This window comes from Streptomyces vastus, from assembly GCF_039532825.1.
Taxonomy (GTDB): Bacteria; Actinomycetota; Actinomycetes; order Streptomycetales; family Streptomycetaceae; genus Streptomyces; species Streptomyces vastus.
Genome location: NZ_BAAASJ010000060.1, coordinates 115344 through 171527, shown reverse-complemented (window position 1 = coordinate 171527; position 56184 = coordinate 115344). Strand labels below are relative to the sequence as shown.

54 protein-coding genes, 1 tRNA gene and 1 pseudogene (2 of these 56 running past the window's edge) are annotated in these 56184 nt (G+C 69.6%); 28 read left to right on the top strand and 28 right to left on the bottom strand.

Features of this window, described 5'->3' with window-relative positions; translation table 11 throughout:
* The 5 genes from ABD357_RS25490 to ABD357_RS25475 all read left to right on the top strand — a co-directional run.
* Nucleotides 1–81, top strand: partial view of a cytochrome P450 gene (locus ABD357_RS25490; RefSeq protein ID WP_344393221.1) — the 3' end only. The gene continues 1155 nt to the left of window position 1, outside the view; only the last 81 of its 1236 coding nucleotides appear in the window; its start codon lies beyond the left edge, outside the window; the stop codon is at nt 79–81.
* 143 nt (nt 82–224) lie between these two features.
* The gene (locus ABD357_RS45020; protein ID WP_486389231.1) at nt 225–422 is read left to right on the top strand and encodes a hypothetical protein; all 198 of its coding nucleotides are present in this window, start codon (nt 225–227) and stop codon (nt 420–422) included.
* 374 nt (nt 423–796) lie between these two features.
* Complete coding sequence (locus ABD357_RS25485; RefSeq protein ID WP_344393218.1) at nt 797–1219, top strand: hypothetical protein; 423 nt, start codon at nt 797–799, stop codon at nt 1217–1219.
* Between the two features lie 186 nt (nt 1220–1405).
* Entirely contained in the window at nt 1406–1741 is a 336-nt protein-coding gene (locus ABD357_RS25480) for a hypothetical protein (RefSeq protein WP_344393216.1), read from the top strand.
* Between the two features lie 337 nt (nt 1742–2078).
* Complete coding sequence (locus ABD357_RS25475) at nt 2079–3620, top strand: hypothetical protein (protein ID WP_425584999.1); 1542 nt, start codon at nt 2079–2081, stop codon at nt 3618–3620.
* On the opposite strand, the gene ABD357_RS25470 is transcribed toward ABD357_RS25475, so the two are convergent.
* Nucleotides 3574–5625 carry a bifunctional glycosyltransferase 87/phosphatase PAP2 family protein gene (locus ABD357_RS25470; protein ID WP_344393213.1) on the bottom strand — a complete coding sequence of 684 codons (2052 nt, stop codon included), beginning with the start codon at nt 5623–5625 and terminating at the stop codon, nt 3574–3576. The two genes, ABD357_RS25475 and ABD357_RS25470, sit on opposite strands and share 47 nt — an antisense overlap.
* Nucleotides 5626–5926: 301 nt before the next feature.
* Here ABD357_RS25470 and ABD357_RS25465 point away from each other — a divergent pair, with 301 nt between their 5' ends.
* Nucleotides 5927–6598 carry an O-methyltransferase gene (locus ABD357_RS25465; RefSeq protein WP_344393212.1) on the top strand — a complete coding sequence of 224 codons (672 nt, stop codon included), beginning with the start codon at nt 5927–5929 and terminating at the stop codon, nt 6596–6598.
* A 56-nt stretch (nt 6599–6654) separates the two neighbouring features.
* Here the strand turns inward: ABD357_RS25465 and ABD357_RS25460 are convergent, their stop codons facing one another.
* Nucleotides 6655–7050: a hypothetical protein gene (locus ABD357_RS25460; protein WP_344393210.1), complete on the bottom strand. Its 396-nt coding sequence runs from the start codon at nt 7048–7050 to the stop codon at nt 6655–6657.
* Nucleotides 7051–7189: 139 nt separating this feature from the next.
* Between ABD357_RS25460 and ABD357_RS25455 the strand changes: the two genes are divergently transcribed.
* Nucleotides 7190–7606, top strand: a complete 417-nt coding sequence (locus ABD357_RS25455; RefSeq protein ID WP_344393209.1) for a DnaJ family domain-containing protein — start codon at nt 7190–7192, stop codon at nt 7604–7606.
* A gap of 129 nt (nt 7607–7735) precedes the next feature.
* Here ABD357_RS25455 and ABD357_RS25450 read toward each other — a convergent pair whose 3' ends face one another.
* Together ABD357_RS25450 and ABD357_RS25445 are read right to left on the bottom strand one after the other, a co-directional pair.
* Nucleotides 7736–8041: a hypothetical protein gene (locus ABD357_RS25450; RefSeq protein ID WP_425585001.1), complete on the bottom strand. Its 306-nt coding sequence runs from the start codon at nt 8039–8041 to the stop codon at nt 7736–7738.
* 5 nt (nt 8042–8046) lie between these two features.
* Complete coding sequence (locus ABD357_RS25445; RefSeq protein WP_344393207.1) at nt 8047–8724, bottom strand: hypothetical protein; 678 nt, start codon at nt 8722–8724, stop codon at nt 8047–8049.
* A 133-nt stretch (nt 8725–8857) separates the two neighbouring features.
* Between ABD357_RS25445 and ABD357_RS25440 the strand changes: the two genes are divergently transcribed.
* Nucleotides 8858–9397, top strand: a complete 540-nt coding sequence (locus tag ABD357_RS25440) for a GNAT family N-acetyltransferase (RefSeq protein WP_425584995.1) — start codon at nt 8858–8860, stop codon at nt 9395–9397.
* Here the strand turns inward: ABD357_RS25440 and ABD357_RS25435 are convergent.
* Nucleotides 9394–11496: an MDR family MFS transporter gene (locus ABD357_RS25435; RefSeq protein WP_344393203.1), complete on the bottom strand. Its 2103-nt coding sequence runs from the start codon at nt 11494–11496 to the stop codon at nt 9394–9396. The two genes, ABD357_RS25440 and ABD357_RS25435, sit on opposite strands and share 4 nt — an antisense overlap.
* Nucleotides 11497–11958: 462 nt before the next feature.
* On the opposite strand from ABD357_RS25435, the gene ABD357_RS25430 reads away from it, so the two are divergent.
* Entirely contained in the window at nt 11959–13080 is a 1122-nt protein-coding gene (locus ABD357_RS25430) for a peptidoglycan-binding domain-containing protein (protein ID WP_344393201.1), read from the top strand.
* 285 nt (nt 13081–13365) lie between these two features.
* On the opposite strand, the gene ABD357_RS25425 is transcribed toward ABD357_RS25430, so the two are convergent.
* Entirely contained in the window at nt 13366–14040 is a 675-nt protein-coding gene (locus tag ABD357_RS25425) for an HAD family hydrolase (protein ID WP_344393200.1), read from the bottom strand.
* Nucleotides 14041–14413: 373 nt separating this feature from the next.
* On the opposite strand from ABD357_RS25425, the gene ABD357_RS25420 reads away from it, so the two are divergent.
* The 5 genes from ABD357_RS25420 to ABD357_RS25400 all read left to right on the top strand — a co-directional run bounded on the left by ABD357_RS25420 (nt 14414) and on the right by ABD357_RS25400 (nt 20695).
* A complete protein-coding gene (locus tag ABD357_RS25420) occupies nt 14414–15058 on the top strand; it encodes an HNH endonuclease family protein (protein WP_344393199.1) in 645 nt (214 codons plus the stop codon).
* 90 nt (nt 15059–15148) lie between these two features.
* A complete protein-coding gene (locus ABD357_RS25415; protein ID WP_344393198.1) occupies nt 15149–17023 on the top strand; it encodes an alkaline phosphatase D family protein in 1875 nt (624 codons plus the stop codon).
* A gap of 291 nt (nt 17024–17314) precedes the next feature.
* Nucleotides 17315–19261, top strand: coding sequence for an FAD/NAD(P)-binding protein (locus ABD357_RS25410; protein ID WP_344393197.1), 1947 nt, complete (start codon nt 17315–17317; stop codon nt 19259–19261).
* 87 nt (nt 19262–19348) lie between these two features.
* Nucleotides 19349–19801, top strand: coding sequence for a DoxX family protein (locus ABD357_RS25405; RefSeq protein ID WP_344393196.1), 453 nt, complete (start codon nt 19349–19351; stop codon nt 19799–19801).
* A gap of 276 nt (nt 19802–20077) precedes the next feature.
* Complete coding sequence (locus ABD357_RS25400; protein WP_344393195.1) at nt 20078–20695, top strand: DedA family protein; 618 nt, start codon at nt 20078–20080, stop codon at nt 20693–20695.
* Between the two features lie 52 nt (nt 20696–20747).
* Here the strand turns inward: ABD357_RS25400 and ABD357_RS25395 are convergent, their stop codons facing one another.
* The 5 genes and pseudogenes from ABD357_RS25395 to ABD357_RS25375 all read right to left on the bottom strand — a co-directional run bounded on the left by ABD357_RS25395 (nt 20748) and on the right by ABD357_RS25375 (nt 23098).
* On the bottom strand, nt 20748–20981 hold the full coding sequence (locus ABD357_RS25395; protein WP_344393194.1) for a DUF2277 domain-containing protein: 234 nt from the start codon (nt 20979–20981) through the stop codon (nt 20748–20750).
* A 106-nt stretch (nt 20982–21087) separates the two neighbouring features.
* Nucleotides 21088–21444, bottom strand: coding sequence for a YciI family protein (locus ABD357_RS25390; RefSeq protein WP_344393193.1), 357 nt, complete (start codon nt 21442–21444; stop codon nt 21088–21090).
* Between the two features lie 177 nt (nt 21445–21621).
* Entirely contained in the window at nt 21622–22107 is a 486-nt protein-coding gene (locus ABD357_RS25385) for an SRPBCC family protein (RefSeq protein ID WP_344393192.1), read from the bottom strand.
* On the bottom strand, nt 22107–22472 hold the full coding sequence (locus ABD357_RS25380; protein ID WP_344393191.1) for an ArsR/SmtB family transcription factor: 366 nt from the start codon (nt 22470–22472) through the stop codon (nt 22107–22109). The genes ABD357_RS25385 and ABD357_RS25380 overlap by 1 nt, the downstream gene beginning before the upstream one ends.
* 53 nt (nt 22473–22525) lie before the next feature.
* Nucleotides 22526–23098, bottom strand: a pseudogene (locus tag ABD357_RS25375) (GNAT family N-acetyltransferase).
* Nucleotides 23099–23235: 137 nt separating this feature from the next.
* Here ABD357_RS25375 and ABD357_RS25370 point away from each other — a divergent pair.
* On the top strand, nt 23236–23580 hold the full coding sequence (locus ABD357_RS25370) for a hypothetical protein (RefSeq protein ID WP_344393189.1): 345 nt from the start codon (nt 23236–23238) through the stop codon (nt 23578–23580).
* Between the two features lie 37 nt (nt 23581–23617).
* On the opposite strand, the gene ABD357_RS25365 is transcribed toward ABD357_RS25370, so the two are convergent.
* Entirely contained in the window at nt 23618–25006 is a 1389-nt protein-coding gene (locus tag ABD357_RS25365; RefSeq protein ID WP_344393188.1) for a YyaL domain-containing protein, read from the bottom strand.
* A 247-nt stretch (nt 25007–25253) separates the two neighbouring features.
* Nucleotides 25254–25325 (bottom strand) — tRNA-Val (locus ABD357_RS25360).
* A 230-nt stretch (nt 25326–25555) separates the two neighbouring features.
* Between ABD357_RS25360 and ABD357_RS25355 the strand changes: the two genes are divergently transcribed.
* The 3 genes from ABD357_RS25355 (at nt 25556) to ABD357_RS25345 (ending at nt 28091) form a co-directional block, all read left to right on the top strand.
* The gene (locus ABD357_RS25355; RefSeq protein ID WP_344393187.1) at nt 25556–26323 is read left to right on the top strand and encodes a DUF4097 family beta strand repeat-containing protein; all 768 of its coding nucleotides are present in this window, start codon (nt 25556–25558) and stop codon (nt 26321–26323) included.
* 74 nt (nt 26324–26397) lie between these two features.
* Nucleotides 26398–27825 (top strand): hypothetical protein, encoded by a 1428-nt coding sequence (locus tag ABD357_RS25350; RefSeq protein ID WP_344393186.1) that lies wholly within the window; start codon nt 26398–26400, stop codon nt 27823–27825.
* A 44-nt stretch (nt 27826–27869) separates the two neighbouring features.
* Nucleotides 27870–28091, top strand: a complete 222-nt coding sequence (locus tag ABD357_RS25345; protein ID WP_344393185.1) for an FmdB family zinc ribbon protein — start codon at nt 27870–27872, stop codon at nt 28089–28091.
* 383 nt (nt 28092–28474) lie between these two features.
* On the opposite strand, the gene ABD357_RS25340 is transcribed toward ABD357_RS25345, so the two are convergent.
* The 3 genes from ABD357_RS25340 to ABD357_RS25330 all read right to left on the bottom strand — a co-directional run bounded on the left by ABD357_RS25340 (nt 28475) and on the right by ABD357_RS25330 (nt 33051).
* Nucleotides 28475–29296 (bottom strand): HAD family hydrolase, encoded by an 822-nt coding sequence (locus ABD357_RS25340; protein ID WP_344393183.1) that lies wholly within the window; start codon nt 29294–29296, stop codon nt 28475–28477.
* Nucleotides 29296–31788: a phosphoribosyltransferase gene (locus tag ABD357_RS25335; RefSeq protein WP_344393181.1), complete on the bottom strand. Its 2493-nt coding sequence runs from the start codon at nt 31786–31788 to the stop codon at nt 29296–29298. The genes ABD357_RS25340 and ABD357_RS25335 overlap by 1 nt, the downstream gene beginning before the upstream one ends.
* A 90-nt stretch (nt 31789–31878) precedes the next feature.
* Entirely contained in the window at nt 31879–33051 is a 1173-nt protein-coding gene (locus tag ABD357_RS25330) for an HpcH/HpaI aldolase/citrate lyase family protein (protein WP_344393179.1), read from the bottom strand.
* A gap of 196 nt (nt 33052–33247) precedes the next feature.
* On the opposite strand from ABD357_RS25330, the gene ABD357_RS25325 reads away from it, so the two are divergent.
* Nucleotides 33248–34087, top strand: a complete 840-nt coding sequence (locus ABD357_RS25325; RefSeq protein WP_344393178.1) for a TerD family protein — start codon at nt 33248–33250, stop codon at nt 34085–34087.
* A 22-nt stretch (nt 34088–34109) separates the two neighbouring features.
* Here the strand turns inward: ABD357_RS25325 and ABD357_RS25320 are convergent, their stop codons facing one another.
* The 6 genes from ABD357_RS25320 to ABD357_RS25295 all read right to left on the bottom strand — a co-directional run bounded on the left by ABD357_RS25320 (nt 34110) and on the right by ABD357_RS25295 (nt 38653).
* The gene (locus tag ABD357_RS25320; protein ID WP_344393177.1) at nt 34110–34850 is read right to left on the bottom strand and encodes a TerD family protein; all 741 of its coding nucleotides are present in this window, start codon (nt 34848–34850) and stop codon (nt 34110–34112) included.
* Between the two features lie 126 nt (nt 34851–34976).
* Nucleotides 34977–36119 (bottom strand): DUF475 domain-containing protein, encoded by a 1143-nt coding sequence (locus tag ABD357_RS25315; RefSeq protein WP_344393176.1) that lies wholly within the window; start codon nt 36117–36119, stop codon nt 34977–34979.
* Nucleotides 36120–36168: 49 nt separating this feature from the next.
* A complete protein-coding gene (locus ABD357_RS25310) occupies nt 36169–36744 on the bottom strand; it encodes a TerD family protein (RefSeq protein ID WP_344393175.1) in 576 nt (191 codons plus the stop codon).
* A 125-nt stretch (nt 36745–36869) separates the two neighbouring features.
* Complete coding sequence (locus ABD357_RS25305; RefSeq protein ID WP_344393172.1) at nt 36870–37445, bottom strand: TerD family protein; 576 nt, start codon at nt 37443–37445, stop codon at nt 36870–36872.
* A 113-nt stretch (nt 37446–37558) separates the two neighbouring features.
* Nucleotides 37559–38017, bottom strand: coding sequence for a peroxiredoxin (locus ABD357_RS25300; RefSeq protein WP_344393170.1), 459 nt, complete (start codon nt 38015–38017; stop codon nt 37559–37561).
* 198 nt (nt 38018–38215) lie between these two features.
* Nucleotides 38216–38653, bottom strand: coding sequence for a DUF3052 domain-containing protein (locus tag ABD357_RS25295; RefSeq protein WP_328771960.1), 438 nt, complete (start codon nt 38651–38653; stop codon nt 38216–38218).
* 479 nt (nt 38654–39132) lie between these two features.
* Here ABD357_RS25295 and aceE point away from each other — a divergent pair, with 479 nt between their 5' ends.
* Nucleotides 39133–41880, top strand: coding sequence for a pyruvate dehydrogenase (acetyl-transferring), homodimeric type (aceE, locus tag ABD357_RS25290; protein WP_344393166.1), 2748 nt, complete (start codon nt 39133–39135; stop codon nt 41878–41880).
* Between the two features lie 353 nt (nt 41881–42233).
* Nucleotides 42234–42998 (top strand): potassium channel family protein, encoded by a 765-nt coding sequence (locus tag ABD357_RS25285; protein ID WP_344393165.1) that lies wholly within the window; start codon nt 42234–42236, stop codon nt 42996–42998.
* A 97-nt stretch (nt 42999–43095) separates the two neighbouring features.
* Here the strand turns inward: ABD357_RS25285 and ABD357_RS25280 are convergent, their stop codons facing one another.
* Together ABD357_RS25280 and ABD357_RS25275 are read right to left on the bottom strand one after the other, a co-directional pair.
* A complete protein-coding gene (locus ABD357_RS25280) occupies nt 43096–43404 on the bottom strand; it encodes a small hydrophobic protein (RefSeq protein WP_344393163.1) in 309 nt (102 codons plus the stop codon).
* Between the two features lie 285 nt (nt 43405–43689).
* Nucleotides 43690–45312 carry an MFS transporter gene (locus tag ABD357_RS25275; RefSeq protein ID WP_344393160.1) on the bottom strand — a complete coding sequence of 541 codons (1623 nt, stop codon included), beginning with the start codon at nt 45310–45312 and terminating at the stop codon, nt 43690–43692.
* Nucleotides 45313–45500: 188 nt separating this feature from the next.
* Between ABD357_RS25275 and ABD357_RS25270 the strand changes: the two genes are divergently transcribed.
* The 5 genes from ABD357_RS25270 (at nt 45501) to ABD357_RS25250 (ending at nt 50676) form a co-directional block, all read left to right on the top strand.
* The gene (locus ABD357_RS25270) at nt 45501–46166 is read left to right on the top strand and encodes a TetR family transcriptional regulator (protein WP_344393159.1); all 666 of its coding nucleotides are present in this window, start codon (nt 45501–45503) and stop codon (nt 46164–46166) included.
* A 134-nt stretch (nt 46167–46300) separates the two neighbouring features.
* On the top strand, nt 46301–47521 hold the full coding sequence (locus ABD357_RS25265; RefSeq protein WP_344393156.1) for an alpha/beta hydrolase: 1221 nt from the start codon (nt 46301–46303) through the stop codon (nt 47519–47521).
* Nucleotides 47522–47588: 67 nt separating this feature from the next.
* Nucleotides 47589–48452 carry a DUF4429 domain-containing protein gene (locus ABD357_RS25260; RefSeq protein ID WP_344393155.1) on the top strand — a complete coding sequence of 288 codons (864 nt, stop codon included), beginning with the start codon at nt 47589–47591 and terminating at the stop codon, nt 48450–48452.
* Between the two features lie 110 nt (nt 48453–48562).
* Nucleotides 48563–49975 (top strand): sensor histidine kinase, encoded by a 1413-nt coding sequence (locus ABD357_RS25255; RefSeq protein ID WP_344393154.1) that lies wholly within the window; start codon nt 48563–48565, stop codon nt 49973–49975.
* Complete coding sequence (locus ABD357_RS25250; RefSeq protein ID WP_344393152.1) at nt 49972–50676, top strand: response regulator; 705 nt, start codon at nt 49972–49974, stop codon at nt 50674–50676. Before ABD357_RS25255 ends, ABD357_RS25250 begins: the two co-directional genes overlap by 4 nt.
* Nucleotides 50677–50718: 42 nt before the next feature.
* On the opposite strand, the gene ABD357_RS25245 is transcribed toward ABD357_RS25250, so the two are convergent.
* Together ABD357_RS25245 and ABD357_RS25240 are read right to left on the bottom strand one after the other, a co-directional pair.
* Nucleotides 50719–51735: an aldo/keto reductase gene (locus tag ABD357_RS25245; protein WP_344393151.1), complete on the bottom strand. Its 1017-nt coding sequence runs from the start codon at nt 51733–51735 to the stop codon at nt 50719–50721.
* Nucleotides 51735–52199 (bottom strand): MerR family transcriptional regulator, encoded by a 465-nt coding sequence (locus tag ABD357_RS25240; RefSeq protein ID WP_033320675.1) that lies wholly within the window; start codon nt 52197–52199, stop codon nt 51735–51737. The genes ABD357_RS25245 and ABD357_RS25240 overlap by 1 nt, the downstream gene beginning before the upstream one ends.
* A 108-nt stretch (nt 52200–52307) precedes the next feature.
* Between ABD357_RS25240 and ABD357_RS25235 the strand changes: the two genes are divergently transcribed.
* Together ABD357_RS25235 and ABD357_RS25230 are read left to right on the top strand one after the other, a co-directional pair.
* Entirely contained in the window at nt 52308–52778 is a 471-nt protein-coding gene (locus ABD357_RS25235) for a GNAT family N-acetyltransferase (protein WP_344393150.1), read from the top strand.
* Nucleotides 52779–52797: 19 nt separating this feature from the next.
* On the top strand, nt 52798–53613 hold the full coding sequence (locus ABD357_RS25230) for a serine hydrolase domain-containing protein (RefSeq protein ID WP_344393148.1): 816 nt from the start codon (nt 52798–52800) through the stop codon (nt 53611–53613).
* Here ABD357_RS25230 and ABD357_RS25225 read toward each other — a convergent pair.
* Nucleotides 53585–55843, bottom strand: a complete 2259-nt coding sequence (locus ABD357_RS25225) for an MMPL family transporter (protein WP_344393147.1) — start codon at nt 55841–55843, stop codon at nt 53585–53587. The genes ABD357_RS25230 and ABD357_RS25225 overlap by 29 nt on opposite strands.
* A 99-nt stretch (nt 55844–55942) precedes the next feature.
* Nucleotides 55943–56184 carry the end of a pirin family protein gene (locus tag ABD357_RS25220; RefSeq protein WP_344393144.1) on the bottom strand. It continues 415 nt past the right edge of the window, so only the last 242 of its 657 coding nucleotides appear in the window; its start codon lies beyond the right edge, outside the window — the gene reads right to left on this strand; its stop codon occupies nt 55943–55945.

Genomic DNA, 56184 nt, shown 5'->3' with positions numbered 1-56184 from the left:
CTCCGCCTGGTCGGCGACCCACGCCGGCTGCGCTCGGCCTGGCTGAACGGCGTCAAGGAGCTCCAGGTCAGCGCGAGTTGACCCCAGGGGTCCCGCAGACGCCACCCCCTGCGCCCCGCCCCGCCTCCTGTCTCACCGCGCCGACGAAGGCGGTGAAGGCGGCGGGGTGAAGGTGGGGCCGTCGGGTTTTCGGAGTCGTCGCCGGACAGCACGGGGGCCACCCTCTGTTACCACCGGACGTCGCATGGTCCGGTTACCCGGACGTCATCGCCTCCGTCGACTGTGCCGCCGTACCGGTCGACGAACTGGACATCCCGCTGCCGAGGGACGGGCACCTGCTGTTCTTCGCCGACAAGCGCGACCCGATCCAGCCCGCACCAGGCCTACATGTGAGAGGAAGAAACACGCCAATTGACCGGTAACCGTCCAGCCTTTGTCTGGACAAGTACCTGTTGCCGCGATCCGGCTCGCTCTGTGATCGGAGTCACGGGCTCACTTTGAGTGGTGGAGATCGCGGGGAGAAGACGTGACAGAAGTTCACATCTTCTCCCGTTGAGAGATACGCATCGCTACGGCTCGCGCCGCGAGATGTACGGCTCGCTGCCGGTTGACTGGTGTAAACCTTTCCCTTCGGGGCCGACCTGTGCGTAAGTTGTGGCGGCCTCGCCCGCGGGACCTCACGCTCTCTGCGTGCAGCGGGCGGGTGAGTCCGGTTCGCCGGGCTCTTCAGTCATTGATGTGCAGACAACAGGCAGACAACAGGGGGATACCTATGTCCATCTTCAGGAGATCGACCATGTGCGCGACCGTCGCGGCGGTCGCGATGGCGGCCTTGGGGCTGGCCGCCCCGCAGGCGTCGGCCGCCTCGCAGGCATCCGACGCCAATGTGTGCGGCTCCGGGTACACGCTGAGGAAGGCTGTTCCTCTGCCGGTCGGGACTGCTCCCTCAGAACGCCTGGCGACCCTCTTCGCCTATGAGAACGGCGGAAAGGGCTGCGCCATCCTCGACAACAACGCGGGGAACACGGAGTACATGTACCTCAAGGTCTGCAAGGTGAACGGCACCGGCTGCGACACCGACTCGGGCAACTTCAGCCAGTACGCGGGCCCTGTGTACGTCTCCAGCTTCGCCTGCGCACCGGTGACCGCCAAGATGGGGCAGACGTCCAGCAGCCTCTACATCGACTACAAGTCCGACCGTGTGTTCCCCTGTGGCTGACGGTACGTCGGCCAGGGCCCGGAACTGGAACTCCGTACGCTCTCTGCTCCTCGCCGTGGTGGCGGCACCGCTCGTCCTGACGGCCTGCGGAACCCAGGACCCACGGGTGCGGAAAGCAAGTTCACGGCGGACGCGGCGACTCCCGCCGACGGCGAACCCGCCGGGCCCAGGAACACCGACGTTCCCGTGGCCGACGACTACGACTTCGGCCCTCCGGCGGCCACGGCGCACAACGGAGAGGTCGTCGCCTATGTGCCGCGCCTGGACCGCCGCCGCGTGGTCGTGCCCCTCACGATGCACAACACAGGCGAGAAGCGCGCCTCTTACACGGTCACGGTCACGGCCGACAGAGGCGAGAGGGGTGCTCCGGTGACGGTGACGAAGAAGGCCCTCAACGTGTCCTCCGGCACGACATGGCCGACACAGGCGGACATCAGCGCTCCCGGGTTCTGGAACCCCAAGGACACGAAGATCACCCTGAAGGTGACCAAGGACAACTACCCCTTGGGCCATTCCCGCTGACCGGCCGGCGGCCTTCCGCCGGCCCTCGGGCCTGATCCCTTGAACCTCACCGGTGATTTGGGGTATCGGCTGGTGACCACGGTTGGGGTGAGTCGTTGCACGGCTCGTGAGTCCCCGGCGCCGGTATCGCAGTGACCCAGTGAACGTTTCCGTGCCGCTCGACGTCTTCGCACGTGACACAGCAAAGACACAGCCTCGACGACTTCGAACGGAAACGCTGACCGTGGTCTCTGCCGCCGAGCTGTCCCCCGCCCGTCCGCCTTCCGGTCCGGTCGACCCGGCCGGTTCGCGGAAGGGATCGTTCCGGGAGCGCAAGGGGTTCTTGCGGCGGCATCGGGTGCCGTTGCTGGCCACGCTTCCGACGGTTCCGCTGTACGGGGTGTGGTTCGTGTTTCTCGCCACCGGTGGCGGGGATCTCGCGGCGCAGCAGGCGTGGGCGGAGTTCGCGTCGCGGCACGGGGGCTCGGCGTACAGCCTCTTCTGGTACGGCGGGATGCACACCGCCAACTACAGCCTGATCTCGCCGTACTTGATGGCCACCTTCGGCGTGCGCACGGTGACGGTCGTCGCCGGGCTGCTCGCCGCCTGGCTGGCCGCGGTGCTGCTCGTGCGTACGGGGATCCGCCGCCCCCTCGGCCCCGCGCTACTCGCGTCGCTCGCCCTGTGGTGCAACGTCGCGTCCGGCCGTACGACCTTCGCGCTCGGCGTCGCCTTCGGGCTCGCGGCCTGTGTGCTGCTCACCCGTGAGCGGCGGCTGTTGCTGGCCGTTGCGTACACGGCGCTTGCGACCATGGCGAGCCCGGTGGCCGGGCTGTTCCTGGTGGTGGCGGGGGCCGGCTACGCCCTCGTACGGGACTGGGGGCGGGCCTTGGCACTCATCGCGCCGCCGTTCGTGGTGGTCGCGGTGACCACGCTGCTGTTCCCGTTCAGGGGCGAGCAGTTGATGCCCGCCGACCGCATCTGGCCGCCCGTCCTGTTCGGTGCCGTACTGTTCGCCCTCGCTCCGAGCCGCTGGCGGGTGCTGCGGTGGAGCGGTCTGGTGTACGCGGCCGGGACGGTACTGACGTATCTCGTCCCTTCGCCCATCGGCACGAACGTGGAGCGGCTCGCCGAGCTGTTCGCACCCACCGCCCTGCTCGCCGCGCTGCTCACGCAAAGGGAGAAGAAGGGGCCGAGACGCAGGCTCGTCGCCCTCGCCGTGACCCTGGTCGTCTCCGTGGCCTGGGTCGGCACGAAGACCGTCGACGATCTGCGGATCTCCACCAAGGTGCCCCCCTGGGCCGCCGACACGCGCGGTGTCGTCCGGGCCCTGGACCGGCTCGGCGCCGAGCGCACCCGGGTCGAGGTGGTCCCGGCCCGCAACCACCGCGAGGCCACCGCGCTCGCCCCGCATGTGAACCTCGCCCGCGGCTGGAACCGGCAGCTGGACATCGAACGCGGGCAGCTCTTCTACGACGGAACGTTCTCGGAGTCGACGTACCGGGCCTGGCTGGACCGCTGGGCCGTCGGCTTCGTCGTCCTGCCCGCCGGGAAGCCGGACGGCTTCGCCGAGGACGAGGCGCGCCTGGTCAGGAGCAGGCCCGCCTGGCTGGAGCCGGTCTGGCAGGACGCGCACTGGCAGGTGTACCGGGTGCGCGAAGCGGTGCCCCTGGTGTCGTCGCCCGGCTCCGTCGTACGGGCCTCCAGCGCCGAGGTCGTCGTGCGGATGCCGGAGCCCGGCTCGGTCACCGTGCGCGTCGCCTACTCGCCGTGGCTGTACGCCGAGGGCGGCTGCCTTGAGAAGCGGGGCGAGTTCACGCGGCTGACGGTGACCGAACCGGGCGTGTTCCGGATCAGCTCGGGGTACGGTCCTTCGCCGGGTCCGGCTCCGCGATGCTGACCTCCGCCGGTTCGGCGCGCGAGCTGACCCGGGGTCCCTGGAGCAGGTAGGTCAGCGCGAAGCCGGCGCCGACGACGGCCGCACCGCCCGCCGCGTCCAGCACCCAGTGGTTGGCGGTCGCCACGATCGCCGAGACCGTGAACAGCGGATGCAGAAGCCCCAGCCCCTTCATCCACCACTTCGGCGCGAGGACCGCGATCACCAGACCGCACCACAGCGACCAGCCGAAATGCAGCGAGGGCATCGCCGCGTACTGGTTCGTCAGCGCGGTCAGCGTCCCGTAGTCCGGCTGGGAGAAGTCCTGCACGCCGTGCACGGTGTCGATATAGCCGAGGCCCGGCATCAGGCGCGGCGGGGCCAGCGGATAGAGCCAGAAGCCGAGCAGCGCGAGGATCGTGGCGAAACCGAGCGCCGAGCGGGCCCAGCGGTACTCGGCGGGGCGGCGCACATAGAGGACGCCGAGGACGCTCAGCGGCACCACGAAGTGGAACGACGTGTAGTAGAAGTCGAAGAAGACCCGCAGCCAGTCGACGTCCACCACCGTGTGGTTGACCCAGTGCTCGATGTCCATGAACAGGAACTTCTCGATCGCCAGGACCTGCTCGCCGTGCTGCTCGGCGGTGGCCCGGGCCGCCTCGTTCGAGCCGCCGTGCGCCTCCAGCCTGACCTGCTGGTAGGCGGAGTAGCCGACGCGGATCAGCAGCAGTTCGAGGAGGAGGTTCGGGCGGGACAGGACCCGGCGCAGGAACGGGAGCAGGGGTACGTGTTTCCAGCGGGCCTCGACCGGTGGCGCGTACTGCGTGGGGATCGGGACCTGGTAGTGCGCAGAGGTGCGGGACAGGAACGGAACGGCGCAGGCGGCGGTGAGCGCGGCGAGCAGGACGACGTTGTCACGCAGCGGGTGGAGCACCGGCATGTTCGGCAGCATCATCTTCGCCGGGAGCGTCATCACCAGGACGACGGCGACCGGCCATACGTACCGGTCCGAGGCCTTCTTGCCGACCCGGCCGACCAGCGCGAGCAGCACCCACAGCAGCTGGTGCTGCCAGGTCGTGGGCGACACCGCGATCGCCACGCAGCCGGTCACCGCGACGGCGAGCAGCAGCTGCCCGTCGCGCGCGTAGCGCACGGCACGGCGCAGGCCCAGGACCGCGACGGCCGCGCCCAGCAGCAGGAACAGAGCGATCTCCAGCGGACCGGTCAGGCCGAACCGCAGCAGCGCGCCGTGCAGCGACTGGTTGGCGAGGTCGTCGGCGGGCCGGCCGAGGCCGACTCCGGCCAGGTGGTGCACCCAGTACGTGTACGAGTCGTGCGGCATCGCCGCCCAGGCAAGGGCCGTGCAGGCGGCGAAGGTGACGCCGGTGGAGATCGCGGCCCGGCGGCGGCCGGTGAGCCACAGCAGCGGAGCGAAGAGCAGCACGGTCGGCTGGAGGGCTGCGGCGACGCCTATCAGCAGCCCGCTGGTCCGCTCCCCCCGGACCGCGAAGCAGCCGAGCAGCACCAGCAGCACCGGGATGATGCTGGTCTGGCCGAGATACAGCGTGTTGCGCACCGGCAGGGACAGCATCAGCAGGCTGATCGCCACGGGTGCGGAGAGCAGGGCCGTGCGTCTGCTCACGGGCTGCGGCAGGGCACGGGCCGCGACCAGGCCGAGCGCGACGACCAGCAGCAGGGTGCCGAAGGTCCAGCCCCAGCCGAGGGCCTGCTCGGCCGCGCGCGTAAGCGGTTTGAGGACGAGTCCGCCGAATGGCGTGCCCGTGAAGCGCGTCGAGTCGTACAAGGATCCGTTCACATGCAGCACGCCGCCCGGCCCGACCCAGGTCTCCAGATCCGTCAGGCGTTCCCCCTTCGGCGTGCTCAGGACGACGGTGACCTGTCGGACCGCCAGTACGGCGGCGATCAGCCAGAGGGCCGCGCGCACCATGCCCAGCCGTGCCTTCGCCGTGCCCGCGGCTCCCGCCGCGAAGGCATCGCCTGGTCGTCCGCTGTGCTCCACATTCGCCACGCCCCGTCGGCCCTCCCGCCCCGTTGTTCACCCGTGTCCCATGGGTGTCATCTGTTCGTTTTCACCGTGCGAACCCTATGAGGCTCGCACTACCCCCGCGGAGAGACGCAGGCAACCCCCGCTTTACCTGACGTCCTTCCATCTTTTGTCCGGAAGAGGGTGTGGCGCGACCGGAGGTTGCGGTGGCGTGCCTCCGGGTTGCGCGACCCCGCGTTATCGCCGGGCGGATACGGCGGTGGCGGGCTATATTCGACGTAGAACTAGTTAGCTCCTCTAACTAGGCAGACGAAAGGCATGGTGCATGACCGAGCCACGGCTCTGGAACGACGTGGACGACTACCTCACCGCGCTCCTCGCCCCGCCCGACGACGCCCTGTCCGCCGCACTGCGCGACAGCGACGCCGCCGGCCTGCCGCACATCAATGTCGCCCCGACCCACGGCAAGCTGCTCCACCTCCTCGCCGCGATCCAGGGGGCCCGCCGCATCCTGGAGATCGGCACCCTCGGCGGCTACAGCACCATCTGGCTGGGCCGCGCCCTTCCGGCGGACGGGCGCCTGATCAGCCTCGAGTACGCCGAGAAGCACGCGGAGGTGGCCCGCCGCAACCTCGCCCGGGCCGGCCTCGACAAGATCACCGAGGTGCGGGTGGGCCCCGCCCTGGACTCGCTGCCGAAACTGGCCGACGAGGACCCCGCTCCGTTCGACCTGGTCTTCATCGACGCGGACAAGGTGAACAACCCGCACTACGTCGAGTGGGCCGTCAGACTCACCCGCCCCGGCAGCCTGATCGTCCTCGACAACGTCGTACGCGGCGGCGCCGTCACCGACGCCACCACCGACGACCCGACGATTCGAGGCACCCGCGCGGCCCTCGAACTCTTCGCCTCCCACCCGAAGCTGGACGCCACGGCGATCCAGACGGTGGGTGTGAAGGGGTACGACGGGTTTGCGCTGGCGCGCGTACTGCCGTAGGCCTGCTGCCCTCGTCGGCGCCTGGCCACAGGCTTCTTGGCCTCAGCCTCGTGGCCTCACGCCTCGTGGTAGAAGCCCACGTTCACGCTGCGCGGGGCGGTGCGGTCCCGGATGATCAGTTCGCCGGAACCGTTCCGGGGCAGCTTCGCCGTCCCGCCGTACGGCAGGGGCTGCGGGGTCCCGCCTACCAGCACGAGCCGCACCTCGGACGAGGGATCGGCGTGCGAGCCCCGCAGCCACGTCACCTGCCACGTCTCGTCGGGCCCGCACAGGAACTCCAGGTGCACCCGCGAGACGAACAGCCAGTCGTCGGGCGTCGCGAGGCGGCAGAAGCCCCGGTCCCGCCCCACCCGCAGCACGGCACCCGGTTCGCTGGGCGAGTCGGCCATCTGCATCCCGGCCGTCGCACCCGCGTCCGCCTCCGACACCGTGGCCATGGTGAGTTCGAGCACGTGCGCTCCTTCGGTTCCCGCAAATCCAGTGGTTCGGCGCCGGAGCATGACAGGGCCGGGTCGGGCCCCGCGCTCCGGCGACGTGTTGCGGCCGAATGATAGATCGCCCGGGTGACATGCCGTCCGGCACACTTGACGCATGACCGAGCGAAAACCTCCCGGGGTCAGCTTCGAGTCCTGGGTCGACAAGCAGATCCGCGAGGCGGAGGCGCGTGGGGAGTTCGATCACCTCCCCGGCGCGGGGAAGCCACTGCCTGGCGGCAACGACACCTCGTACGACGAGTTGTGGTGGATCAAGCAGAAGATGGCTCGCGAGGGGCTGTCCGTGCTGCCGCCGACGCTGGCGTTGCGCAAGGAGGCGGAGGATGCGGTGGCGCGGGCGTTGGACGCCCCTTCCGAGCGGGTGGTCCGGGAGATCATCACGTCGATCAACGTGAAGATCCGTGAGGTGATGTTCAAGCCGCCGCCGGGGCCGCCGTTGGGGCTCAAGCCGTACGATGTCGAGGCGGTCGTACGGGACTGGCGGGAGCGTCGCTCCGCCGGGAGTGCGGATTGAAGCTGCGGGTTCGTCGGTCGCTCCCCCACTCTCGGCTTCGCTCGAGCGGGGGGACCCCCATCGCGGCGGAGCCGCACACCGCAAGCCCCGCGCCTCTGAAGAGGCGCGGGGCTTGCGGTGTGCGGGAGTTCAGATGCGCAGTAGGCGTTCCGCCAGCTCTCGGTAGTCGCGTAGGGCCAGCCGTAGTTGCTCGGTGTCGGCCTTGTCGTCGCCCGTCGCCTGCCAGGACGTTCGCAGGGTGCGGCGGCGTTGGGTGACGGCTTCCGTGAAGCGGGCCGCCACCTCCTCCAGGACCTGGTCTGCCTCTTCGAGGGACTCCTGCGGGCCGTCGACGAAGCCGGTGACCGCGTGCTGGAGGCGCAGGGTCCACTTGTCGGCCTCGTCGTGGGACATCAGGCGACCGCCGGAGACGCCAATTGCCGGGTTGTCAGTCATTCGCCTCAACTCCCCTTCGCGTGGTGGCGCCTGTTGAACGCCCACGGTGTGTGCAGGCGTTCGCCGAGGCGGTTCGAGCGGGTGGGGGCGGGCTCGTCGGCCGCGCGGTGGTGCCTTGTGTCCTCGCGGACCGGTGCCACCAGGTCCTCGAAGAGGGCGCGGCCCTCGATCATGGCCTCGCGGAGTTCCTCCGTACCGGTGCGGCTCTCGTCGCCGTCGGCGAGGGGCGCGTGTGCGGCCCGGTGGATGCGCCGGTAGCCGTGGACGTGGTGTCCGTGGTGCACGGAGAGCGCGGCGAGCTGCTCGTCGTAGCGGTCGCCGTCGGGGAAACCGCGGGCGCCGGCCAGTTCGCCGAGCAGCCGGTCCGCCTCGGCCACGGCCTCCCGTGGCGAGTCGACGAACCGCTCCTGGGCGGCGGCCCAGCGCGCCTCGTACCGCTCCCGCGCCTCGGGCTCCAGCGGCTGCCTGCGCAGCGAACCGTGCCGCTTCACACGGTCCGCAAGCTCGCGTTCGGCGGCCTTGGCGTCGCCGTCGTGCTGGGCGACGGCCTGGTCGTACTCGGGCCCGAAGCGCCGCCGCAGATTGCGCCCGCCGCCCGCTCCGCGGGGCATGGCGAGCCAGACGGCCGCGCCGATGATGATCGCCGCGACCACGATCAGAACGATGATCACGCCTGTGGACATGGAATACCTTCCGGTTACGGCCCGTTGGGGCCGGCTCCCTGCCCGAGTTGCCCTCAGAACGCCGGCCAAACGACTCGGCCGTCGGCAGGGGCTCCGGTAATTGGCTTGGGACGGCGGACCGTACGTACGGACAATGCCCGCCATGAGCACTCGTACCGAGACGTCCTGGAGCGTCGCCCCCGAGCCCTTCGACTCGCCCGCCGCGGCTGCCCTCTGGCGGGCGTACTACACGGAGGTCAGCGACCGCTGGTATCTGCTCCACCAGGGGCACGCCACCGACCCGGCCGAGCTGGAGCGCGAGATCGCCGCCGAGACCGGGGCCGAACTCGCCCCGCCCACCGGGGTGTTACTTCTCGCCCGCTACGACGGCGAGCCGGCCGGCACGGTGGGCGTGCGCCTGCTCATGCGCGGAGGGACCCCCGTCGCCGGCACGGGCGAGCTCAAGCGGATGTTCATACGGAAGGAAATGCGCGGCAAGGGCGGCGGTGCCGTGCTGCTCGCGGCGGCCGAGGAGGCGGCGTGCGGGCTCGGCGTCGAGCGGCTCGTGCTCGACACTCGCAACGACCTCGTCGAGGCCCGCGCAATGTACGCGCGGCACGGCTACGTGGAGATCGAGCGGTACAACGACGAGGAGTACGCCGAGCACTGGTTCACCAAGGAGCTGGTTGGTTAGACCGCCCTGCCCAACGGCCCCGGAGCCCCCCGCTCGTGTGGGCGTTCCGCGTCCGAGCCGCACATTTCCGCGTTCAGTTCCTTGATGAGCTGGGCCAGGTCGGTGGGGCGGTCCGGGGTCCACCAGTCGCCGAGCAGTTCGGCGAGGGACTCCTCGCGGGCCTTGGCGAGTTTGTCGGCGACCTCGCAGCCCTCGGCGGTGAGGACGAGGTCGAGGCCCTCGCGCAGGGCCAGGCGGCGTTCCTCGACCTGACGGGACGCGTCCATGATGACGTGCAGCGGGACGGCGCTGTGTTCGGCGAGGACGCCGGGCTCGGCCCAGCCGTAGCGCCGGATGCGCAGCAGCAGCCAACTTGCGGCAGGCAGCAGGTCGTAACCGGCGCGGGCGGTGATCTTCTCGTAGATCGCGCGCCGCCCCTCGCGTGTGCCGAGCACGGACAGCGCGCGGCACACCTCGTCGTACGAGGAGCGCTCCACCGGATTGCTGGCCAGCGTCTCCGTGGCGTCGGGCACCGTCACCGAGCCCCGCAGCTTGTCCTCGCGCAGGAACCAGGCCAGTACGAAGCCGAGTACAGCGACGGGAGCCGCGTACAGGAAGACGTCCGTGATCGCCGAGGCGTACGCCTGCACCGCCGACAGGCGCAGCGCGGAAGGGAGTTCGGCGATGCCGCGCGGATCGCTCTCGAGGCTCTCCGGGCCGATACCGGGCGGCAGCGGCTGCCCGCCGAGCGCGGCCGTCAGCTTGTCGGCGAGGCGGCTCGCGAAGATCGTGCCGAAGATGGCGACGCCGAACGAGGCGCCGATGGACCGGAAGAAGGTGGCACCGGAGGTGGCGACGCCGAGATCCTCGTACGAGACGGCGTTCTGCACGATCAGCACCAGAACCTGCATGACCAGGCCGAGGCCGAGGCCGAACACGGCGAAGTACGCGCTCATCTCGAACGTGGAGCTGCTCTCGTCGAGCTGATGGAGCAGCAGCAGGCCGAGCGTGGTGACGCCCGTGCCCGCGATCGGGAACACCTTCCAGCGGCCGGTCCGGCTGACGATCTGGCCCGACACCGTCGAGGCGAGCAGCAGACCGGCCACCATCGGCAGCATGTGCACGCCGGACATGGTGGGCGAGACGCCCCGGACGACCTGCAGGAACGTCGGCAGGTACGTCATCGCGCCGAACATCGCGAAGCCCACGATCAGGCTGATCACGGCGGAGAGGGTGAAGGTGCGGATGCCGAAGAGTTTCAGGGGGAGTACAGGCTCGGCGGCCTTCCGTTCGACGTGCACGAAGGCCGCGCCCAGCACGACGGCGAGCACCGCGAGGCCGATGATCAGCGGTGAGGCCCAGCCCCAGGTGGTGCCGCCGAGCGAGGCGACAAGGACGAGGCAGGTGGCGACGGCCGCGATCAGGAACGTACCGAGATAGTCGATCGTGTGCCGCGTGGTCCGGACGGGGATGCGCAGGACGGTGGCGATGACGGCGAGCGCGACCACGCCGACGGGGAGGTTGACGTAGAAGACCCAGCGCCAGCTCAGATGCTCGGTGAACAGCCCGCCGAGCAGCGGGCCGAGCACGCTGGTCGCGCCGAAGACGGCACCGAACAGGCCCTGGTACTTGCCCCGTTCGCGCGACGGGACGAGGTCGCCGACGATCGCCATCGACAGCACCATCAACCCGCCGCCGCCGAGGCCCTGGAGCGCCCGGAAGCCGATCAACTGGGGCATGTTCTGCGCCATTCCGCAGAGCGCGGAGCCGATGAGAAAGATCACAATCGCCGTCTGGAACAGCTTTTTGCGGCCGTACTGGTCACCGAGCTTGCCCCAGAGCGGGGTGGCGGCGGTGGCGGCGAGCAGATACGCCGTGACCACCCAGGACAGATGGTCCAGGCCGCCGAGTTCGCTGACGATGGTCGGCAGCGCGGTGGAGACGATCGTCTGGTCCAGCGCCGCGAGCAGCATGCCCAGCAGCAGGGCGCCGATCGAGACGAGGACGCCTCCCCGTACGTATTCCTCACCGGGGGCGCCGTGTGTGTGGTCACGGGGCGGTGGCGGGTGGTCCCCGTCCGCCGTCTCGTGGGCGTTCGTACGGTGCGCTTCCTCGGCCATGCAGACCTCCCGGCCGCGAGGGTCCCTCGGGTCCCCGTTGTCCTTCGCATTCTGGTCGGTGTGACCGGTTATGGCCCGTTGAATCCAGAGAGGAGTTCGAAATTCCGGTGGTAACTGGGAGATGGTGTGGAGGAGGTCTGCGTAATCGCTGAAGTTCGTTACGGGAGGGATCCATACGTGAGTGGCCGGAGTGTGTACGTCTGCCCGGAATGCGGGACACCGCGTGAGCCGGGAGGCGCGCCGTCGTGCGCATGCGCTCAGCGGGCGGCGGACGAACTCCTGGAGACCCGCTCCGCGGAGGCTGCCGCGGCGGAGGACTTCGATCCGTTGCGCATACGGCCCTATGTGGATCTGGACGCGGACGAGTTCGAGGTCGACGTGGAGGGCGGCTCGGGCGTCGGGCCACCGGGGTTGTTAGGCGGGCTCGGGTCCTCGGAGGCCGCTGACGCCCTGGTCGAGCCGATGTCCTCGGGGGCGGGTGACGCGCTTGGCGAGCCCGGGGGCTCGGGGGCGGCCGATCCGCTGGCCGAGCCCACGTCGTCGGGGGCGGGTGACGCGCTTGGCGAGCCCGGGGGCTCGGGGGCGGCCGATCCGCTGGCCGAGCCCATGTCGTCGGGGGCGGGCGACCCGTTCGTCGAGCACATGCCCTCGAAGGCGGGCGATGCACCGGCCGGGGCGAGCGCGCCCGCGGGGCCGCCGGGTCCGCCCGGTCCCCCCGCAGAACAGCGCCGGTCCGGACCGCCCGCGGTCCAGCACCGGTCCGAGCCGCCGTCGATGCCGGGCTCCTCTCCGGCGGGCCAGGCCCCGCCCCCGGCCGCCCCGCCTCCGGCCTCCCGGGCCCCTTCGCCCGACGACGCCCCGACGGCCGACCTCCATCTGACGGACCTCCACCGGTTCGACGCACAGGCCCCCGGCCCGGACCCTGTAACCGGCCCCCTGCCCCTGCCCGAGCCTGAGCAGCCCACTCGCAGGCGCGGCCGTCGGCGACGGCTCGCCCTCGTCGGTACCGCGGTCGGCGCTGTGGTGATGACTGCCGCCGGGTTCGCAAGCGGACTGTTCTCGTACGACACGCCGTCGCGGGACAGCGCGGGCCCGGGCGACATGCGCGCGAGCATCCCGGACGCGGTCTCGCCGGAGCCGTCGTCCTCGTCTCCGTCGAAGACGACTCCGCCGGCCCAGCCGGCCCCATCGGCCCCACCGACCGAGCCGTCCGAACCAGCCACCCCGAGCACGTCCCCGCCGACCCAGGAGCCCACGGCCGAGCCCACCCCGCCCCGCGAGACCCCCTCGACCCGCCCACCGTCGACCGAGCCGCCCGCCGACTCGGCACCGCCCGGCTCCGGCGGAGGCGAGCGCCGCAACCCGCAGGTCCTGCGCCCCGGCGACTCCGGCGACGAGGTCACAGAGCTCCAACTCCGCCTACGCCAGCTCTTCCTCTACGCAGGTCCCACCACAGGCACGTACGACGACCAGACGGAGAACTCCGTACGAAGCTTCCAGGGCTCCCGAGGCGTCGACGACGAACTGGGCATATACGGCGAGCCAACACGAGAACGCCTGGAGTCGGAAACGGACGAACCGTAGGCGTCACGGGGCCTGGAGCTGTGTCAAGAAGCCGTTGCCGAGCGGCTCCCCGGCCAGGTGGTCGGTCGCCGGAATGTGACACTCGTGCAGGAGACTGTCACATTCCGGCGATCACATACCGTGATCCGGCAGCGTCGGCCCGTCAGGCCCGCCACGATGGCGATCCCCCACTCATGGCGGTCCCCCCACGCTCGAGCGAAGCCGAGAGTGGGGAGAGCCGGGTGTGGGGAGTGACCAGCCACAACGACGACCCCGCAGCCGCCAACCCACCGCCCAGCCGAGCCCTCACGCGCCCACAAGCACCCGAATCCCCCCGGCGCCCGAAGCCTCCACCCGCACCTGCGTGAGGTCCCGCACCACCACATCAGGCCGATGAAAACCGGCCCGCTCCCCGATCCCCACAACCCGCATCCCCGCGGAGCGCCCCGCCGCGATCCCCGCCCCCGAGTCCTCGAACACCACACACTCGGAAGGCGCGATCCCCAACTCGGCCGCCCCCTTCAAAAACCCCTCAGGATCGGGCTTGCTGGCCCCGACGGACTCGGCGGTGACCCGAACGTCGGGCAGCGGAAGCCCGGCGGCAGCCATCCGTGCGGTCGACAGCGGCACGTCCGCAGAAGTCACCAGTGCATGCGGCAACCCCAACCCCCGCAGTGAGGCGAGGAGTTCAGCGGCCCCGGGAATCGCGACGACGCCCTCCAAGTCGGCCGTCTCCTCGGCCAGCATGCGCTCGTTGTCCGCGATGTTCTTCTCCATGGGCCGATGAGGCAGCAGCAGAGCCATCGAAGCATGCCCCTGCCGGCCGTGAACGACCTTCATGACCTCGTCCCCGTCCAGCCCGTTCCGCTCGGCCCACCGATGCCAGACGCGTTCGACGACGGCATCGGAGTTGACGAGGGTGCCGTCCATGTCCAGCAGCAGGGCACGGGCGGTCAGCACGGTCGTGGCCGTCATCGGCATGCTCCAAAGCGTGGGAAAAGCGTGAGAGAGGGGGCCGAGGGCCCCGGGACACGGTGCCCCCAGGACAAGGTGGCCCCGCCCACCGGTCAGGGAGAGCGGGCGGGAACCACTTTGTTCCTCCACGGTACAAAACCGATGGGCAATCCCGCCACCACCCAGAGGACCCGGTTTCACAGAACTTCGCGTAACCAAGGGCCGGCCAAAAGCCCAACAAAGGCATGCACGAGCCCAAAGCTCCGCCGCCCCGGCACCGTACCCCTTGTTATGTCATGGTCACGACATTAGATTCTCACCCGGCGCACATCTCCCCGAAACGCGGCACCGCAAGCATTCGCACGCACCGTCAACTTCCCACCCCCCTAAGGGAGTTCGCATGCCGAAGGTCTACGCGCGTCGACGGCTCAGCATACTGGCCGCCGCAGGCGGATTGATAGCCCTGGTCGGGCTGTTCAACGGTCCGACCGCCTCCGCCGCCCTGCCCACCCCCGTGAGCGCCGCCACCGCCCGCTCCTACCTGTCCCAGCTCACCGTGGCGAACGAGGACCGCACCGGCTACAACCGCGACCTCTTCCCGCACTGGATCACCCAGTCCGGCACCTGCAACACCCGTGAGGTCGTCCTGAAGCGCGACGGCACGAACGTCGTGCAGGACTCCTCCTGCGCCGCGACCAGCGGCAGTTGGTACTCCGTCTACGACGGCGCCACCTGGCGCGCCGCCTCCGACGTCGACATCGACCACCTCGTCCCGCTCGCCGAGGCCTGGGACTCCGGCGCCGACAGCTGGACCACCTCACGGCGCCAGTCCTTCGCCAACGACCTGACCCGCCCCCAGCTCATCGCGGTCACGGACAACGTGAACCAGGCGAAGGGCGACCAGGACCCGGCGCAGTGGATGCCGTCGGTCAGCTCGTACGCCTGCACCTACGTACGCGCCTGGGTCCAGGTGAAGTACTACTACGACCTCTCCGTCGACTCCGCCGAGAAGAGCAAGCTGACCTCCGTGCTCAACGGCTGCTGAGTCGTCCGCAGTCCGAGAACCTCCACCCGGAACCTCGCCATTGACCTCCGTCGTTCCGTACCGTACGGGGCGACGGAGGAGGGTGATCACGTGGCGAGGCTGCGGCTGGGACCACTGCTGAGGTACGTCGACGGCTCGTCCGCGACCGTCTGGGTCGAGGCGAGCCGTCCGTGCATCGCCGAGGTGCGCTGCGCTGACGGCGCCGGCGGCGAGAGCCGCACCTTCCAGGTCGCGGGCCATCACTACGCCCTGATCCCGGTGACCGGGCTGACACCGGGCACGTCGACCGCGTACGAGGTGCGGCTCGACGGTACGACCGTGTGGCCGCTGCCCGGCTCGCCCTTCCCGCCCTCGCTCATCGACGCCCCGGCCTACGAACAGGCGCCGGTGCGGGTGGCCTTCGGTTCCTGTCGCTGGGCCGCTCCGCCCGCCGACGAGAAGGACCCGGTGGGCCCGGACGCGCTGGACACGCTGGCCGCACGCCTCGCCTCGGATCCGGGGGCCGAACGGCCCGACGTACTGGTGCTGTTGGGCGACCAGGTGTACGCGGACGAGACCTCCAATGCCACCCGCCGCTGGCTGGCGGCCCGCCGCGATCTCAAGGATCCGCCGGGCAACGAGGTCGCGGACTACGAGGAGTACACCCGCCTCTACTACGAATCGTGGCTCGATCCCGAGGTCCGCTGGCTGCTGTCCACGGTGCCCAGTTGCATGATCTTCGACGACCACGACGTCATCGACGACTGGAACACGAGCGCCGCCTGGCTCGCCGACATGCGGGCCACGCCCTGGTGGCGCGAGCGCCTGCTGAGCGGCCTGATGTCGTACTGGGTCCACCAGCACCTCGGCAATCTCCCGCCCGAACGCCTCGCCGCCGACCCCCTGTACGCGGCCGTACGCGCCGTCCCGGACGGCACGGACGTGCTCCGCACCTTCGCCGCCGAGGCCGACGCGAACCCCACCTCGGTCCGCTGGAGCTACCGCCGCGACTTCGGCCGCGTACGCCTGCTGATGATCGATACGCGCGCGGCGCGTGTCCTCGACGAGAACGACCGGGCGATGCTCGCGCCCAGCGAGCATGCGTGGCTGCGGGAGCAGGTGTTGGAGGGGCGGGGAGCTGGTGCCGCGGGGGCCGCGGGCGGCAGGCCGGACACCGTCGTCGCCGCATCCGGCGCGAGCGACGAGGCGCGTACGGCACCGGGCGCGCCGTCACCTGCCGCGGCGGCCCAAGGTGGCCCGGGCAAGGCGGAGGCCTCGGCCCGGCCGGCCGACGGCGGCACGGGCGGCGAGCCGGACGGCGCCCCGGCGCGGTCGGCCGAAGGCCACGCCGCCACCGCCCGCACCCCCTACGACCACCTCCTCATCGGTACGTCACTGCCCTGGCTTCTCCCCCATCTCGTGCACGACGCCGAGGCGTGGAACGCCGCGTTGTGCCGGGGGGAGCGGGGGCCCCGGTGGGCGCGGTTCGGGGAGGATCTGCGGCGGCGGGCCGATCTGGAGCACTGGTCGGCGTTTCCGGCGTCGTTCGACGCGCTGGCCTCGCTCATCGCCGAGGTCGGGTCGGGGCCCGAGGCCCCGGCGACGGTGTGCGTGCTGTCCGGGGATGTGCACCACGCGTACATCGCCGAACCCTCGTGGCCTCAGGGCGCCTCGGCGCCCGACGCGCGGGTGCTGCAACTGACCTGCTCCCCCGTCCACAACTCCATCCCGATGTCCATCAAACTCGGCTTCCACTTCGGCTGGAGCAGAGTGGGCCGTGCCCTCGGCCGCCGCTTCGCGGGACACGGCGGCGTCCCGCGCCCGCCGATCGACTGGCGCAGAACGGGCGGTCCCTGGTTCGGCAACCAGCTGATGACGCTGACCCTGCGCGGCCGCTCGGCACGACTGCGGCTCGACCAGGCACGGGCGGAGAAGGGCGGCGGCGCCCGACTGCGGACGGTCGTCGAATCCGAGCTCACCCCATAGCCTCGGTCCGCAGTGCCCGCGACGCACCCCGCAGCCTCGTAACCTCACACAACTCCCCGCACATTCCGCGTGCGCGAACACGCCCAATCCGCCAAGTGCATACGTGTATCGCGTACGTTGCCCCCCTATCTCGCCCGTTGCCCCTGATGCTCGTGAGGCATCCCACACCGGGCGCCGATGATCCGCTCAGGGGCTCGGATCCCGTGGCGTACGACGGCATGATGATGCGGACCGTCCGCTTCCAGCGGGCGGTTTGCCGCTCAGCGCCCCAGATGCCCGGGAGTCACACTTTTGTCTGCAACGACCGCGGAACCACCGGCGAGCGCCGAGTCCACCGAGGTCTCCGTTGCCCTGGTGGGCGCAGGCCCGCGCGGCACCAGCGTGCTGGAACGCCTCTGCGCCTCCGCACCCGAACTGCTGGCGCCCGGGGCGCGTCTGACGGTCCACGTCGTCGACCCCTCGCCGCCGGGTCCGGGGCGCGTCTGGCGGACCGACCAGCCGGCCGAGCTGCTGATGAACACCGTGTCCTCCCAGGTGACCCTCTTCACCGACGACAGCGTGGACTGCTCGGGCCCGATCCGCCCCGGCCCGAGCCTGCACGACTGGGCCGGCGGCGAGCTGGACCCGGACGAGTACCCGACCCGTGCCCAGTACGGGCAGTATCTGGAATGGGTCTTCGCCGAAGTCGTGCGCGGGGCACCGGCCTCGGTCCGAATAGAGACACACCGGGCCCGTGCGACACGGCTCGACGACGCGCCCGACGGCCACCAGCGACTCGTACTCGACAACGGCCGCACCCTGCGCGACCTCACCACCGTGGTCCTCGCCCAGGGCCACCTGCCGACCGTCGCGGACCGGACACAGCAACGCCTCGCCGAGTACGCCGACCGCCACGGCCTGCGCCATGTCCCGCCCGCCAACCCGGCCGACCTCGACCTCTCCTCGCTCGCCCCCGGCGAACCCGTCCTGCTGCGCGGCCTGGGCCTCAACTTCTTCGACCACATGGCGCTGTTGACGACGGCCCGCGGCGGCCGTTTCCTCCGCACGGCGCAAGGTGGCCTGCGTTATGCGGCGTCGGGCCGTGAGCCGCGCCTGTACGCGGGTTCCCGGCGCGGCATCCCCTACCAGGCCCGCGGCGACAACGCGAAGGGCCCGTACGGCCGTCACCTCCCGCTCGTCCTCACTCCGGACGTCATCTCCGCCTTCCGCAAGCGCGCGGACTCCGGTGACGCGCCCGACTTCCTCGCGGAGATATGGCCGTTGGTCGCGAAGGAGGTCGAAACGGTCTACTACGAAGCGCTGTTGGGGCGGGGCAGCACGGCAGCAGCGGACGATGCGGCGACGGTACGGGGCTTCCGTGAGCGTTTTCTCGCCATTGACCACCGCGATCCCCAAGAGGCCCTGCTCCTCGACGAGTTCGGCATCGCGGAGGCCGACCGCTGGTCCTGGGACCGCATTTCGCGCCCGTACGCGGGGCAGGTCTTCAACAGCCCGGCGAGTTTCCGGAGTTGGCTGCTCGGATATCTGCACGAGGACGCCGAACAGGCGGCGCTCGGCAATGTCGACGGCCCTCTCAAGGCGGCCCTCGACGTACTGCGCGACCTGCGCAACGAGGTGCGGCTGATCGTCGACCACGGCGGGCTTGCGGGCACCTCGCGGCGGGAGCACCTGGACCGCTGGTACACGCCGCTCAACGCGTTCCTGTCGATCGGGCCGCCCCGGCGCCGTATCGAGGAGATGATCGCGCTGATCGAGGCGGGCGTCCTGGAGGTGCTCGGCCCGCGTCTGGAGGTGCGGGCCGAGGACGGGGCGTGGGTGGCGCACTCCCCCGACGTTCCTGACTCGACGGTCCGGGTCACCACCCTCGTCGAGGCACGGCTGCCGGAACCGGAACTGCGGCGGACCGCCGACGACTTGCTCGCCCGGCTGCTGAAGACCGGCGAGTGCCGGCCGCACACGGTGGACGGTTACGAAACCGGAGGGCTGGACGTAACACCGCGCCCATACCGTCTGATCGACCGCCGGGGGCGCGCACACCCCCGGCGGTTCGCGCTGGGCGTGCCCACGGAGGGTGTGCACTGGGTGACCGCAGCGGGGGTCAGGCCGGGGGTGGACTCGGTCACACTCTCGGACACGGACTCGGTGGCGCGGGCAGTGCTGCGCATGGCCTCACCTGCGGCGACGCCGGAAGAGGCTTCGAAAATCCGGCCAAATGTTGAACTAGCAACAATCGATTAGGCTAGCCTAAAATCGATCACTCGCTCGGTTTACGTCCCCAACAGCGGTCCCTTCGGGATCGCACCAGACCGAAGGAGTTCCCCCACCATGACCGGACGCTTAAACAGCGCCCAGCCGTACGCCATCGGCCTGTTCCGCATCGTCATCGGTCTGCTCTTCGCCTGCCACGGAGTCATGTCGCTCTTCGGCGAGTTCGGCGGCGCCGACGGCAAGGGCGGCACCGTCGAGCCGACCACCTGGCCGAACGGATACGCGGCCGTCATCGAGCTCGTAGGCGGCAGCCTGGTCCTGTTCGGCCTCGGCACCCGGTTCGCGGCGTTCATCGCCTCGGGCGCCATGGCCTACGCGTACTTCAAGGTCCACCAGCCGCAGGCGCTCTGGCCGATCGAGAACCAGGGTGAAGGCGCGGCCATGTTCTGCTGGTCGATGTTCCTGCTGGTCTTCACCGGCTCGGGCGCACTCGGCCTCGACCGGCTCTTCTCGCGGCGCACGTCGTCGTCCACGGCGGACCGGCGCAGCTCGGAGCCTGTCGCGGCCTGACGCCCGAACCGGCGTACCGCATGCAAGGCGTACGGAAAACGGCACCCGCCCCTGTCGCACCGGGGGCGGGCGCCGTCGTCGTATCAGGCCGCCCGACCGAACGGCACCGTGGCGGCCGGGTGAACGTGGTGTAGCGATCACGCGTGCCCCCTGTGGATCTCCTCTCCAACCCCCGGCGTACGCTGTATGGCTGTCACAGGCCGCACCTGCCGCTCCCCCGCGACACCGCGGTTCTCGGCACGTTCGGGCCTACGGGGGAGACACAGGGGAGTTCGGGTGCTTGAGAGTGTGGGGCTGCTGACCGGCAGCCCATGGATCTACGCCGTGGTGGCCCTGTCCGTGCTGTTCGACGTGTTCGTGCCGGTGCTGCCGAGCGGAGTCCTCGTCATCGCGGCGGCGACGGCGGCCGCGGCCGGCTCCGGCGCGGCGACCGGGAACGTACCGGACCTCCTGCCGCTGGCCCTCTCCGCGGCCACCGCCTCGGTCCTCGGCGACCTGCTCGCGTACCGGCTGGCCCGGCACGGCGGCGAGCGCCTCGACCGGGCCCTCGCCCGCTCCCGCCGCCTGACCGGTGCGCAGGAACGTCTCGGCGCGGCCCTCGCACGCGGCGGCGGAGCCCTTGTCGTCATCGCCCGCTTCGCGCCCGCGGGCCGCTCACTCGTCTCGCTCGGCGCGGGCGCCGCCCACCGCCGCACCCGCGAGTTCCTGCCCTGGTCGATCCTCGCGGCCCTGGCGTGGGCCGCGTACAGCGTCGGCCTCGGCTACTTCGGCGGCCACCTGCTGGGCACGACCTGGCTCGCCACGGGCGTTTCGCTGCTCGCGCTGTTCGGTGCGGGAGCGGGAGCGGCGTACCTGATACGGCGGCCGGTGGCGGAGACGGGCACGGGCGTCTGAGGGCTACGCGTCCGAGGCGTACACGGCCGGTACCTGCGGGCTGCGTACGGGGTCAGCCGGCCCGGCGCGCGGCCGTCTGACCCCGCACCTCGAGCCCGTCCAGCAGCTCGGCCGTCGCCTCCGCGATCACGTCGACCGCCCGGTCGAACACCTCACGGTTGTGAGCGGCCGGAGCCCGGAACCCGGATACCTTGCGGACGTACTGAAGGGCAGCGGCCCGGATGTCCTCCTCGGTGGCCTCTTCGGGGAGTACGGGCGGACGGAGAGTCTTGATGCTTCGGCACATGGGTCCAGTCTCGCGCGTGCTCGGGGATCGTATGGGCGGGAAGCCTGTCGGAACCGGAGCGGCGGTACACCCGTAGGGACGTACCGCCGCTCTCAGCCCAAGCCGATCAGCCCTCGGCGATCTCGCGGACCTCGACGGTGACCGTGAACTCCGCCGGGTGGATCTCGAGGAAGCGCTTGGCCCACTCCATGGCCTCGGCCTTGTCCTTGCACTGGGTGACGGAGTAGCCGCCGATCACTTCCTTGGTCTCGGTGAACGGCCCGTCGACCTGGCTGAACTTGCCGCCGGACCAGGTGATCCGGGTCCCCTCTGAGGTCGGGTGGAGCCCGGCCGTGTCCAGCATGACCCCGGCCTTGGTGATCTCCTCGAGCAGCGCCTCCATACGCTCCCCGAACTCCGGGCCCATGCCCTCGACAGGGACGTCGTTCTCCTCGATACGGACCAGCGTCATAAAGCGCGGCATGGTGACTCCTCGATCATCTCGTTGTCGTCTTGGCGACAAGGACGGAGCTTCTCCCCGCCTCTCACCTCTGCGTCGAGCGGGCGACGGCAGGATCGACAACCACCCGGGAGAATTTTCCAGGACCCCGTGTGACGTGAGTCACGGCAACGGCCGGCCGGTGCAACAGGGCCGGCCTCGTCAGGCGGCGAGGATGCCGTCGATCTGGCCGACCGCCTCCTGCAGACCCTCGACCATGCCCATGTTCACCATCTGCTCCATCTGCTCCCGGGAGTCGAAGGTCGAGCGCATCTCCATCCGGGTGCCTCCCTCGCGCTCGGTGAGCTGCACCCGCACGTTCATGGTCGGCTGGTCGGGGCTCGGCTTGCCGTCCTGGTCGGCGAAGCCGTCGGTGAACTCCAGCGACGTCGGCGAAGTGACCGAGGTGACGCGCCACCAGCCGTAGTGCTTCTCGCCCTCCGGGCTGGTCATGAAGTAGGTGACGTCCCCGCCGGGGGTCAGATCGTGCTGCTCCACGGTCGCCGGATAGGTCGGCGGTCCCCACCAGCGCTCCAGCTGCCGCGGGTCGGCCCACAGCTGCCACACCCGCTCGACGGGTGCGGAGAAGTCGGCGATCAGGGTGAGGGTCAGGTTGTCGAGGTCCTTGTCCACACTCGTGACGGTCATCAGTCCGGTCCTTCCGTCGGGTCGCTCTTCTCGGGATCCTCTGCGAGCAGGCGGGACATCCTGTCCACTCTGCCCCGCCAGGCCGTCTCGAGCTCGTCGAGCGCCTGCCGCGCGCGGCCCACCGCGTCGGGGTCGGTACGCACGAGCTGCTCCCGGCCGCGGCGCTGCTTGGTGACAAGACCGGCCCGCTCCAGCACCGCGACGTGCTTCTGCACCGCGGCGAAGCTCATCGGATAGGCCTCGGACAGCCGTGACACCGACATCCCGCCCCGCACGCAGCGGCGGAGGATGTCGCGGCGCGTGGCGTCGGCCAGTGCGTGGAACAGACGGTCCACGGCCTCGTCGCTCATCCCATCTACAACCATTTGGTTGTACGTTAGGCCGGAGCTCCGCCCTTGTAAAGGGGGTTACGCACTCGTCAGCGCAGGTCGAGCCGCATCAGGACCCGGGGATGACCGGCCAGCACGGAGGTGGTGTCGGCGGCGTGGACGAACCCGGCGCGTTCGAAGTTCTTCCGGATCCCGGCGTAAGCCATGGTCAGGTCGACCTTGGCGTCACCGTTGTCGAGTGGGTACGCCTCGATCACCGGCGCACCGTGGGCGCGGGCGAACTCGACGGCGCCGGCTATGAGGGCATGCGAGATCCCCTGCTTCCGGTGACCGGGGCGTACGCGGATGCACCACAGCGACCAGACCGGCAGGTCGTCGACGTGCGGGATCTTGCGGTTGCGCGCGAAGGCCGTGTCCGAGCGCGGCGCCACGGCGGCCCAGCCGACGGGCTCGTCACCGTCGTAAGCGAGCACTCCCGGAGGCGGATCAGCTCGGCACAACTCGGCGACGTACTCACCGCGGGCCGGTCCGCGAAGCTCGTTGTTGAGCTTGGACGGGATCCGGTAGCTCAGACACCAGCAGACGTTGGCCGTGGGCGACTAGGGCCCGACCAGCGCGCGGACATCTTCGAAGACCGAAGCCGGACGAACCTCGATGGCCATGGAACCCACGATGCCACGGCGTACGCGGCGCCGCCGCTCAGCCTTCGGCGGCACGGAGCGACATGGAGTCACACCCGTACGTGTGAAGTCCCCCAAGGAACTCGCATCCCAAATTCGAACAGGCGTAGCATTGGCGCGTGGCTGAGACCTATGACTTTCCGAGTGACCTCCTGGCCGGTCAGGAGGAGCTGCATCAGGTCCGGGCCGAGCTGCTGGCCCTGCTGAAGCGGCTCCCCTGGTCGGTCGAGCCCATGGAGGGCATCAGCGACAACCACGGGTGGCGCAAGGTGGAACTGCCCGCCTCGCCCGGCTGGACCGCCGACGAACAGGCCGAGGTGGAGAAGCTCCGCGAGCGCGAGCGGGAGCTGGCCGTCTTCGTGACCTGCCACCGCTTCTGGGCCGAGGTCACGGGCGCGGAGAGGGTGGACGCGAGGATGCACCTGAAGCACGTACGGGAGGCGGAGGAGGGGCGGCCCTCGTGAGGCAAGGACCGCCGAGCCGTCGCCGGCGGCTCCGTGTTCAGGCTCGCAAGAGGTTGGTGCGCGTCGCCGCCAGCAGGTACCAGGCGGTCGCCCCCGCATGCCGGTACGGGTAGTAGCCGAAACCGAATCCGGTGTCGAGCGGGCTGCTCGCCGAGACGACTCCGGAGCGTTCGGGCAGCGCCTTGTCGCCGACGGTCTGGCCGGCGCCGAGCAGGTCCTGGGCCTGTTCGATCGAGGCGATCAGCCGGCGGGCGCGCGCCTCGTCACCCGGAGCGTGCCGGTCCCGCAGGGCGAGCGCGAGATGGGCGGTCCCCTCGAACCACACACCGTTCCGGTCGGGCTTGGGCTGGAACTCGGCGATCGGGGCGTCCTCGTTCGCCAGGAGACTGGCGGAGCTGAAGGTGACGCCCTCGTACGACTGGCCCGCGGGCACCGTGCTGTTGGGCCGGTCGGCGTGGTCGAGGACGGCCAGCTCGGCCGCGGCCCAGTCCAGCGACCGGGAGTACTTGCGGGAGCCGAGGGCGAGATGGGTCCAGGTCTGGGTGTCCTCGGGGATCGGTGACTTGTTGACCGTGATGCCGTCGTTGGTGCCGGTGTAGAAGAAGCCGCCGGACGGCTCCCACATCTTCTCGACGAAGGCTTCGGCCCGCGCACGCCGCTCCAGCCACACCCGGTCCCCGGTGAGCCGGGCGAGCCGTCCGAAGAGGCAGACCAGGTCGGTGTTGTGCTCGGTCGAGGTGAACGGCAGCTTCTCGTTCGCCCCGTCGACCCCGAACTTGTAGCCGCCGAGAGGTTCGTCGGTACGACCGTTCCGCTCGATCCACGTACCGATCTGCACCGCACCGTCGAGGAAGCGGCGGGCCCCGGTCCGGCGGGCGAGTGCGCTCAGCGCGATGCCCGCCCAGGCCATGTCGCCCACCGCCGTACCCGTGAACCCGAACTGGGTGCCGACGTTGGCGGTGCCGTCCGCCCGCACGAAGCCGTCCGGCTGCCTCGAACCGTCGAAGAAGGTGTACGGCCCGACGTTGTAGGCCTGGCGCAGCCTGCCGTCGTCGTACACGGGATCGTGGGCCTGGGCATAGAGCAACGCGTCGCCGAGCGCCACGGCTCTGGCCCGGCCGTCGGCGGTACGCACCGCGAGGTGGGCCAGGATCGCGAGGGCGTTGTCGTACGTGAACGCCGTGCTGAACAGACCCGCCTGGTCGGTGTAGCTCTGGGTCAGGCGAGTGCTGCCGTGGTCGGGATAGGAGTCCATGGCGGCGGCGAGAAAGGCGTGCCCCCGACGCTGGGCGGAACTCCCGCCGCCCGAGTCTCCGGCGGCGTGCGCCGCACCGGAGCCGACCACGGTGAACACCGCGGCACCGGCACCGAGTCCGGCGCCGATGAGCGTTCGCCGGCTGAACGCCGGGGTTTGTCTGCCGGTCATGGTTCTCCCTGAGCCGAGCTTGAGAGCGCTCTCAACACTGCGCGCTCATTGTGCTGGCACGTGCGGGGCAGGTCAACGTCCTTGGCGTGCGTGCCCGTTGGGGCGAAGGTGCAGGACGGGACGCCGGGGTGTGGACTCGACGCTGACCTGGCATGCAACGGGGTCGCGCAGAGATCTGACGTCTTCAAGACGATCGGCACACAGAACCAGCCAGGCGCCCGATGGGCATCCTGGCTGGTCAAACGCGTGGGCGCGGACGGTTTCGAACCGCCGACATCCTGCTTGTAAGGCAGGCGCTCTACCCCTGAGCTACGCACCCCGGACGAGTCGACAGCCTACCTTGCCAGGGGCAGTGCCCGGCAAACACGTATCGGGCACCGCATCGGGGCGCGGTCTCGCGTGATGCGGGGGTTTTCCCCAGGTGGGATCCGGGAGTGGGCCGGATCCCACCCTGAGCCCCCGCTCCGTACGGTCGAAGAGCGTCCCGGGCATGCCGTAAAGGGCCACGGAGTCCACGGTCGGGGCGCCCGACGCCAGGGGGAGCCCATCATGGCCGTACGTATCCGCCGTTCCGCCGCCGTGGCCACCGCGGCCGTCGCCGTCGTCACCCTGTTCGCCGCCGGGTGCGGTGCCAGCGCGGGGGACGACGAGGAACCCGAGCACCGTTCGTTCGCGCTGGAGGGCCGCACGCTGACCGTCGACTCCGACGACTCCGCGCTCGAACTGGTCGCCGCCGATGTCGACGAGGTGAAGGTCACCCGGTGGTTCCAGGGCAGCGTCGTCCTCGGCGGGGACCCCAAGGTGACCTGGGCGATGGAGAACGACGAGCTCACGCTGCGGATGAAGTGCGCGGGCGTGGTCGCCGACTGCGCTGCCAAGCACCGGATCGAGGTGCCGCGGGGTATCGCGGTCACCGTGAAGGACGGGGACGGCAGCGTACGGGCGAGCGGCTTCGAGGAGGCCCTGAATGTCCGCACGGGCGACGGGTCCGTGCACGTCGAGGACTCCAGCGGGTCCCTGACCCTGCGCACCGGTGACGGTTCGGTCACCGCGACCGGCGTCGGCTCCAGGCGCGTGGACGTGCACACGCGGGACGGTTCCGTGCGGCTCGGCCTCGCCGCCGTACCCGACCGGGTCGCCTCGCGCAGCCAGGACGGCTCCGTCACCATCGAGCTGCCCGCGGAGGCGACGTACCGCGTGCGGACCGAGACCGGCGACGGCGGTGTCGATGTTTCCGTGCCCCGCGACGAGCGCAGCGCGCACGAGGTGTCCGCCGAGACACGGGACGGGAAAGTCACGGTGCGTACGGCGAACTAACCGGGCCGTGTGTTCGTCCCTACCTGGTGGGAGAATGACACCGGGCAGGGTGGACCACAGCACGGGAGAGGGATGTGACGGCGACACCTTCACAGCCGTACACGCCGTTTGTGCCATGGGCACAGCAACTACCTCGTCACCGTCCCGATTTGAGGGCCGCGAGGGCCCCGAGCACGCGCGGCACCGCCCGTGACCTCCTGACCCTGGTCCTCCTTCCGCTCCCGCTGCTCGCGCTCACGCTCCCCGCCGCGTTCACCGGCGGCGGGACACGGCGGTGGTTCGGCGGCCGTTCCGAGAGCCAGCGGGCCGAGGCGCAGGCGGCCAAGGACGCCGCGGCAGCCGCTTTCTACGAGCTCGACACCGCGCAGCGCGATCTGCGCATCTCGATCGAGACCATCACGGCCGTCGACAACTCCCCCGCCGCCCGGCGCGCGGTCGCCGACTTCGACGCGCTGGGGCGTCGTATCGACGAGGTCAGCCATACGTACATCAACGCGGTCGACGCCCACGACCTCGACCGCGACGACCTGGAGGCCTCCGTCGCGGCCCGGGCGCGTACAGAGCTGACGAAGGCCAAGGACGAACTGGCCCGCGTCAAGCAGGAGCTGGACCGGTTCACCGACGGGCTCGGCCCGCTGATCGGCAAGGCCGAGACCCAGCTGGCCCGGCTCGCCCCGGCCGTCGAGCGCGCCCGCCAGGCCCTTCTCGCCGCCTCGAACGCCCTGGATGCCGTACGGGGCTCAGGGCTCAAGGCCGACGACCTGGCAGCCCGCCTCGCCACCCTCGGTCCCGAGCTCACCAAGCTCAATCAAGGCGCCGGGCAGCACGGCGTCCCGGAGACGCTGGAGCGCGCCGACCGGGTCGCGCGCGACGCCGAGGCGGTGCGCGCGGAGGCCGAGCGGCTGCCGGAGCGGGCCGCCGAGATCGACCGCCGCCTGGTCTCCCTGCGGACGCGCGCCCAGGCCCTCACCACCCGTTCCGGGCAGGTGGATCCGGTGCTGAGCGAGCTGCGGCGCCGGTTCACGGCCGCCTGCTGGCAGGACCTTCAGCACGTACCGGGCCAGGCCGCCGAGACGGTACGGCAGGCCGAGTCGAAGCTGACGGAGGCGCGGGCGGCGCGCGACGAGCAGCGCTGGGCGGACGCGACGGCACTGCTGTCCACGGTGCGGGCGCTGCTGAACACGACCGACGAGGCCGTGTCCGCGGCCGGGGACCGACTGCGGCGGCTGAACGAGGTGCAGAAGGATCCACAGCGCGAGATCGACCGCACACGCTTCGCGATCCGCGACGCCCAGCGGCTGGCGATGGCAGGCCGTCATACGCCCGACCCGCGTCACGCCCGCCCGCTCGACGACTCGGTGGGCCGTCTGGAGCGGGCCGTCGCCACCTTGGAGGGACGGCACCCCGATTACTGGCACTTCCTGACCGAGACGGAGGCCGTGCGGCGGACGGTGTCCCGGGTGGTGGCGCAGATCCGCGAGGAGCGGGGGCACTCCGCGTGAAGCGCTCGCCCCGTCAGGGCGCTGTCGCCCGCTAATCTGTCCGTATGCCTCGCTACGAATACCGCTGCCGGACCTGCGGTGACACCTTCGAGAAGAGCCGCCCCATGGCGGAGTCGTCCGCCCCCGCGTCGTGCCCGGCCGGCCACGACGACACGGTGAAGCTGCTGTCGACGGTCGCCGTCGGCGGATCGGCCTCGGCGCCCGCGACCGCACCGGCGCCCAAGGCGAGCGGCGGGGGGTGCTGCGGCGGGGGCTGCTGCGGCTGACCCTGACTTCCTGGCGCCACGCAGCCGCGCTCCCCTCCTCGCTCCTGCCCGCAGGGCTTCAGGTCAGGGCACACTGCGGAAAACCGTAATTGCGAGCTGCGGTTGACCGCCTTGGCCCGTATCCGCCCAGACCCGCAGCGTGTCGGGATGCAGACCCACCCGGCGCGCGGCCACCGACAGACGAAAGAGTTCCGTACCCAGGAGGTTAGGGAAGCCCAACGCGCGCTATCCACAGATCAGTTCGCCTATCGCTCAATCATGTGAAAACAGCGCGTACCGGCCCGGCCGCCGACAGATCGTGATACGAAGCCAAAACCAGGAAACCTGGGCAAAAACCAACGACTGTAATCAACCCTCGTCCGCTGCAGCCGCTGTTGAGGTCCCTACCGCACCTCCCGCAGGAACTCCCGCAGAATCCGCTCGCCCGCGGCGACACCCCGTTCCGGAAGAGAGGTGACCCCGGGGGGCGTCCAGCCCGCATCGGCCAGTTCACCGTGTCCCGGACGCCAGCCCCGGTCCGCGGCGAGCAGGAGGTCGGCGTCGAGGAGGGAGTCGCCGGCTGCGAGGGTGAGGTCGGCTCCGGTGCGGCGGGCGATCTCGTGCATCGCGGCGCTCTTGGTGAGCGGCTTCGGTACGGCGTAGATCTTGCGGCCCTGGAGGGAGACGGTCCAGCCTCGGTTCTCCGCCCAGACGGCCAGTTCCTTCACCCAGTCCTCGGGCAGCAGTTCGCGCTCGACGACGACGTATGCGAAGAGATCCTCGGCGACGCGGTGCTTGCGTACCCAGGTGGGGTCGGCGGTGGCGGTCATATGGTCCCGGACCTCGGCGAGCGGGGCGCACTCGCCGGCCAGCCGCTCGGTGACCTGCGCGTGCCACTCCGGGTCCGAGGCGCCGTCGACGAGGAGATGGCCGCCGTTGGCGCAGATCGCGAACTTCGGTGCGGGGCCGGGGAGTCGGATGCGGCGGTACTGCTGACGCGTACGGGTCGTGGTCGGTACGAAGAGGGCCTCGTCGCTGAGTTCGCCGAGTTCGGTGAGCAGTGCGGCCGCGGTCTCGGTCATGTACGACAGGGGCTGGCTCTCGTACACCTCGACGCACAGCAGCCGCGGCGCACGCTCGTCCGGCAGGGGCAGCGCGAGTGCGGCAGCGGAGTAGATGAGGGTGCGGTCGAGGTCGCTTGCCACGACCACCTTCGGCGAGGACATCAGACCGTCACCGCCTTGCCGTCGGCGCCGGTCGCCCCGCGGGTGTACTTGGGGTGGATCAACCCGACGCAGGTGTACGGGAGTTCGGCGACCTCCTCGACGGGCACACCGCGCTGTTCGGCGAGCAGGCGTACATGGTCCAGGTCGGCGCCCGCTCCCGCACGGGCGAGGATCTTCCAGGGGACGCGGCGCAGCAGTACGCGGGTCGTCTCGCCGACGCCCGGCTTGACGAGGTTCACATCATGGATGCCGTACTCCTCGCTGATCCGCTCAACTGCCGCCCAGCCCTCCCAGGTTGGGCTGCGGTCCATGGAGAGCAACTCCTTGACGAGGGTGTCGACCGCGTCGCCGACCTCGTCGAAGCGGTCGGCGATGGCGTCGAGGAAGTCGACGGAGACGTCCGCGCCGGCGAGTTCGCGGTAGAACTTCGCGCCGTGGAAGTCGTGCTCCCCGACCAGGTCGGCACGGAGCACCGTGCGCGAAATGAGTCCGGAGACTGTCGAGTTGAGGCAGGCGGAGGGGATGAGGAAGTCCTCGCGGGTGCCGTAGGTGCGGACGCAGGAGCCGGGGTCGGCGAGCACCGCGATCTCCGGGTCGAAGCCGGTGATGCCGTCGGAGGCCTCGAACTCCTCTATGGCCTGGGCGAGTTCGCGGGTGATGGCGCCCTTGCCGGTCCAGCCGTCCACGAAGACGACATCGGCCGGGTCGTGGTGGGCGGCCAGCCAGCGCAGCGCGTTGGCGTCGATGCCCCGCCCGCGCACGATGGAGACGGCGTAGTGCGGCAGGTCGAGCGCGTGCCGGTGCTGGGCCCAGCGGCGCATCAGGATGCCGATGGGGGTGCCGGCGCGGGCGAGCGACACGAGGACGGGGCGCGGGGACCGCTCCGCCAGCACGGTCTCGGTGACGGCGCCCGCCGCCCGGGCGATGCGGGCGGCCGAGGTGTCCAGCGCGGCGCGGAACAGCTCCTGGTACCGGTCGCTCGGCTGGTACTCCACCGGCAGCGACTCCGCGTAGTGCGCGCCCCCGCTCTGGATCGCCTCCTCGCGCTCCTCCGTCGGCGCCTCCAGCGTCACGTCCGAGAGGTCCTGGAGCAGCCAGCCGACCTCGTCAGGGGCGTACGAGGAGAAGTCGGGGCCGCGAAGGGGCTCGGGCAGCATGGCGGGCCTTTCGGACAGCTGCGGGGTGGGGGCGTACGACGAGGTGAGGGCAGCGGCGTACGACGGTGTGTACGAGGGGACGACGGCGAGCAGCACGCTCGGGGTGTGTGCCGCGAGCCGCGCCAACAGGCCGTCCGGGGCGTGCAGTTCGGGCGTGTCTGCGACCGAGTCGACCACTGCGACGACGGCGTCGAATCCGCCGCCTGCGACGTTGTAGGCATAGCGCTCGCCGGGGCCGTCGTCCGGATTGTCGTGGGCAGGGAAGACGAGGCGGCTGCGGATCGCGTAACCGGGGTCGTCTACGGCGAGGACCGGGGAGCGGGTCGTGGTCGAGTAGTGGACTTCGGCGCCGGTCAGCTCCTCCAGCGTGACGCCGAGCCGCAGCGGCGCGTACATCAACTCCTCGAAGCCGAGGACGAGTACACGGCGCGCGTCGTCCGGCAGCGCGTCCGCGAGCCGCGCGGCCATGGCGGGCAGCGCGCCCTCCAGGCGTATGCGGTGCTCGGGGGTGAAGCCGTGCCGGCCGCCGTCGGGCAGGTCCTGCGGCCAGCCGAGTTCCACGCGCGCGAAAGTGCCGCGCTCCGCAAGCCCCGGCAGCCCCGGATGCTCCGGAAGCGGTTCTGCGGCCGACTCGTGCTCGGTGACCAGGGCCTGCCCCTTCTCCAGTACGCCGTCGGGCAGCCGCACCGTCCCCGATGCCGCCGCCACCAGGTCCACGCGGGCCCCGATCTCCTGGGCGAAGGCCTCGAGGCGGCCCTGGTCCGCCGGGGAGCGCATGTCGACGAGCGCCACGATCACGTAGTGCTCGCGCGGGTAGCGCTCGTGCAGCGCGCGGATCGTGTTGAGCACGGTGTTGCCCGTGGAGAACTCGTCGTCCACGAGGACCAGCGCCCCGTCGCCCGCGAGCAGCCCGGGCTTCTCCGGCAGCAGCAGATGCGAGGTGGCGTGCGAGTGGGACTCCTCGAAGCCGCCCGCCCGCTCGACTCCCTCGACGGGGCGCCGCGTCGAGTGCAGATAGGGCGCCAGGCCCAGGCCGTCCGCGACCGAGTGGCCGAGGCCCGTCGCCGTCTCCGCGTACCCGAGCACCACGGCCCGGCGCGCCCCCGCGTCGCCGAGCAGTTCGCGCACCCGGTGGCCCAGTTCGTACCCGGTCTGCCACACCGTGCGCGGGCTCTGCGGTACGTGCTTGCCCAGCACGTTCGACACCAGCAGATGCGCGCGCTTGGGGTTGCGCCGCAGGGCAAGCCCCAGCAGCTCGCTCAGCTTCTCGTCACCGACGAGTTCGACGCCGAGCCGCTCGGCGACCCAGGTACCTGTCCACACCACGTTTCTCATTAAATCCCTGTGTTCGGCCGGGCAGCCCGGCAGTGAGTCCAGCCGGGCACATCAGCGGTGAGTTCAGCCGGGCAGCCCGGCGGCAAATCCCTATGTCTGGCCGGTCAGTCCGGCGGCGAGCAGCTCCACGAAGCCGATGTCCTCGTTCGCGACGCCGAAGACCTCGGCGCGCTGCAGGGTGCGCTCGGCCCAGGCGCGGTGCGGCTTCACCTCATTCATCTTGTTCGTGTACGCGGACCGCATGACGCCTCCGCCGCCACGCTCGGGCCGCGCTATGTCCTGGGCGTCGCTGTACTCCTCGTGACTGACCACGGACAGAGCATGGACGGGCAGTACGTGCGAGGGATGGATGCAGGTCTTGCCGAGCAGCCCGTTGGCCCGGTCGAGAGAGATCTCGCGCAGCAGCCCGTCCATGTCGTGCTCGATCAGCGCGTTGCGCAGGTCCTCGGCCTCCGGGGTGAAGGGGCTGCGGCGCAACTGCGGCTTGAACATGCGCTCCTGGACCCGGAAGTACTCCCACACGGGCCCGGTCACCGTGAAACCGGTGCCGTCGGCCCGCCCCAGCACGTTCACCACGTCGGCGATCACGGAGGCCACGATCTGCACGTCGTACGCGGTCATGTCGGGCGCCCGGCGCAGCCCGTAGGAGGAGCAGAAGTCGGTGACGCCGAGCCTGAGCGCGAGGACGCGGTCGCGGTACTTGTCGACGGCGCGGAAGATGCCCGCGAGGGTATCCACGCGGGACTCTCGGTACAGCAGGTCCGGCGATTCGAGGACGGGCATGGCGAACAGCCGCCGCCCGTTCGCGGCCTCGGCCGCGGTGAGCGCCTCCAGGAACGGCACGCCCCGCTCCTCGGTGAACTTCGGCAGCACGAAGCCGGACAGCAGCCGGGCCGCGTCGCCGAGCCGCTCGACGAGATCCGGGATCTGCTCCGGCGTACGGACGCGGATGAACAGCAGCGGCAGCTCGGTCTCCGGGCAGCGCTCGGCCAGGTCCCGGAACTGCCGGACCAGATTCTCCTCGGCGCCCGCGACCTCCGCGTCGTCTATGGAGTCCTCCAGGCACAGCACCATCGAGACAACGCCGCGCCCGGTCTGCTTCACGATGTCCTCGGCCAGCCGCTGTCTGGTCGCGGGGCTGTACAGCGTGGCGCCGAGGGCCACGGAAAGCATCCGGGCCGGGGATTCCGCGGTGAAGACGCAGGGTTCCTGATGGAAGAGGCGCTGCCGCACCTCCGGAGCGATGTGCCCGAAATGACGCATGAGACTCCCCGGGGCGGCTGAGCGGCCTGACGATATGTGGCCGGTAATAGTACGTAGGGATCCATGTCCGAGGTTCCCGCCCGGCATGAAATTCAGGTAACGCACACGAACACAGCCATATCCTCCAGCGTCACATCGAACGGGTTGTGACGCACCCGCGTTGTCGTGACCAGGACCGAGAAGGCAGGATGACCGCATGACGCACGCGATGCTGAAAGGGTCGAACGTACCGCTGGACGCCAAGGCGGTACGGTCCGTACTGCGCTGGGCGCCGGGGCAGGGCGTTCCGAACGTGGACGCCTCGGCGCTGCTCCTCGGGCCCGACGATCGTGTGCGATCCGACGAGGACTTCGTCTTCTACAACCAGCCCCGGCACCCCTCGGGCAAGGTCTGGAGGCTCGGCAAGAAGCGGGTCGCCGAGGGGCTCACCGAAACGATCCAGTCGGATCTGGCGGGCGTCGACAAGGCCGTGACGCGAATCCTCCTGGTCGCCTCGGCGGAGGGCGTCACCTTCGACCGCGTCCCCGCCCTGCGGATCCTGCTGTACGACGCCGCCCTCGCCGACGGTGAGCCGCTGGCGTACTTCGACATCAAGCCGGAGACCGGCGAGGAGACCGCGCTGATCTGCGGCGAGCTGTACCGGCGCGGGGAGGGCTGGAAGTTCCGGGCGCTCGGCGAGGGCTATTCGAACGGCCTGGAGGGCCTGGCGAGCGACTTCGGCATCACGGTTGACGAGTCCGAGCCCGCGTCCGTCGGCAACTCGATGCCGCTGCCGCCCGAGCAGCCCGCCGCCTCCGGTCTGCCCCAGCAGCCGTCGCAGCCCGCGTACGGCTACCCTCCGGAGTCCACGACCCAGCCGGCGTACGGCTATCCGCAGCCGGCCTCCCCAGCCTCGTACGCCTATCCGCAAACCGCCCCGTCCCAGCCCGCCGCGGCGACGGCCCAGCCCGCGTACGGCTACCCGCACCCGGTCCCGGCCCTCCCCGACCCGGAGTTCAAACTGCCGCCGCAGGGGCCGCAGTTCGTCGGGCGTTAGGGGCGCCCCCGCCGAACCGGCGTTAACGGTCGGCCTTCGCCTTGTAACCGCGCCCCCACTGGAGCCCCCACCCATAAAGCCGGTCGAGTTCGGCCTGGAACCCGTACACGAACTTCACCTCGCGCCGCACGATCAGCTCGTTCTTGACGTTCTCGATCATGACCACGGCGCAGGAACGGGCCTGCGGGTGGCGCTCGTCGAGGCCGACCTCGATCCGCGGGCCGTTGCTGGGATAGAGGGTCACGATGGCGTGCGTACGGTCGAAGGCCGGGGTCTGGTCGTAGATGTAGACGAAGATCAGGAGCCGCTTGATCTGCTCCCGGTGGTCGAGGTTGATGAAGATCGTCTCGCCGGAGCCCGAGCCGAAGCGGTCATCGCCGCTGAGTTTCACGTACGGCGCTGCGTTGAGCTCTCCGTAGAAGCTGCCCAGCGGCTGTACGACGCCCTTGGTGCCGTCCGTCAGCTCGTACAGGCACCCCAGGTCGAGGTCGACGTTGACCATGCTCTCGGTGTGCGCCTGCACCACCTCGGGCTTGAACGCCTGGAAGGGATGGCGCAGCAGGCTTTCGCGCCGGCCGCCGCCTATGTCGGAAGTGCGCATCCGCCAGGACAGGTTGATACGCAGATTGCCGGTGGCCGCGCCCTGTTTGGTGAGCGAGACCGTCTGGTTCCGCTTGGTCAGCGTGATGGCGTTGGTCGCCGCGCTCCCCGAATCGAACTGCGTCGATCGCCCACCACGCCACAGACCGTCCCAGAAGCTCATTCCACCCCCACGGTTAGGTGTTCACCTCGACGAATACAGACGCGTACAACAGCTACGACGACGGGGCGGCCATGAGGACTTCCTCGTGGCCGCCCCGCCTCAGAGCGTTCCTCAACAGGAGGGTCGTCACACCCCGGACGAGATTTCGGCCTTGTCCGAGGTGTCAGCTTTTCCCTCGGCTGCCGCCAGTTCGCGGTTCCGGCGGACCGAGGACCAGAAGGACCAGGCGATCAGGACGACGCCGATGAGACCGGTGATGATCTCGTTGATCTCGTACTGGATGGTGATCAGCAGGATCGCGGCGAGCGCGCCGATCGCGTAGTGCGCGCCGTGCTCCAGGTAGACGTAGTCGTCGAGCGTGCCCTCGCGGACCAGGTAGACGGTGAGCGACCGGACGTACATGGCGCCGATACCGAGGCCGAGGGCCATCAGCACGATGTCGTTGGTGATGGCGAAGGCGCCGATGACACCGTCGAAGGAGAACGAGGCGTCCAGGACCTCCAGGTAGAGGAACATGAAGAAGGCCGCCTTGCCGGCCAGCGCCACCGCGGAGACCGGCTTCCCCTCCCGCTTGGCCTCCTCCTCGTGCTCGTGGTCGCGCTCTTCCGATTCCTCCAGCCGGTTCTCGAAGAAGCCGGAGAGACCGCCGACGACCAGATACGTGATGAGTCCGGCGACTCCGGAGAGCAGTACCGTCTCCGCCTTGTTGGCGCTCCCGGCGTGCAGATGGGCGTTCTGGGCGAAGGTCAGCGCGGTGCCCAGCAGGACGATCAGTGCGATGCAGACCGAGAGCATGTCGACCTTGCCGAGCTTGGCCAGCGGACGCTCGATCCAGCCCAGCCACTTGATGTCACGGTCCTCGAAGATGAAGTCGAGGAAGATCATCAGCAGGAACATGCCGCCGAAGGCCGCGATCGCAGGGTGGGCGTCGGTCACCAACTCCTCGTAGCGGTCCGGACTGTTCAACGCCAGGTCGACGGCCTCGATGGGACCGAGGGAGGCGCTGACCGCCACGATCACCACGGGGAAGATGAGCCGCATTCCGAAGACGGCGATCAGAATGCCGACGGTGAGGAAGATCCTTTGCCAGAAGGCATTCATCTTCTTCAGGATCCCGGCGTTGACCACCGCGTTGTCGAAGGACAGCGAGATCTCGAGGATGGAAAGGATCAGCACGATCCCGAACGCGGTCCATCCGCCGAACAGCACCGCTGCGACCAGGCCGAGCGCGGTGACCGCGAACGACCAGCCGAAGGTTTTCAGAACCACTGGCTACCCAATCATCTGTGTACGGGTCTCCCCCGCGCCGTGCGCGGCTTTACGAAACGTTGACTCCGAAGTCTAGAGCGATGCCTCGCAGCCCCGATGCGTACCCCTGTCCCACGGCCCGGAACTTCCACTCCGCGCCATATCGGTAGACCTCGCCGAAGATCATCGCGGTCTCCGTGGAGGCGTCCTCGGAGAGGTCGTAGCGGGCCAGTTCCTGGCCGTCGGCCTGGTTGACGACGCGGATGAAGGCGTTGCTGACCTGGCCGAAGGTCTGGCCGCGGTTGTCGGCGTCATGAATCGAGACCGGGAAGATGATCTTGTCGACGTTGGCCGGCACCTTGGAGAGGTCGATCAGGATCGACTCGTCGTCGCCCTCGCCCTCGCCGGTGAGGTTGTCGCCGGTGTGCTCGACCGAGCCGTCCGGGCTCTTGAGCTGGTTGTAGAAGATGAACCACTCATCACCGAGCACCCGCCCCGAGTTGCACAGCAGCGCGCTGGCATCGAGGTCGAAGGGGGCTCCGGTGGTGGAGCGCGCATCCCAGCCGAGCCCGATCATCACCTGCGTGAGGTTCGGTGCGGCCTTGGAGAGGGAGACATTGCCCCCCTTGGCGAGCGTGACGCCCATGTTCCTGTTCCTCCCCGGTCAAGCCTTTGGTTGTCGAGCACGTCCGGCGCCGCACTCGTGGTGTGCGACGCCGGACGGAAGGTGAAGCGGCAGGTCCTGCCCTCTGCGGCAGAGACCGAAAAGGCTCAGACGTTGACGCCGAAGTCCTGCGCGATACCGCGCAGACCCGAGGCGTAACCCTGGCCGATGGCGCGGAACTTCCACTCCGCGCCGTGACGGTACAGCTCGCCGAAGACCATTGCAGTCTCCGTCGAGGCATCCTCTGAGAGGTCGTACCGGGCGATCTCCGCCTCGCCCGCCTGGTTCACGACGCGGATGAACGCGTTGCGGACCTGGCCGAACGACTGCTGACGGTTCTCGGCGTCGTAGATCGAGACCGGGAACACGATCTTGTCGACGTCGGCCGGAACCGCGGCGAGGTTGATCTTGATCTGCTCGTCGTCGCCCTCTCCCTCACCGGTGATGTTGTCACCGGTGTGTTCGACCGAGCCGTCCGGGCTCTTCAGGTTGTTGAAGAACACGAAGTTGGCGTCGCTGGTGACCTTGCCGTCCGCGCCCGCCAGGATGGCGCTGGCATCAAGGTCGAAGTCGGTGCCGGTGGTGGTGCGAACGTCCCACCCCAGACCGATGATGACCGCGGTAAGGCCCGGCGCCTCCTTCGAAAGCGATACGTTGCCGCCCTTGCTGAGGCTGACTCCCACGAGTCCTCCCAATGGTGTCCAGGGGCGGGGAGCCCCGTAGTGCGTTGGTATCGGATCAACGTGTCGATCCTAGTGAGGGGTTCCCCGTTGACGCAGGCCCTGCGCCCGAAGAATCACAGAGTGTCTAGCGCCTCCACGTACTCGTTCAGATCACGCGCGTCCGGCAGACCGTTCACCACGGTCCAGCGGACGACGCCCTCCTTGTCGATGATGAAGGTCCCGCGCACCGCACAGCCCTTGTCCTCGTCGAAGACGCCGTACGCCCGCGAGACCTCACCGTGCGGCCAGAAGTCGGACAGCAGCGGGTACTCCAGCCCCTCCTGCTCACCGAAGACGCGCAGCGTGTGGATGGAGTCGTTGGACACGGCGAGCAGCTGGGTCTCACGGTCGGCGAACTTCGGCAGGTTGTCACGCAGAGCACACAGCTCTCCGGTGCACACCCCCGTGAAGGCGAAGGGATAGAAGAGCAGCACGACGTTCTTCGCCCCGCGGAACTGGGAGAGCGTCACGGTGGCCCCGTGGTTGTCCTTGAGCTCGAACTCCGGAGCCTTGTCGCCAACCTCGATCGCCATAGTCCTGCCATCCCTTCCTGGGGGTAGTGGAGCAGCCCCACCCTACGATCACTGGAGGCTGCGCCCCCAGGCCCCCCAAGGGGGAGGCAGGCCGTTTCTCGACTGCGGGTGCGTCGTGGCTGGTCGCGCCCCGGGACGGAGCCGCTGAAAACCCGGAGGGGCCCGCAACACGCGAGCCCCTCCGGTACGACGAGAACGTCACCTCTTGGACTTGGCCGCCTTCGGCGTAGCCAGCCGGCTACCGCTCCAGTCCTTGCCCACGCTGATGCTCTTGGTCTGGGACAGCCCCGCGGTTGTCGCGGCTTCGGCGATATCGCTCGGCTCCACATAGCCGTCACGGCCGGTCTTCGGCGTCAGCAGCAGAATGCCGCCGCCCTCCTCGACGTACGTGGTGGCATCCACCAGCGCATCCGTCAGGTCGCCGTCGTCGTCACGGAACCAGAGCACCACGGCGTCGGCGACGTCGTCGTACTCCTCGTCCACGAGCTCGCTGCCGATCACTTCCTCAATGGCCTCGCGGAGCTCCTGGTCGACGTCGTCGTCGAAGCCGATCTCCTGGACCACCTGCTCGGGCTGGAACCCCAGCCTGGCGGCCAGGCTCGTCCGCTCCTCCGCGTGGTCCGCGGTCGCGCTCACGGGTTGCCTCCTGATCATGTTTGGTAAAGGTTCAAGCCACGCGCGTGCGCGCAGCATTGGCCGTAGTCCACACGGGCGGGACGGATCGCGCAAGTACCCGGCCGTCGAGACCGCCGAAACGGTGACGATCCTGGCGGTGTCGCCGCAACTCCCGACAGCCAATCACGACTCCGGGTGACACACACCACAGCGTTCTGCCCGCTTTGTGAATTTCGGAACCCTTCGAGGGTACGGGACTCGAATGGCTTTGCGGACCGCGTCACGGGTCGGGCGTATCGTTGCGATTCGCCGGGCTCATCCACGGGGAACCGCGCGAACGCCCCGGTTACCCCTCGGTAGAGGTGACGTTTCCGTTTCCGAGGTACACGATGGGGATCGGTGCGAGCCCCGAGGACAGCGGCGAGAACACCGAGCAAGGACCAAGCAGAGCCGAGAAGAAGAACCGAGAAGAACGGCCTCCCTGAAAGCGAAGGAACAGCGTGGCTTCCGGACCCGATCGCAACCCGATCATCATTGGCGGCCTTCCGAGTCAGGTACCTGACTTCGATCCCGAAGAGACCCAGGAGTGGCTCGATTCCCTCGATGCCGCTGTCGACCAGCGTGGCCGGGAGCGAGCCCGGTATCTGATGTTGCGCCTGATCGAGCGGGCCCGCGAGAAGCGTGTGGCCGTGCCCGAGATGCGCAGCACGGACTACGTCAACACCATCGCCACCAAGGACGAGCCGTTCTTCCCCGGCAACGAGGAGATCGAGCGCAAGATCCTCAACGCGACCCGGTGGAACGCGGCCGTGATGGTGTCCAGGGCCCAGCGCCCCGGCATCGGCGTCGGCGGCCACATCGCCACCTTCGCCTCATCCGCCTCGCTGTACGACGTGGGCTTCAATCACTTCTTCCGCGGCAAGGACGAGGGCGACGGCGGCGACCAGGTCTTCTTCCAGGGCCATGCCTCGCCGGGCATCTACGCACGCGCGTTCATGCTCGACCGCCTCTCCGAGCGGCAGCTCGACGGCTTCCGCCAGGAGAAGTCGAAGTATCCGGACGGACTGTCCAGCTACCCGCACCCCCGCTCGATGCCCGACTTCTGGGAGTTCCCGACCGTCTCCATGGGCCTCGGCCCGCTGGGCGCGATCTTCCAGGCGCGGATGAACCGCTATATGGAGGCACGCGGCATCGCGGACACCTCCAAGTCCCATGTGTGGGCCTTCCTCGGCGACGGCGAGATGGACGAGCCGGAGTCGCTCGGCCAGCTGTCGATCGCCGCACGCGAGGGTCTCGACAACCTGACCTTCGTCGTCAACTGCAATCTCCAGCGGCTCGACGGGCCCGTACGCGGCAACGGCAAGATCATCCAGGAGCTGGAGTCGCAGTTCCGGGGCGCCGGCTGGAACGTGATCAAGCTGGTCTGGGACCGCACCTGGGACCCGCTGCTTGCCCAGGACCGCGACGGTGTGCTGGTCAACAAGATGAACACCACGCCGGACGGCCAGTTCCAGACGTACGCCACCGAGACCGGCGCGTACATCCGCGACCACTTCTTCGGTGACGACCACCGGCTGCGCGCGATGGTCGAGAACATGACCGACGACCAGATCCTGCACCTCGGTCGCGGCGGTCACGACCACCGGAAGATCTTCGCGGCGTACTCTGCGGCCCGCGCCCACAAGGGCCAGCCGACGGTGATCCTCGCCAAGACCATCAAGGGCTGGACGCTCGGCCCGAACTTCGAGGGCCGCAACGCGACCCACCAGATGAAGAAGCTGACGGTCGCCGACCTCAAGGGTTTCCGCGACCGGCTGCACCTGCCGATCTCCGACAAGGAGCTGGAGGACGGCCCGCCGCCGTACTACCACCCGGGTCCCGACTCGGAGGAGATGCAGTACATGCACGACCGCCGCAAAGGCCTGGGCGGTTACGTCCCGACCCGCGTCGTGCGCTCGAAGCCGCTCGCGCTGCCCGAGGACAAGACGTACGCGAGCGTGAAGAAGGGCTCGGGTCAGCAGTCGATCGCCACGACCATGGCGTTCGTACGGCTGCTGAAAGACCTCATGCGGGACAAGGAGATCGGCAAGCGATTCGTGCTGATCGCGCCGGACGAGTACCGCACGTTCGGCATGGACTCATTCTTCCCGAGTGCGAAGATCTACAACCCGCTGGGGCAGCAGTACGAGGCCGTCGACCGCGATCTGCTGCTCGCGTACAAGGAGTCGCCGACCGGGCAGATGCTGCACGACGGCATCTCCGAGGCGGGCTGTACGGCCTCGCTGATCGCGGCGGGCTCGGCGTACGCCACGCACGGCGAGCCGCTCATCCCGGTCTACGTCTTCTACTCGATGTTCGGTTTCCAGCGCACCGGCGACCAGTTCTGGCAGATGGCCGACCAGCTGGCGCGCGGCTTCGTACTCGGCGCGACCGCCGGCCGTACGACGCTGACCGGTGAGGGTCTCCAGCACGCGGACGGCCACTCACAGCTACTCGCCTCCACCAACCCGGGCTGTGTCGCGTACGACCCGGCGTACGGGTTCGAGATCGCGCACATCGTGAAGGACGGCCTTCGCCGGATGTACGGCTCCTCCGAGGAGCACCCGCACGGCGAGGACGTCTTCTACTACCTCACGGTCTACAACGAGCCGATCCAGCACCCGTCCGAACCCGAGAACGTGGACGTCGAAGGCATCCTCAAGGGCATCCACCGCTTCTCGGCAGGCACTTCGGGCTCCATTCCGGCGCAGATCATGGCGTCCGGTGTCGCGGTGCCGTGGGCCGTCGAGGCGCAGAAGATCCTCGCCGAGGAGTGGAACGTCAAGGCGGACGTCTGGTCGGCGACCTCCTGGAACGAGCTGCGGCGCGAAGCTGTGTCGGTGGAGGAGCACAACCTCCTCCATCCCGAGGAGGAGCAGCGACTTCCGTATGTGACGCGGAAGCTGTCGGGCGCCGAGGGTCCGTTCGTGGCCGTTTCCGACTGGATGCGGGCGGTTCCGGATCAGATCTCGCGCTGGGTGCCCGGTACGTACCAGTCCCTGGGGGCGGACGGCTTCGGCTTCGCGGACACCCGCGGTGCGGCTCGCCGCTACTTCCACATCGACGCCCAGTCGATCGTGGTCGCGGTCCTCACGGAACTCGCCCGCGAGGGGAAGGTCGACCGCTCGGCCCTCAAGCAGGCCGTCGACCGGTATCAGCTGCTGGATGTTTCGGCGGCGGATCCGGGTGCCGCGGGAGGCGATGCGTAAGCGCTCCGTTTGGGGGGGGCGGTTCCAAGGTCCGTTTCTTGACTGCAGGTCCGTTGTGGCTGGTCGCGCAGTTCCCCGCGCCCCTAAAGGGGCGCTCCGGAGCCGCCAGTCACCATGCTCACCAGCCACAACGTGCCCGCACCCTCCCACCGGCGGGAGGGGACGTGGGCCGGTGCGTCGTATGCCCGTCGCTCAGGTTCTGTCTCAGGTCACCCGCACGGTGTACCGACACCGGGTCGTACGCCCGGCCTGCGACGGGCTGACGCACCGGCCCACGGCCCCGACCCACCCACCCCAGGGGCGCGGGGAACTGCGCGAGCAACCACACTCAACCCGCACCCGATAATGCGAGCATGGACGAGACATCGGCGCAACTTCGTTGGGAACGACGTACTCAGCGGCCGCTAATGGTGATGGCGGTGGTGTTCGCCGTCGCCTACGCGGTGCCGATCGTTCGGCCCGAGGCCAGTCAGCGCGTGACAGACGCGTGCGAGGCAATGGAGTGGGTCGTGTGGGGAGCCTTCTCCCTCGACTACCTCGTACGGCTCGTACTGGCCGAGCGGCGCGGGGAGTTCGTGCGCACGTACTGGCTCGACCTGTGCGCCGTACTGCTGCCGCTGATCCAGCCGCTACGGCTGCTCAGGGTCGTGGCCACGGTGCTGCTCGTCGGGCAGCGGGCCAGGATGGCCACACAGATCCGGCTCACCACATACGTCGCGGGCGCCGTGGTGGCGCTGATGATGTTCGGCTCGCTCGCCGTGCTGTCCGCCGAACGGGAGTCGCCGGGCGGCAACATCAAGACGATGGGTGACGCGGTGTGGTGGTCGTTCACCACGATGACGACCGTCGGGTACGGCGACCACGCGCCGAAGACCGGCCTCGGTCGCTTGATCGCGGTCGGGCTGATGCTCGCCGGGATCGCCCTGCTCGGGGTCGTCACCGCCAATATCGCGGCCTGGTTCATCGCCCGCTTCGAGTCGGACGACCTGGAGGAGCGACGGCAGACGGCCGCGATCGAGGCTCTCGCGGAAGAGGTACGGGCGCTGCGCGCCCAGGTCGCCGCGCTGTCCGAAACCTCGGGAACCTCGGGGAAGGTCCCCGAGAAGGGCCGTACATAGGGCCCGTATACAGGGCCCTGTATACGGGCCCTGTACAGGTGCCCGCCCCGCGCCCCTGACGGAGCGCGGGGCTCCCTCACGTCCCGCGGACCGCGGATCAGAACATTCCGGCCGCGGGAGTCCCTGCCCCGGCGAGCCAGACGATCGCCAGGACTGTGTCGATCGTGCCCAGCACCACGGCGATCAGTGCCGGTACCGGGCGGGCGCCGCTCCAGCTGCGTCCCATGGCGAGCCAGCCGCAGGCGATCGCCACCGGGCCGAGAATGATGCCCAGCGCGAAGAAGCCGGCGACCGCGCAGATGGCTCCGATGATTCCGAGCGTCGCGCGATCCGGCCCACTCCGTGACCACGTCCGGCTACGTGAGCGGGGGTGCTTGCGCGTGGTGTGTCCGAAGCCCGCCATCATCAACTCCCTGGACTTTTGCTGCCGGTTCGGGCTCGAAGCGGCGAGTACCCCGGTTCGTAATCCCTAGACCCGCTCTCTGGAACCGCAGTTGAATCCGCGGCGCGCCATCCCCCTCCGGCGGCGCGCCGCGGCCTGGCCCGACTGCCGTGGCGTACGGATCAGTTGAACCACTCTGGCCGCCGACAAGGCCCGTACGAAAGTCGTACGGACACCTGTCACCCTGATAGGCGAACGCCCCGCCGGGTGAACTCGACGGGGCGTCAGACTCGGTGGGTGAACGGCGCCCTAGATGTGCCCCGCCCCCGGCCCCGCGGCGTCCGCGTTGGCGCCGCGCTTGGTGAGGAAGGCGACGAGGACCGCGACGGCGGCGACCCCTGCGGCGACCAGGCTGGCCAGGCTCATGCCGGAGATGAACGTGTCGTGGGCGACTTCCGTGATCTTCTCCGCGATCGGGGCCGGGGTGTCCGGCGGAACCGGCGCGGCGCCGACCTGGACCGCCTCGGAGGCCTGGTGGAGCTGGGCCTCGTTGAGCGGCGGAAGCTTGGCGTCCGCCCAGTTGCCCGCGAGGTCGTTGTCGACCTTGGAGGCCATCACGGCGCCGAGAACCGCCGTACCGAGGCTGCCGCCGATCTGCATGGCCGCCTGCTGGAGACCGCCGGCGACACCGGAGAGCTCCATCGGCGCATTGCCCACGATGACTTCGGTGGCGCCGACCATGACGGGCGCGAGTCCGAGGCCGAGGAGGGCGAACCAGATCGACATGACGCCGCTGCCGGTGCCCTTTTCCAGCGTCGACATGCCGTACATGGCGATGGCCGTGCACGCCATGCCGCCCGCGAGCGGGATGCGTGGCCCCACCTTGGTGATCATGGCGCCCGCGAGGGGCGAGCCGACGATCATCATGCCGGTGAGGGGGAGCAGGTGGAGGCCCGCGTCGATGGGGCTCATGCCGTGCACGTTCTGCAGGTAGAAGGTGACGAAGAAGAGGCCGCCCATGAAGGCGATGGCCATGAGCACCATCAGGACCACACCGGCCGAGAGCGGTACGGAACGGAACAGGGCCAGCGGAATCAGCGGTTCCCTGACCTTCGTCTCCCAGAGCGCGAACAGCGCGAAGCCGAGCACGGAGATGCCCAGGAAGGTCCAGGTCATACCGTCGCCCCAGCCCCACTCGGGGGCCTTGATCAGCGCCCAGACCAGGCAGAACATGGCGCCGGAGAGCAGTCCGATGCCGAGCAGGTCGAAGGAGCGCGGCGCGTTCTCGGCACGGTGGTCGGTGAGGATCACCACGCCGAGGACGACGGCCAGGATGCCGACGGGGACGTTGATGAAGAAGACGGACTGCCAGTTGACGTGCTCGACCAGCACGCCGCCGAGGATCGGGCCGCCCGCGGTGGAGGCGCCGATCACCATGCCCCAGATGCCGATGGCCATGTTCAGCTTCTCGGCGGGGAAGGTGGCCCGCAGCAGTCCGAGCGCGGCCGGCATCAGCAGCGCGCCGAACAGGCCCTGGAAGACACGGAACGTGATGACCATGGCGATGGAGCTGGACATCCCGATGACGCCCGAGGCCGCCGCGAACCCCACGACGCCTATGAGGAAGGTCTGCCGGTGTCCGAACCGGTCGCCGAGCTTGCCCGCCGTGATCAGCGTGACGGCGAGCGCGAGGAAGTACGCGTTGGTGATCCACTGGACGTCGGCGAAGGTGGCGCCCAGGTCCGTGGCGATGGCCGGGTTGGCGATGGCCACGATGGTGCCGTCGAGGGCGACCATCATGACGCCTACGGCCACGGTGATGAGGGTCAACCAGGGGTGGCCGCGAAGCCCCCGGTCCGGCGTCCGGTCCGACGGGACGACTGGCGTCTTGTCCCCCGAGCCCGTCGTGTCGACAGTGGTCTGACTAGTCATGCCTTCGAGGCTAATGACAGCCACTGACACTTGACAAACCAATTCACAAGTCGGTAACTGTCACGTCACTCACGGATAGGGTGAGCTGGACAAAAAGGCGTGGGCAAGGCGCGGGCAAGGCTTGGGCAAGGCTAGGGAGCGAGCAAGGCTTGGTGCGAACAGTTCGGACAGTCCGGAAGGGAGGGCCCATGGACACGCTGCCCCGCCCCGGGCTGCGCGAGCGCAAGAAGCAGCGGACCAGGGACGCGCTGGTACGGGCCGCTCTGGAGCTGTTCACGAGCAAGGGGTACGAGCGGACGACGGTCGACGAGATCGCCGAAGCCGTCGATGTGTCACAGCGCACGTTCTTCCGTTACTTCGCGGGGAAGGAGGAGGCCGCGTTCGCCGTCCTGGAGATGACGGAGGCGCACTTCCTCGACCTGGTGCGCGAACGTCCGCCCCACGAGAGCCCTTTGGAGGCGCTGCGCCGGGCCGTCCTGGAGAACTGGGACACCCTGAACGAGACCATTGAGAGCGTCATCCCGGTCGAACTGCACATGCGCACCTTCCAGCTGATCGAGTCGACGCCCGCACTGCTCGCCGTCCATCTGCGCCGCACCGCGGTGCTGGAGGAGAAGCTCGCCCGACTGATCGCCGAGCGTGAGGGCCTGGACGTGGACGCCGATCCGCGACCGCGCGTGGCGGTGGCCGTGTTCAGCGGAGTGATGCGAGTGACCGGGCAGCGATGGAGCGCCGGCGACGACCTCAGCGTCGAGGCGATTCGCGCGCTGATCACCGCTTATCTCGACCAGGTGGGGCCCGCGTTGACCAAAGACTGGAACACACAAGACGAAGCGGGCGGCGACACAGTGTGACGCTTCAACTCGCCTACACAGCGTGACACTTTAACTCCCACTGAGCCCGGTTTGCCCCAATTACCCAGTGAGAAACGTGATCCCCCTCACTCGGTTAACGCGAGACACTCTTGTTCTCTTAGTGTGTCCTCCCAGTGACTTCCTTCGACTCCCCTCCCCAACTCAACGTCTGGCGCGCTCTCCTTGCTCTGGCCGTCGTCTTCGTCATGCTGGCGACCACCGGCTGGACCGTCGTACGCAACCACAGAGCTGCCGCGACGCCGCTCGAGGCCTCCCTCTCCGCCTGGGAACGCGGCAGCATCGGCGGACGCGCGCTGCCGGACCCCGGCGCCGCTCCGGCCCGCCTCGCCCGCTTCTTCGCCTCGCTCGACGTCCACCAGCGCCACCGGCTCGCCGCCCGCCATCCGCTCGCGGTCGGCAATATGAACGGGGCGCCGGTGAGACTTCGCTACCGCGCCAACCACATCGCGCTCGACGAGGCACGCGAGACCGAGCGACAACGCATGCACGACGAACGGCTCTCGCCCGCGGGCCAGCACGAGGCGGGGCGCCGTATGCATCGTTACGAGGACCTGCTGCACAAGGACCGTCAGATCCTCGCCTTCGACCCGCTGGGCGCGGGCCGGATCGCCGAGGTCTTCGGCGACCTGGGCAAAGCGCAGCGCGTCTCGGTCGTCGTTCCGGGCGTCGACACGGACGTACTGAACTTCCAGCGCACCGACCGCGAGTTCTCCGCGCCCGTCGGTATGGCGAGGTCCCTGTACCTGGAGGAGCGCGCGGCGAGCCCGAGTACGCGTACGGCCGTGATCGCCTGGGCCGACTACACGGCGCCCAGCGGGCTGGGCATGGACGCGGCCACCGGCGTACGCGCCGAGGAGGGCGCGGTCCGGCTCAACACGCTCGTACGGACGCTGCCTGGCCGCTCGCCCATCGCGCTGTACTGCCACAGCTACGGCTCCGTGGTCTGCGGCGTCGCCGCGGACACGCTGCCGTCCCGGGTCTCCGACATAGCGGTCGCGGGCAGCCCCGGGATGCGGGTCGCGAACGCCTCGCAGCTGCACACCTCCGCACGGGTGTGGGCCACGCGGGACTCCGACGACTGGATCCAGGACGTGCCCTATATGGAGGTCGGCTGGCTCGGTCACGGCGCCGATCCGGTGTCCTCGGGCTTCGGGGCGCGGGTGCTGTCCGCCTGGGGCGCGAAGGGTCACGCCGGCTATTTCGAGCCGGGTACGGAGAGCCTGCGCAACTTCGCCGAGATCGGCGTTGGCGCGTACCGGGCGGTGAGCTGCGCACACGAGGATGACGTGTGCCAGAAGGGTTTGTCCGACATGGCTGAAGCCGGACGCGCGTAGAGGACGAAGAAACCGCGGTTCGTACGGGGAGGGGACGAAGAAGCGCATGACGCATACGATGGCCCGCATGGGTGACGTACTGGCCGGATTTCATGCCGCCTGGGAGTTCGAGTCCGACTCCGTGCTCATCCGCTTCGAACGGGGGATCCGTACGCCGAAGCTCTTCCAGGCGCTCGGCGAGCGCCGTATCCCCATCGAGGCGATCGCAGCGGTGACGCTGACCCCTGGCAAGCGCGGGACGGTCGTCCTGCGCGCCGAACCGAGACCGGGCGCGGATCCGCTGATGGAGGCGGCGGCGGGACAGCTCAAGGAAGCGTGCGATCCCTACCGTCTGGTGCTCCCCGGCGATCGCGAGACACTCGCCGAGTACTACGCCGACGAACTGCGGGCCCAGCTCGTGCCCGACGACGCGGCCGTGGCGGAGCGCTATCTGGTGAACGCGCCCGAGACGCCGCTGCAGTTCAAGGCGTACGACGGGAAGGCCTCCTTCGACGGCAAGTCGGTGTCCTTCCGCTGGTTCTGGACGGGTGCCTCATCCGCCAAGTGGAAGGCCGGCGACCAGAGTTTCGCGGTCTCGGAGCTGAGCGGCGTCGAATGGCGCTCGCCCGAGGTCTTCGAGGGCCATCTGCGGCTGCTGCATCGCGAACCGTCCGTCGTCCAGCCCACGCAGGCCGACCAGGACCCGGCGGCGGTCGTCTTCGGCCTCGGTTACGGGCCCGTGCACGAGTCGCTGCCCTTCGCGGCCTCGGTCCTCGCGGCGGTACGCGCGGCCGGGCCCCCGGCGAAGAGTGACGGCGCCCCGTCCGCCCGCCACCGCGATCCCGCGGACATCGCCGACCGGATCCGGCACCTTGGTGAGCTGCACCAGGCGGGGCTGGTGACGGACGAGGAGTTCACGTCGAAGAAGGCGGAGTTGCTCGCGGAGCTGTGACGGGACGTGTGGTGACTCGTCGTCATACCGGTCGTACCTGGGTATGAGGTGCGGCCCGGCTCTCAGGTAGGACGCGGTGGTGGGACCTTCGCGCCTACGCTGATCGGGCCATGAGCAATGCAGCGACTCCTCCCGGCCAGGAGCCCCGCGCACCGGCCGAGGAGCGGTCCGGGCCCGGGGTGCGGCATCGTGCGCTCGCCGCGCTGCGTGAGGCCGCGACGGCCTTCGTCCCGCCGAGCGGTGCGGCCGAGCCCCTCCTCGCGCAGGCCCCCAAGCGCTGGATGCGAAGGCTGCCGTACGTGATCGTGCTGGGCTTCGCCGCCGTCCTGGTGCCGGTCACGGCCCAGGTCCTGGGGAGCGACTACGGGGTGAACGACGGTCTCTCCGGGGCGCTCGGCTTCGCCCAGGCCTCGCCACTGCTGCTGGCTGTGCGTCGGCCGCTGACCGCGTGGTGGATCGTCTTCGTGGCAGACGTCATCGGGGCGTTCGTGCTGCTGAACCACGACGACGGCCGGCCCTCTCCCTTCACCGCCATGGTCATCGTGGGCTATCTGGTGCTGTGCCTGGCGCTCTCCCTGCGCGAGCCGCGCCGCACCGTGATCGGCGTGTGGGCGGCCACCGTGGCCGCGAGCCTCATGCTGGGCGCGCTGCGGTCCGTGAACAGCCAGGACACCAGTGTGCTGATGATCGTCCTCAGCGGTGCCGCACTGCTGCTGGGCGCCCTGATACGCGAGCGCGGCGAGACCCGGCGGCGGCTCGTCGAGCAGGAGACGATCAGCGAGGCCGAGCGCGCCCGGCGCACGCTCCTGGAGGAACGGGCCCGTATCGCAAGGGAGTTGCACGACGTGGTGGCCCATCACATGACGGTGATAGCGGTCCAGGCGGACTCCGCGCCATACCGGCTCTCCGGTGTCTCCGACGACGTACGGGCGGAGTTCGAGTCGATAGCCGTCGGGGCCCGTGACTCGCTGGGTGAGATGCGGCGGCTCCTCGAGGTGCTGCGTAGTGAGGACGCGCGGGACGAGCGGGCCCCGCAGCCTGGCCTGGACAAACTGCGTCAGCTCGTCGAGGCGACCAGACGCGGCGGTGTCCCGGTCGAACTGTCGCTTCCGAAGCCGGTTCTCGAGAAGGACGAGGAGGAGTGGTCGAAGGTGTCACCGGCCGTGGACCTGTCCGCGTACCGCATCGTGCAGGAGGCCCTGTCGAACGTGGTGCGGCATGCCCCCGGCGCCCCCACCCAGGTGTCGCTGTCCACCGACGGCCGGCATCTGACGGTGCTCGTCGTCAACGGGCCCGCGGCGAAGCCGGTTTCGGGGCTGGAGTCGAGCGGCACCGGGCACGGCCTGGTCGGCATGGGCGAGCGCGTCCGGCTGGTCGGCGGCACGCTGGATGTCGGACCGCTCCCCGACGGGGGGTTCCGAGTCGCGGCCCGGCTGCCGGTGGCCGAGCCCCCGTCGTCCGCGGAGGAACCCGTGGAACCCCTGGAATCCGTGGATCCAGCAAAGGAGCCCGACACGTCATGACCATCCGCGTGATCATCGTCGACGACCAGGCCATGGTCCGCGCCGGTTTCGCGGCCCTGCTGGCAGCGCAGAGCGATATCGACGTGGTGGGCGAGGCGGCGGACGGCAGAAAGGGCGTCGAACTGGCCCGTGGCACGCGTCCCGACGTCGTCCTGATGGACGTACGGATGCCGGAGATGGACGGTCTGGCCGCGGCGCGCGTGCTGCTGGACCCGCAGGAGGACCACAAGGAGTACATGGACCACGAGGACGCCGTAAGCCGGCCGAAGGTGCTGATGCTCACCACCTTCGACGCGGACGACTACGTGTACGAAGCGCTGCGTGCCGGAGCCTCCGGGTTCCTGCTCAAGGACGCGCCGCCCACCGACCTGATCGCGGCGGTGCGTGTGGTGGCCGCCGGTGACGCGTTGCTCGCCCCGAAGGTGACGCGCCGTCTGATCGCGGACTTCGCGCAGCAGCGCCCCGCCCCGCGCAGGAAACCGGCCGTTCAGCTCGAGGGCCTGACACCGCGTGAGACGGAGGTGCTGGAGCTGGTTGCCCGCGGGCTGTCCAACCAGGAGATAGCGGACCACCTGGTGCTGGCCGAGCAGACGGTGAAGACCCACATAGGCCGCGTCTTGGCGAAGCTGGACTTGCGCGATCGCGCGCAGGCGGTGATCTTCGCGTACGAGTCGGGGCTGGTCACGCCCGGCGACCGGTAGGGCAAGCCGGGCGTGACCACCGGGTTCACCGCCGGCTTGCGTTCACTCCCGGCCGGCTGAGGTGAACGTCATGTCGGCGTACCGGGTTCCGGCCACCTTGGAGGCGATCGGCTCCAGCAGAGCCATGTCCTCCTCGCCGAGGACGATGCGGGTGGCCGCCACGTTCTCCTCGATGCGACTGCGCTTGCGGGTGCCCGGGATCGGGACGACCGGCAGCCCGTGCTTCGCCGCCTGCTGCTGCACCCACGCGAGCGCGATCTGCCCGAGCGAAGCGCTGTGGGAGTCGGCGACCGCGCGTATCGGCTCAAGGAGGGCCACGTTCGCGGCGGCGTTCTCGCCTGTGAAGCGGGGCTGCATACGGCGGAAGTCGTCGGCGGTCAGGTCCTTCTCGGCGTTGGCGAAGGAGCCCGTGAGGAAGCCGCGGCCGAGCGGCGAGTACGGCACCAGGGCCACGCCCAGCTCACGGGCGGCCGGTACGACGCCGGCCTCGATGTCGCGGCTGAACAACGACCACTCCGACTGCACGGCCGCGATCGGATGCACGGCCTGCGCCGCGCGCAGTTCGCCGCCCGTGACTTCGCTGAGCCCAAGGTGCTTGACCTTGCCCTCGCGCACCAGCTCGGCCATGACCCCGACTGTTTCCTCGATGGGGACGCTCGGGTCGCGGCGGTGCATGTAATAGAGATCGATCACGTCGACGTCCAGGCGCTTCAGGCTGGCCTCGACGGCCTGGCGGATGTACGGCGCGTCATTGCGGATGATGCGCTTCGTCGGCTCGTCCGGCGGGATCGCCAGGGCGAACTTCGTCGCGATGACGACCTCGTCGCGGTGGGCCTTGAAGAACGGGGACAGGAATTTCTCGTTCTCGCCCTGGCCGTAGGCATCGGCGGTGTCATAGTGCGTCACGCCCAGTTCCAGCGCGCGCTCCAGGGTGGCCCGTGCCTCGTCGGCGTCCGTCGGGCCGTACGCGAAGCTCATCCCCATGCAGCCGAGGCCCTGTACACCGACCTCGGGGCCGCCCGTGCCGAGTTCCACCTTCGCGATCTTGCTGTCCGTCATCAGGACCTCTCCGACGCCAGGGCACGCCCGGCGTCCGCGTAGAAATTGATCTTTCGGTCGAGTACCGCGAGCGTGTCCTGGAGTTCGGCGATCCGGGACAGGACGTCCTCCCGGGTCGCCTTCAGGAGCTCGAAGCGGTCGCCGTAGGTGTGGTCGCCCTCGCGCACCAGCTCCGCGTACCGCACCATGTCGGCGACCGGCATGCCGGTCAGCCGGAGCTTGCCGACGAGGTCGAGCCAGTCCAGGTCGCGGTTGCTGTAGCGGCGCTGGCCGGTGTGCGAGCGGTCGATGTGCGGCATCAGCCCGATGCGCTCGTACCAGCGCAGGGTGTGCGCCGTCAGACCGGTGAAGGCGACGACCTCGCTGATCGTGTACTTGTCCTGTCCGTCCGGGCGTCGGTCGACCTGCCGCGGGCCGGCGCAACTGTCGGTCCTGGTAGTACTCGTGGTCTCCATCACCGTCATGGCCTCCACGCTAAAACCTTGGAGTGCGCTCCAAGCAAGCGAATACCAAGCGAATACGGTGAGAAAACCGGAGGACGTGACGTGAGTGCTGTGATTAGCGTGCGGGACATGAGTCTCGTACGGCGTGCCACGGTCGAGGACGCGGAAGAAGTGCTCCGGCTGCGTCAGGTGATGATCGACTCGGTCTTCAGCGCGGACGGTTCAACCGAGTGGCACGCCGAGTCCCTGCCCACCGTACGCGCCAGACTCGCCGATGCGGACGGGGACTTCGCGGCCTTCGTCGTCGACCACCCCGACCGGGCGGACGCGCTCGCGGCGCTCGTCGTCGGGACCCTCGAGTACCGGATCGGGCGGGCGGGCAATCCGCATGGCCGCGTGGGGTACGTCTTCAGCGTGGCCACCGACCCGGACGCGCGGCGCCGCGGGTACGCGCGCGCGTGCATGGAGAGCCTCCTCGACTGGTTCCGCGAGAAGGGCGCCGCCCACGTCGATCTGAACGCCTCCGCCGAGGCCGAGCCGCTGTACGCGTCGATGGGTTTCGTGCGTAAGCCCGACCCCTCGATGCGGCTGAGGCTGTGAGCCGCATAACCTCGTACGCATGTCTCTGCACAGCCTGGCGTTGATCGAGAACTGGCCGGTGCCCACCGCCGCCGCGGCCGTCGTACGCGCGGACGGCACCGTCCTCGGCTCGTACGGCCCGACCGGGCACCGCTTCCCGCTGGCCTCGGTCACCAAGCCACTCGCCGCGTACGCCGTGCTGGTCGCGTACGAGGAGGGGGCGATCGAGCTGGACGAACCGGCGGGCCCGCCCGGCTCCACGGTCCGACATCTCCTCGCCCACACCTCCGGGCTGGGCTTCGACGAGCACCGGGTGACGTCGGCGCCCGGGGAGCGGCGGCTGTACTCCAACGCGGGGTTCGAGGCGCTGGGAGATCATGTCGCGAAGGCGGCGGACATCCCGTTCGCGGACTACGCCCGGCAGGCGGTGCTGGAGCCGCTGGGCATGACGTCGACGACGCTCGACGGCTCGCCCGCCAAGGACGGCGTCTCGACCGTCGACGACCTGGTGCGCTTCGCGGCCGAGGTGCAGGCGCCGCGTCTCCTCGACCCGCGGACGGTCGCCGAGGCGATGACGGTCCAGTACCCCGGCACGAAGGGCGTCCTTCCGGGGTACGGCCACCAGAACCCCAACGACTGGGGCCTGGGCTTCGAGATACGCGACTCCAAGTCCCCCCACTGGACGGGCAGTTCGTCCTCCCCGCGGACCTTCGGTCACTTCGGCCAGTCCGGTACGTTCCTGTGGATCGACCCGGACGCGCGCGCGGCCTGTGTCGCGCTGACGGACCGGGCGTTCGGGCCGTGGGCGATCGAGGCCTGGACGCCGTTCACGGACGCGGTGCTGGCCGAGCTGTAGCGCGGTCGGCAGCGATGGTCTCGCTCTCTCCCTCCGTGTCGATGTGCGGCAGGACCTTGTCCAGCCACCGGGGCGTCCACCAGGCGTGCCGGCCCAGCAGGGTCAGTACCGCGGGCACCATGAGCAGGCGGACCACCGTGGCGTCGATGAGCACGCTGACGGCGAGGCCCAGGCCCAGCATCTTGACCACGATGTTGTCGCTGACGATGAAGGCCGCGAAGACGCTCACCATGATCAGTGCCGCGCAGGTGATCACGCGCGCGGTGATCTCCAGCGCATGGGCGACCGAGGCCTTGGCATCCCCCGTGCGCAGCCATGCCTCGTGCACGCGGGACAGCAGGAAGATCTCGTAATCCATGCTCAGTCCGAAGATGATGGCGAACATCATCATCGGCACATAGCTCTCGATGGGCACCCTGCCGTTGACGCCCAGCGCGGGCCCGCCCCAGCCCCACTGGAAGACGGCGACGACGACGCCGTACGAGGCCGCGATCGACAGGACGTTGAGGACGGCCGCCTTGAGGGCCACGAGCAGGCCGCGGAAGACCGCGAGGACGATCAGGAAGGCCAGGGCGACCACCACGCCGATGATCAGCGGCAGCCGGCTCGCGACGATGTCGCGGAAGTCGACCTGCGCGGCCGTCGTCCCGGTGACGTAGCCCTTGGCGCCGGTGCCGGAGACCGCCGCTGGCAGGGTGTCGTCGACGAGCCGGTTCACGAGGTCCGTGGTGTCCGCGTTCTGCGGGGACGCGGCCGAGTAGACGGTGCCGAGCAGGACGTCTCCGTCCTTCGTCGGCGTCAGTGGCGTGACGAATGAGGTTCCGGACACGCCGTTCAGGGTCTGCTGGGCGTGCGAGGTGAGATCCGAGCGCTGTGAGTCCGGTACGGAGGTCTGGTCGATGACGACGGTGAGGGGCCCGTTGGAGCCGGGGCCGAACGCGTCGGTCATCAGGTCGTAGGCCCGCCGGTCGGTGAAGGACGTGGGGTCGGCGCCGTCGCCGATGTGGCCGAGCTGGATCGCGAACACGGGGATGGCCAGCACCGCGATGGTGGCGAGGCCCGCCGCCAGGAACTGCAGGGGTCTGCACTCCACGCGCTGGGCGTAGCGGTGCCAGGTACCCCGGGCCTCGGTACCGTCCTCGGCACCGGTCTCGGCGACCGGGCGGCGCACCGTGTAGCGGTCGATACGCCGGCCGATGAGTCCCAGCAGGGCGGGGACCAGGGTGAGCGCACCGAGGACGGCGGAGACGACCGTGACGGCAGCGGCCAGGCCGAGTTTGCCGATGAAGCTCACGCCGGACGTGTACAGGCCCATCAGGGCGACGATCACCGTGGTTCCGGACACCAGCACCGCACGTCCGCTGGTGGCGTTGGCGTGGCCGGCGGCGCGCACCGGGTCCGCGCCGTCCATGAGGTTCTGCCGGTGACGAGTGATCAGGAAGAGCGCGTAGTCGATACCGACGCCGAGGCCGATCATCGTGGCGAGGGTGGGTGACACCGTGGCGAACGTGAACGCGATGGCGAGCAGCCCGAGGCAGGCGAGTCCGCCGACCACGCCGATCAGCGCGGTGATCAGGGGCAGTCCGGCGGCGATCACACTGCCGAAGCCGATGAGCAGGACGACGACGGCGACCGCGAAGCCGATCAGCTCACTCACCCGGTCGTCGGCGTCGGGTCGCGCCAGCTCGCCCAGCGATCCGCCGTACTCGACCTCGGCGCCGGCGTCCCTGAGCGGCTCGACGGCGTCGTCGACTCCGTCGAGGTAGCCGTCGCCGAGGAGGGACGGCTGCTCGTCGAAGCGGATGGTGACGTAGGCGGTCCTCCCGTCGGAGGACACCGGGCCGACGTTCGAGGAGGTGGCGTCCAGCGGGTTCTGCACGGACAGGACGTGCGGCAGTTTCTGCAGGTCGGCGACGGTGGTCGACATCTGTGAGCCGAGCGAGGTCAGGGCCTTGTCGTCGTCGTGCAGGACGATCTGGCTGCTGTAGCCGCCGGCCTGCGGATCGTGCTCCTTGAGGACGTCCAGGCCCTCCTGGGACTGCACGTCGGACAGGGCGAAGTCGTCGGAGTACGTCCCGCCGTTGAGGTGGTTCAGTGCCTGCAGCCCGCCGAGGGCCACCAGCCAGGCGACGATCACGATCACGAAGTGGTGGGCGCACCACTCCCCCAGCCGACGCAGGCCCCCCTTCGGTGCCTTGCCCCGTCCCTCTGTGCCTTCGCGGTTGGCCATGGCCTCGGCTCTTCTCTGCCGAGCGAGTGTCCGACCCGACCATTGGACGCCTCTTGGATCACTCCCGCATCTCAGGCCCCACGTTCGGTCCAACAGCCGCTAGCCGGCCATCTCCCAGATCAGCAGCTCCGCCGCGCTCACGCCCACCGCCTCCAGGTCTTTCGCGTCAGTGAGCCGCGCCGAGTCGCCGGGGCCCAACTCCGTCCCGTCGAGCAGTACTTCGCCGCGTACAGCATGGATGTAGACGTACGCCCCGTCCGGCACAGCCGTCCGCTCCCCCGCCCCCAGCCGCCGCACATGCAGCATCGCCCCCGCCTCCGGAACCGCGTACGGCGTGGAGT

Bases quoted from the DNA above. Each gene is read 5' to 3' on its own strand.
- ABD357_RS25325 (WP_344393178.1), top strand. From the start codon at position 33,248: ATGACGCACGCGATGCTGAAAGGGTCGAACGTACCGCTGGACGCCAAG.
- ABD357_RS25255 (WP_344393154.1), top strand. From the start codon at position 48,563: ATGAGCAATGCAGCGACTCCTCCCGGCCAGGAGCCCCGCGCACCGGCC.
- ABD357_RS25345 (WP_344393185.1), top strand. From the start codon at position 27,870: ATGCCTCGCTACGAATACCGCTGCCGGACCTGCGGTGACACCTTCGAG.
- ABD357_RS25245 (WP_344393151.1), bottom strand. From the start codon at position 51,735: ATGACGGACAGCAAGATCGCGAAGGTGGAACTCGGCACGGGCGGCCCC.
- ABD357_RS25435 (WP_344393203.1), bottom strand. From the start codon at position 11,496: ATGGCCGAGGAAGCGCACCGTACGAACGCCCACGAGACGGCGGACGGG.
- ABD357_RS25395 (WP_344393194.1), bottom strand. From the start codon at position 20,981: ATGTGCCGAAGCATCAAGACTCTCCGTCCGCCCGTACTCCCCGAAGAG.
- ABD357_RS25450 (WP_425585001.1), bottom strand. From the start codon at position 8,041: ATGACTGACAACCCGGCAATTGGCGTCTCCGGCGGTCGCCTGATGTCC.
- ABD357_RS25405 (WP_344393196.1), top strand. From the start codon at position 19,349: ATGACCGGACGCTTAAACAGCGCCCAGCCGTACGCCATCGGCCTGTTC.
- ABD357_RS25250 (WP_344393152.1), top strand. From the start codon at position 49,972: ATGACCATCCGCGTGATCATCGTCGACGACCAGGCCATGGTCCGCGCC.
- ABD357_RS25390 (WP_344393193.1), bottom strand. From the start codon at position 21,444: ATGCCGCGCTTTATGACGCTGGTCCGTATCGAGGAGAACGACGTCCCT.
- ABD357_RS25455 (WP_344393209.1), top strand. From the start codon at position 7,190: ATGACCGAGCGAAAACCTCCCGGGGTCAGCTTCGAGTCCTGGGTCGAC.
- ABD357_RS25320 (WP_344393177.1), bottom strand. From the start codon at position 34,850: ATGAGCTTCTGGGACGGTCTGTGGCGTGGTGGGCGATCGACGCAGTTC.
- ABD357_RS25340 (WP_344393183.1), bottom strand. From the start codon at position 29,296: ATGTCCTCGCCGAAGGTGGTCGTGGCAAGCGACCTCGACCGCACCCTC.
- ABD357_RS25365 (WP_344393188.1), bottom strand. From the start codon at position 25,006: ATGACCGGCAGACAAACCCCGGCGTTCAGCCGGCGAACGCTCATCGGC.
- ABD357_RS25310 (WP_344393175.1), bottom strand. From the start codon at position 36,744: ATGGGCGTCACGCTCGCCAAGGGGGGCAATGTCTCCCTCTCCAAGGCC.
- ABD357_RS25260 (WP_344393155.1), top strand. From the start codon at position 47,589: ATGGGTGACGTACTGGCCGGATTTCATGCCGCCTGGGAGTTCGAGTCC.
- ABD357_RS25485 (WP_344393218.1), top strand. From the start codon at position 797: ATGTGCGCGACCGTCGCGGCGGTCGCGATGGCGGCCTTGGGGCTGGCC.
- ABD357_RS25275 (WP_344393160.1), bottom strand. From the start codon at position 45,312: ATGACTAGTCAGACCACTGTCGACACGACGGGCTCGGGGGACAAGACG.
- ABD357_RS25285 (WP_344393165.1), top strand. From the start codon at position 42,234: ATGGACGAGACATCGGCGCAACTTCGTTGGGAACGACGTACTCAGCGG.
- ABD357_RS25335 (WP_344393181.1), bottom strand. From the start codon at position 31,788: ATGAGAAACGTGGTGTGGACAGGTACCTGGGTCGCCGAGCGGCTCGGC.
- ABD357_RS25330 (WP_344393179.1), bottom strand. From the start codon at position 33,051: ATGCGTCATTTCGGGCACATCGCTCCGGAGGTGCGGCAGCGCCTCTTC.
- ABD357_RS25230 (WP_344393148.1), top strand. From the start codon at position 52,798: ATGTCTCTGCACAGCCTGGCGTTGATCGAGAACTGGCCGGTGCCCACC.
- ABD357_RS25280 (WP_344393163.1), bottom strand. From the start codon at position 43,404: ATGATGGCGGGCTTCGGACACACCACGCGCAAGCACCCCCGCTCACGT.
- ABD357_RS25430 (WP_344393201.1), top strand. From the start codon at position 11,959: ATGTCCTCGGGGGCGGGTGACGCGCTTGGCGAGCCCGGGGGCTCGGGG.
- ABD357_RS25420 (WP_344393199.1), top strand. From the start codon at position 14,414: ATGCCGAAGGTCTACGCGCGTCGACGGCTCAGCATACTGGCCGCCGCA.
- ABD357_RS25225 (WP_344393147.1), bottom strand. From the start codon at position 55,843: ATGGCCAACCGCGAAGGCACAGAGGGACGGGGCAAGGCACCGAAGGGG.
- ABD357_RS25425 (WP_344393200.1), bottom strand. From the start codon at position 14,040: ATGCCGATGACGGCCACGACCGTGCTGACCGCCCGTGCCCTGCTGCTG.
- ABD357_RS25355 (WP_344393187.1), top strand. From the start codon at position 25,556: ATGGCCGTACGTATCCGCCGTTCCGCCGCCGTGGCCACCGCGGCCGTC.
- ABD357_RS25240 (WP_033320675.1), bottom strand. From the start codon at position 52,199: ATGACGGTGATGGAGACCACGAGTACTACCAGGACCGACAGTTGCGCC.
- ABD357_RS25300 (WP_344393170.1), bottom strand. From the start codon at position 38,017: ATGGCGATCGAGGTTGGCGACAAGGCTCCGGAGTTCGAGCTCAAGGAC.
- ABD357_RS25465 (WP_344393212.1), top strand. From the start codon at position 5,927: ATGACCGAGCCACGGCTCTGGAACGACGTGGACGACTACCTCACCGCG.
- ABD357_RS25445 (WP_344393207.1), bottom strand. From the start codon at position 8,724: ATGTCCACAGGCGTGATCATCGTTCTGATCGTGGTCGCGGCGATCATC.
- ABD357_RS25270 (WP_344393159.1), top strand. From the start codon at position 45,501: ATGGACACGCTGCCCCGCCCCGGGCTGCGCGAGCGCAAGAAGCAGCGG.
- ABD357_RS25235 (WP_344393150.1), top strand. From the start codon at position 52,308: ATGAGTCTCGTACGGCGTGCCACGGTCGAGGACGCGGAAGAAGTGCTC.
- ABD357_RS25380 (WP_344393191.1), bottom strand. From the start codon at position 22,472: ATGGTTGTAGATGGGATGAGCGACGAGGCCGTGGACCGTCTGTTCCAC.
- ABD357_RS25440 (WP_425584995.1), top strand. From the start codon at position 8,858: ATGCCCGCCATGAGCACTCGTACCGAGACGTCCTGGAGCGTCGCCCCC.
- ABD357_RS25385 (WP_344393192.1), bottom strand. From the start codon at position 22,107: ATGACCGTCACGAGTGTGGACAAGGACCTCGACAACCTGACCCTCACC.